The organism is Dyella sp., from assembly GCF_035486915.1.
Taxonomy (GTDB): Bacteria; Pseudomonadota; Gammaproteobacteria; order Xanthomonadales; family Rhodanobacteraceae; genus Dyella_B.
In genome coordinates this window covers 1-48458 of record NZ_DATHMR010000163.1, presented here as the reverse complement: position 1 = coordinate 48458, position 48458 = coordinate 1, and the positions used below count along the sequence as shown (strand labels likewise).

36 protein-coding genes and 1 riboswitch are annotated in these 48458 nt (G+C 60.2%); of the genes, 18 read left to right on the top strand and 18 right to left on the bottom strand.

Going from position 1 to position 48458, the window contains the following annotated elements; genetic code table 11:
* On the top strand, positions 1-712 hold a 712-nt coding region (locus VK725_RS13165; protein ID WP_325318511.1), incomplete at its 5' end, for an oxidoreductase.
* A 388-nt stretch (positions 713-1100) separates the two neighbouring features.
* Positions 1101-8978 (top strand): autotransporter-associated beta strand repeat-containing protein, encoded by a 7878-nt coding sequence (locus tag VK725_RS13160; protein ID WP_325318510.1) that lies wholly within the window; start codon positions 1101-1103, stop codon positions 8976-8978.
* 56 nt (positions 8979-9034) lie between these two features.
* On the opposite strand, the gene VK725_RS13155 is transcribed toward VK725_RS13160, so the two are convergent.
* Positions 9035-10504 carry an FUSC family protein gene (locus VK725_RS13155; RefSeq protein WP_325318509.1) on the bottom strand — a complete coding sequence of 490 codons (1470 nt, stop codon included), beginning with the start codon at positions 10502-10504 and terminating at the stop codon, positions 9035-9037.
* Entirely contained in the window at positions 10485-10877 is a 393-nt protein-coding gene (locus VK725_RS13150; RefSeq protein WP_325318508.1) for a MarR family winged helix-turn-helix transcriptional regulator, read from the bottom strand. Before VK725_RS13150 ends, VK725_RS13155 begins: the two co-directional genes overlap by 20 nt.
* 380 nt (positions 10878-11257) lie before the next feature.
* Here VK725_RS13150 and VK725_RS13145 point away from each other — a divergent pair, with 380 nt between their 5' ends.
* Both VK725_RS13145 and VK725_RS13140 read left to right on the top strand, forming a co-directional pair.
* Positions 11258-11896 (top strand): DUF4142 domain-containing protein, encoded by a 639-nt coding sequence (locus VK725_RS13145; RefSeq protein WP_325318507.1) that lies wholly within the window; start codon positions 11258-11260, stop codon positions 11894-11896.
* Positions 11897-12207: 311 nt separating this feature from the next.
* The gene (locus tag VK725_RS13140) at positions 12208-14562 is read left to right on the top strand and encodes an isoamylase (protein ID WP_325318506.1); all 2355 of its coding nucleotides are present in this window, start codon (positions 12208-12210) and stop codon (positions 14560-14562) included.
* 57 nt (positions 14563-14619) lie between these two features.
* On the opposite strand, the gene VK725_RS13135 is transcribed toward VK725_RS13140, so the two are convergent.
* The 5 genes from VK725_RS13135 to VK725_RS13115 all read right to left on the bottom strand — a co-directional run bounded on the left by VK725_RS13135 (position 14620) and on the right by VK725_RS13115 (position 21004).
* Positions 14620-14826, bottom strand: coding sequence for a hypothetical protein (locus VK725_RS13135; RefSeq protein WP_325318505.1), 207 nt, complete (start codon positions 14824-14826; stop codon positions 14620-14622).
* Positions 14827-14940: 114 nt separating this feature from the next.
* Complete coding sequence (locus VK725_RS13130; protein ID WP_325318504.1) at positions 14941-15120, bottom strand: hypothetical protein; 180 nt, start codon at positions 15118-15120, stop codon at positions 14941-14943.
* 95 nt (positions 15121-15215) lie between these two features.
* On the bottom strand, positions 15216-16640 hold the full coding sequence (locus VK725_RS13125; RefSeq protein ID WP_325318503.1) for an efflux transporter outer membrane subunit: 1425 nt from the start codon (positions 16638-16640) through the stop codon (positions 15216-15218).
* Positions 16627-17817, bottom strand: a complete 1191-nt coding sequence (locus tag VK725_RS13120) for an efflux RND transporter periplasmic adaptor subunit (RefSeq protein WP_325318502.1) — start codon at positions 17815-17817, stop codon at positions 16627-16629. The genes VK725_RS13125 and VK725_RS13120 overlap by 14 nt, the downstream gene beginning before the upstream one ends.
* Positions 17807-21004, bottom strand: a complete 3198-nt coding sequence (locus tag VK725_RS13115) for an efflux RND transporter permease subunit (RefSeq protein WP_325318501.1) — start codon at positions 21002-21004, stop codon at positions 17807-17809. The genes VK725_RS13120 and VK725_RS13115 overlap by 11 nt, the downstream gene beginning before the upstream one ends.
* Before the next feature lie 212 nt (positions 21005-21216).
* Between VK725_RS13115 and VK725_RS13110 the strand changes: the two genes are divergently transcribed.
* The 3 genes from VK725_RS13110 (at position 21217) to VK725_RS13100 (ending at position 23980) form a co-directional block, all read left to right on the top strand.
* Positions 21217-22143 (top strand): LysR substrate-binding domain-containing protein, encoded by a 927-nt coding sequence (locus VK725_RS13110; RefSeq protein WP_325318500.1) that lies wholly within the window; start codon positions 21217-21219, stop codon positions 22141-22143.
* Between the two features lies 1 nt (position 22144).
* Entirely contained in the window at positions 22145-23215 is a 1071-nt protein-coding gene (locus tag VK725_RS13105; RefSeq protein WP_325318499.1) for a DMT family transporter, read from the top strand.
* A gap of 231 nt (positions 23216-23446) precedes the next feature.
* Positions 23447-23980, top strand: coding sequence for an acyloxyacyl hydrolase (locus VK725_RS13100; RefSeq protein WP_325318498.1), 534 nt, complete (start codon positions 23447-23449; stop codon positions 23978-23980).
* Between the two features lie 140 nt (positions 23981-24120).
* Here VK725_RS13100 and VK725_RS13095 read toward each other — a convergent pair whose 3' ends face one another.
* The 5 genes from VK725_RS13095 to VK725_RS13075 all read right to left on the bottom strand — a co-directional run bounded on the left by VK725_RS13095 (position 24121) and on the right by VK725_RS13075 (position 29321).
* Complete coding sequence (locus VK725_RS13095) at positions 24121-25641, bottom strand: DHA2 family efflux MFS transporter permease subunit (protein WP_325318497.1); 1521 nt, start codon at positions 25639-25641, stop codon at positions 24121-24123.
* Between the two features lie 146 nt (positions 25642-25787).
* Positions 25788-26990 carry an efflux RND transporter periplasmic adaptor subunit gene (locus tag VK725_RS13090; protein WP_325318496.1) on the bottom strand — a complete coding sequence of 401 codons (1203 nt, stop codon included), beginning with the start codon at positions 26988-26990 and terminating at the stop codon, positions 25788-25790.
* Between the two features lie 37 nt (positions 26991-27027).
* Entirely contained in the window at positions 27028-28491 is a 1464-nt protein-coding gene (locus tag VK725_RS13085; RefSeq protein ID WP_325318495.1) for an efflux transporter outer membrane subunit, read from the bottom strand.
* A 27-nt stretch (positions 28492-28518) separates the two neighbouring features.
* Positions 28519-28977 carry a MarR family transcriptional regulator gene (locus tag VK725_RS13080; RefSeq protein ID WP_325318494.1) on the bottom strand — a complete coding sequence of 153 codons (459 nt, stop codon included), beginning with the start codon at positions 28975-28977 and terminating at the stop codon, positions 28519-28521.
* A gap of 86 nt (positions 28978-29063) precedes the next feature.
* Positions 29064-29321, bottom strand: coding sequence for a hypothetical protein (locus tag VK725_RS13075; protein WP_325318493.1), 258 nt, complete (start codon positions 29319-29321; stop codon positions 29064-29066).
* A gap of 269 nt (positions 29322-29590) precedes the next feature.
* Between VK725_RS13075 and VK725_RS13070 the strand changes: the two genes are divergently transcribed.
* The 9 genes from VK725_RS13070 to VK725_RS13030 all read left to right on the top strand — a co-directional run bounded on the left by VK725_RS13070 (position 29591) and on the right by VK725_RS13030 (position 39539).
* Entirely contained in the window at positions 29591-30403 is an 813-nt protein-coding gene (locus tag VK725_RS13070) for a helix-turn-helix transcriptional regulator (RefSeq protein WP_325318492.1), read from the top strand.
* Between the two features lie 68 nt (positions 30404-30471).
* Positions 30472-31044, top strand: a complete 573-nt coding sequence (locus tag VK725_RS13065; RefSeq protein WP_325318491.1) for a TetR/AcrR family transcriptional regulator — start codon at positions 30472-30474, stop codon at positions 31042-31044.
* A 69-nt stretch (positions 31045-31113) separates the two neighbouring features.
* A complete protein-coding gene (locus tag VK725_RS13060) occupies positions 31114-31989 on the top strand; it encodes an oxidoreductase (protein ID WP_325318490.1) in 876 nt (291 codons plus the stop codon).
* Positions 31986-32930: an oxidoreductase gene (locus tag VK725_RS13055; protein WP_325318489.1), complete on the top strand. Its 945-nt coding sequence runs from the start codon at positions 31986-31988 to the stop codon at positions 32928-32930. The genes VK725_RS13060 and VK725_RS13055 overlap by 4 nt, the downstream gene beginning before the upstream one ends.
* Positions 32931-33104: 174 nt before the next feature.
* Positions 33105-37583 carry a DEAD/DEAH box helicase gene (locus tag VK725_RS13050; protein WP_325318512.1) on the top strand — a complete coding sequence of 1493 codons (4479 nt, stop codon included), beginning with the start codon at positions 33105-33107 and terminating at the stop codon, positions 37581-37583.
* A 38-nt stretch (positions 37584-37621) separates the two neighbouring features.
* Positions 37622-38014: a VOC family protein gene (locus VK725_RS13045; protein ID WP_325318488.1), complete on the top strand. Its 393-nt coding sequence runs from the start codon at positions 37622-37624 to the stop codon at positions 38012-38014.
* 72 nt (positions 38015-38086) lie between these two features.
* Positions 38087-38464, top strand: coding sequence for a VOC family protein (locus VK725_RS13040; RefSeq protein ID WP_325318487.1), 378 nt, complete (start codon positions 38087-38089; stop codon positions 38462-38464).
* Between the two features lie 26 nt (positions 38465-38490).
* Positions 38491-39012 (top strand): dihydrofolate reductase family protein, encoded by a 522-nt coding sequence (locus VK725_RS13035; RefSeq protein WP_325318486.1) that lies wholly within the window; start codon positions 38491-38493, stop codon positions 39010-39012.
* Between the two features lie 14 nt (positions 39013-39026).
* Positions 39027-39539, top strand: a complete 513-nt coding sequence (locus VK725_RS13030; RefSeq protein WP_325318485.1) for a GNAT family N-acetyltransferase — start codon at positions 39027-39029, stop codon at positions 39537-39539.
* On the opposite strand, the gene VK725_RS13025 is transcribed toward VK725_RS13030, so the two are convergent.
* From VK725_RS13025 to zwf, 6 genes are all read right to left on the bottom strand, one after another.
* A complete protein-coding gene (locus tag VK725_RS13025; protein WP_325318484.1) occupies positions 39435-39806 on the bottom strand; it encodes a nuclear transport factor 2 family protein in 372 nt (123 codons plus the stop codon). The genes VK725_RS13030 and VK725_RS13025 overlap by 105 nt on opposite strands.
* Positions 39807-39887: 81 nt before the next feature.
* Entirely contained in the window at positions 39888-41468 is a 1581-nt protein-coding gene (locus VK725_RS13020) for a S10 family peptidase (protein WP_325318483.1), read from the bottom strand.
* 210 nt (positions 41469-41678) lie between these two features.
* Positions 41679-42338, bottom strand: coding sequence for a bifunctional 4-hydroxy-2-oxoglutarate aldolase/2-dehydro-3-deoxy-phosphogluconate aldolase (gene eda / locus VK725_RS13015; RefSeq protein ID WP_325318482.1), 660 nt, complete (start codon positions 42336-42338; stop codon positions 41679-41681).
* Between the two features lie 17 nt (positions 42339-42355).
* On the bottom strand, positions 42356-44167 hold the full coding sequence (edd, locus tag VK725_RS13010; protein ID WP_325318481.1) for a phosphogluconate dehydratase: 1812 nt from the start codon (positions 44165-44167) through the stop codon (positions 42356-42358).
* A 163-nt stretch (positions 44168-44330) separates the two neighbouring features.
* Entirely contained in the window at positions 44331-45008 is a 678-nt protein-coding gene (gene pgl / locus VK725_RS13005) for a 6-phosphogluconolactonase (RefSeq protein ID WP_414648504.1), read from the bottom strand.
* Between the two features lie 14 nt (positions 45009-45022).
* The gene (zwf, locus tag VK725_RS13000; protein ID WP_325318479.1) at positions 45023-46522 is read right to left on the bottom strand and encodes a glucose-6-phosphate dehydrogenase; all 1500 of its coding nucleotides are present in this window, start codon (positions 46520-46522) and stop codon (positions 45023-45025) included.
* Between the two features lie 190 nt (positions 46523-46712).
* Between zwf and VK725_RS12995 the strand changes: the two genes are divergently transcribed.
* On the top strand, positions 46713-47465 hold the full coding sequence (locus VK725_RS12995; protein ID WP_126674339.1) for a GntR family transcriptional regulator: 753 nt from the start codon (positions 46713-46715) through the stop codon (positions 47463-47465).
* A 171-nt stretch (positions 47466-47636) separates the two neighbouring features.
* A riboswitch (cobalamin riboswitch) is annotated at positions 47637-47861 on the top strand.
* A 136-nt stretch (positions 47862-47997) separates the two neighbouring features.
* The coding region (locus VK725_RS12990; protein ID WP_414648503.1) for a TonB-dependent receptor plug domain-containing protein at positions 47998-48458 on the top strand (461 nt) is incomplete at its 3' end.

Here is a 48458-nt window from a genome sequence, read left to right as displayed (position 1 = left end):
CTACGGCCCGCACGTCACCAATCGACTGATCCGCGAAGCGCTCGCGCCGTATCCGGATGATCTGGTGATCGTCACCAAAATCGGCGCGCGGCGCGGCGAGGACAAATCGTGGAATCCGGCTTTCTCGCGTGAAGAGCTCACGCAAGCCGTGCACGACAACTTGCGCAATCTCGGGCTCGATGTACTTGAAGTCGTGAACCTGCGCGTCATGTTCAGTCCGCATGGACCGGCTGAGGGATCGATTGAAGCGTCCCTTACTGTTCTGGCCGATCTGCAGCGACAAGGGCTGGTCCGACACATCGGTCTGAGCAACGTGACGGCGACTCAGGTCGCGGAAGGACAAAAGATCTGTCCGATCGTGTGCGTGCAAAATCATTACAACCTTGCGCACCGTAGCGATGATGCATTGATCAACAATCTTGCGCGCGACGGCATCGCCTATGTGCCGTACTTTCCGCTCGGCGGGTTTACGCCGCTGCAATCGTCGACGTTATCGGATGTCGCACAGCATCTCGATGCAACGCCGATGCAGGTAGCCATCGCGTGGTTGCTTCATCGCGCGCCGAATGTGTTGGTCATTCCCGGTACGTCTTCCATGGCGCATCTCAACGAAAACCTTGCTGCGGCTAATCTGCATTTGCCCGACGACGCGATAAGCGCGCTGAACGATATCGCCTCGCCCGTTGACGCGGGCTCCGTTCGAAGTGCTTGATTCGATCAGGAATGACATATCGGTATGAAAAGCAATGAATCGAAAAAGATCGCTGTTGTCAAATGAAGTTCTGCAGATGAAATCATCGCCAAAAAACTGCAAGAGATGCTGGAAGGAGAGGGAGGCTCCTCTTCGCCTCATGAGTCGGTGTCATCAAACGGTGACAAAAGCGTCTTTCGCCGCTGCAAAACCGTAGGTTCTTGATGAAGTCTTCCTGTTGACCGTCGCAGGACGCGTTTAACGCTGTTGCATGCATGTGTCATCGAATGAAACGACGCCTCTGACATCTGCGATGCAACATCCGGCCTTGCCGGGGTATGCGACGAGGGTCACAATGCGGTGGCTGGCTGCAACGGCCAGCCACGCAGGGGTCTACAGGGGGTCCGTTATGCGTCAGCAGAATTTTCTGCGTCTTCGCCGCAAGCATTTGGCGAAGACGATCATTTTGACCTTCGCGCCACTCGTGCTGCTTTCCGGCATAAGCCGTAACGCTTTTGCACAGTGCACAACATCTAGCCCGACCGTTACCTGCGCGACCGGATCGAACACCAATTCGTTCGCCAGCAGCATCAATGGCGTGACGGTAAACGTGCAGTCCGGAGCGGTGCTGAGCGTTCCGCCGCTTTTGGGTGGCTCGTCCCTCACATTGAACGGCAATGGCATCACGCTGAATAACCAGGGCTCCATCGATCCCACTATCAACGGCGGCCTGAGCTTGGCTGCGTCTGGCGCAGTCATAGGCAATGCCACTGCCAACACCATCAACGTCAACAACGAGTCGACCGGCGTCATCAACGGCTTGGTGAATATCGCCAGCTTGTATGGTTTCGGCGGCCAGGCATTGATCGTGCAGAACGGCAGCGGCGGTACGACGACCGTCCAGAACAGCGGCAGCATCGGCATGTCGATTTTTGGTGTCGGTACCTTTACCACTGCAGATGCACCGGCGATCGTCAGCTACGGCGGCGGCCAGATGAATTTCACCAACACGGGAACGGTCACCGGACGCATCGGATTCCTCGCGCCGTCGACAGCTGGTGTAGGAAATACGTTCCTCAACGCGGGCACGATCAACGGCAGTGTCTATCTTGGCAATAGCGCTGCCGGCAATACGTTTACCGCGGTGTCCGGTTCGAGTGTCACCGATGCAGGCGTGAGCACGGCCGGCACGATGACAATCGGCGCCAGCACGGTCAATTTCGCCGCGGCCGGCAACGTGGATGCAGGCTCGGGCACCGGGAATCTACTGGTATTGCAGAATTCGCCGACGGGGCCCGGATCAGGTACGGGCGGTGCCGTTACCACGATCAGTGCGAGCAACTATCTCGACTTCCAGAGACTCACCGTCAACAGCGGCACATGGAATTTGCAGGGCAATCTGGTCAGCGGCAGTGCGACGTTCAACGATGGCCTGGTCAATTTCAATAGCGCTGGTGTATTTGGAAGCGGAACCGTCAACGTATTCGGTGGCGGCATCGAGTCGGCTGCCGTGGGTGTGTTGCTCGCCAACAATTTCTCGTTGAATGCGGTCTTTTCGCTGAAAGGAAGCAACGCGTTTACGCTTGCCGGTACGCTCTCGGGCCCGGGCGGGTTGAACATCAGCGATACCGCGCCGATCACGTTGAGCGGGGCCAACCTCTTTACTGGTGGTGTGAACGTGACGGCGGGCACACTGGTGCTTGGCAATGTCAGCGCGCTCGGTGCGGGCACGTTGACAGTGGACGGCAGTGCTTCGCTGGATAACTTAGTCGCTTTCAGTCTCGACAACGAGATCGCGATCAACACCGGGACGCTCAGTCTGCTGGGCAGTAACTCACTGACGCTTTTTGGCAACCTGTCCGGCGCCGGCAATCTGAGCTGGAACGGCGCTGGCGTGCTGACGCTGGGCAGCATCGATACGCTCAGCGGCAGCCTGTTGATCAATGACGGCACGTTGGACGTGGCTGCGGGTGCCAACCTCTCCCCCGTCGGCGGCATCAGTCTTGCCGCAGGAACCACGCTCGATCTTTCGCTGGCAGGCAATCAGTCGATCGGTTCGCTGGCCGGTTCGGGTGGCCTCGTCAATCTCGGCGCCAATACGCTGACGCTCGATGGCTTGGGCAACACCACATTCGATGGCACCGTTATCGGCACAGGCGGTCTGGTCAAGCTTGGTGCAGGTGTGCAGACCCTGGGCGGTAGCGACACATTCAGCGGCGGCACGGTGCTGGATGGGGGCGGTCTTCTGCTCGGCAACAGCGCGTCGCTCGGCACGGGTGTGTTGTCGGTGGGCGGCATCGTGACGTTGGATGGCACGGCGGCGTTGACGCTGGCCAATAACGTCAATCTCGGCAGCGGCGACAACCTGGATCTGCTCGGCGGTCAATCGCTCGTTTTCAACGGCGTGATTTCCGGTAATGGCGGTTTAATCAAGGATGGCCCGGCACTGCTGGCATTGAATGGTTCCAACACGTTCGCGGGTGGCATCACGCTCGATGCAGGCGGCATTTTGCTGAGCAACGGCGCGGCACTCGGAGTCGGCGCGTTGAACGTGAATGGCAACGCATCGTTGAACGGAACGGCGCCATTGACGATCGCCAATCAGATCAACCTGGGCGCAGGTTCTGCACTGACGTTGAACAGCTCGCAGAACATCACGCTCAACGGCACGATTTCAGGCGCTGGTGGATTGATCGAAAACGGCCCGATCAACCTGTTGACCTTGAACGGCAGCAACACTTTCAATGGCGGTGTGACGCTGGATGCGGGCACGCTGCTGCTGGGCAGCAGCAATGCGTTGGGCACGGGCAGCCTGATTGTCAACGGTGCGGCAAATCTGGATGGCTCGACGTCCGCGCTGAACCTCGACAACAACATCAACCTCATCGCAGGCAGTTCGCTTACCTTGCTCGGCGGACAGACGCTTACATTGAACGGCACGATTTCCGGAACGGGCGGCCTGATCAAGAATGGCGCTTCCACGTTGATGCTCAACGGCATCGATACATTTTCAGGCGCCCTGGACATCAACGCCGGAACGGTTGCCTTGGGCGCAGATGGAAACCTCAGCACTACGGGAGCACTCGATCTCGATGGTCCGGGTGCAACGTTCGATATATCCGCCGCCGCTGGCGATCAAACCGTCGGCGATCTGTCTGGCGTCGCGGGCACCAGCATTTTGTTGGGCGCCAACACGCTGACCTTCGGCACCGCCAACAATATGGTTTTTGGCGGTGCGATCAGTGGAACGGGTGGTCTGATCAAGCAAGGCACCGGCACGGAAACGCTCACCGGCGCGAATACCTTTACCGGCGAATTGACCATCAACGCCGGCACGTTGGCGTTGGGCGCCGGCGGCAGCCTCGCTCCGAACACTGCGGTAAATCTTGCAAACGCAGGCGCAGGATTCGATATCTCTGCTGCAGGTAATCAGACCATCGGTGCGCTGAATGGCACGAGCGGCACAACGGTTGCGCTCGGCGGCAACACCTTGACGTTCGGTGGCGTCGGTAACAGCTTCTTTGCCGGTTCCATCAGCGGTACCGGCGGCCTGATCAAAGATGGTTCCGGCACGCAGAGCTTGGTTGGCAGCAGCACGTTCAGCGGTGGCGTGGTGCTCAATGCGGGCGGCGTGATTATCGGCAGCAACAGCGCATTCGGTACCGGCAACGTGAATGTCAACGGAGCAGTCACCCTGGCTGCAGCCGGTCCCGGCGTGAATCTGGGCAACAACTTCGCGCTTGGCGCAGGTTCCGGACTCACCATAACGGGCGGCAACTTAATGACGCTGAGCGGCGTCATTTCCGGCGCCGGCAGCCTCACCATGCATAGCAACTCGACGCTTGTTCTCACCGGTGCAAATACCTTTACCGGGGGCACGAACATTTTGTTTGGCAACGTGGGGATCGGCGCAGGCGGCAGTCTTGCCGCAACCGGCGCGGTAACGTTTGCCGGCGGCGGCGGCGGGCTAGATATTTCCTCAGGTGGCAATCAGACGATTGGTTCGCTGGCTGGCGCTTCGGGCAACGTCAATCTGGGCAATAACACGCTGACCTTGGGCGGTGTAGGCGACACGAGTTTCGGCGGCGCGATCAACGGAGCGGGCGGTTTGATCAAGGACGGTACGGGTGTGCAGACGCTCGATGGCGCCAACACCTTCAGCGCTGGCCTCACGCTCAACGCGGGTGGAGTGATTGTCGGCAACGACAGCGCACTCGGCACGGGTACCCTGACGGTCGGTGGCAACGCATCGCTGGATTCCGACAACGCCGTCACGCTGAACAACAACATCAATCTCAATGCCGGCCTCAGCATCGAAGGAAGCAACGCGCTTACGCTCAATGGCGTGTTGTCAGGCACTGGCAGCCTCGTCAAAAATGGTTCCGCGGTCTTGACGTTGAACGGCACCAACACCTACACAGGCGGTACCTTCGTCAATTCGGGTACGTTGGCGCTGGGTGCTGGGGGCAGCCTGAGCAGCACCGGTACCGTCATTCTGGCCACGGGTTCCACGCTGGATCTTTCTGCCGGCAACGGTGCGCAGACGGTCGGCTCACTGATCGGTGGCGGCGCGGTCGATCTGGGCGCAAATGACATCGTCGTCGGTGCTCCCACCAACGGTGTCTTCGCCGGTTCGATTGCTGGGACAGGTGGCTTGATCAAGCAAGGCACCGGCACGGAAACGTTGACCGGCGACAACACCTTCACCGGGGGCACGACCATCGATGCGGGGACGCTCGCCATCGGTGCGGGCGGCAGTCTCTCATCCAGCGGTGCCCTGACGCTCGTCGCGGCAGGTACGGCTTTCGATATTTCTGCAGGCGGCAATCAAGCCATCGGTTCATTGAATGGCGTTGCCGGCAGCAGCGTAGCGCTTGGCGCGAATACCCTGACGCTGGGCGGTATCGGCAACGCCAGTTTCAATGGAACGATCGGCGGCGCTGGCGGCTTGATCAAAAACGGCGCGGGCGTGCAGACGCTTGGTGGAGCGAACACCTTTAGCGGTGGTGTAGCGCTCAATGCCGGTGGCCTGTTGCTGGGCAACAACAATGCGCTCGGCACCGGTGCGGTGGCGGTCAACGGCGCAGCGACACTGGATGCCACGACGGCAGTGAATGTTGCGAACAACATCGTGCTCAATGCCAACGCGGGCTTGAATGTGCTCGGTTCCAATGCGATGACGCTTGGCGGCGTGATTTCCGGCACCGGCGAGTTGACCAAGAGCGGTGCGGCGACGCTGACCCTGAGCGGTGCGGATACATTCACCGGCGGCACGACGATCACCTCAGGCACGTTGGCGTTGGGTGCCGGGGGTAGCCTGAGCGCAACCGGTGAAGTCACCCTGAGCGGCAGCGGCGCGTTCGATATTTCTGCGAGCGGCAATCAGGCCATCGGGTCGCTCGCCGGCACTACAGGCAATGTGAATCTCGGCGGCAACACGTTGACGCTAGATGGTGTAGGCAACACGACGTTCAATGGCACGGTCGGTGGCACCGGCGGTCTCGTCAAAAATGGTGCAGGCGTACAGACACTGGGTGGCGCCAACACGTTCGCCGGTGGTGTCGCTCTCAACGCCGGTGGTCTGGTACTGGGCAACCATGCAGCGCTTGGCACCGGCGCATTGAATGTCAGCGGTGCCGTGTCGCTCGATGCAAGCGCTGCGGTGAATGCTGCCAACAATGTAAATCTCGGCGCGGGCAGTTCGCTCGATGTGCTTGGCGGCAATGCACTGACGCTGAGCGGCACCATAGCCGGCAGCGGCAGCCTGACGAAGGATGGCAATGCGACGCTGACGCTGACCGGCGCCGATACCTATACAGGCGGCACCACCATCAACAATGGCGCGCTCGCTATCGGCACGGGTGGCAGTCTTGCTGCCACGGGCGCGGTGACGATAGGCAGCACGGGCACGCTGGATATGTCGGCAGCGAGCAGCAATCAGACGGTCGGCGCACTTTCCGGTAGCGGCGGCAACATCAATCTTGGCGCAAATTCACTGAGCTTCGGCGATGCAAGCAATCAGAGTTTCAGCGGCGTTATCAGTGGCGCAGGTGGCATAGTCAAGAATGGTAGCGGCGTGGAAACACTTGCTGGCGACAACAGTTTTACCGGCGGCACGACGCTCGACGCGGGCGGCTTGATCGTCGGCAACAACAATGCGCTGGGCACGGGCGCATTGACGGTGTCAGCAGCATCGACGATTGGCGCGACGACTGCGGTCAGTGTGTCCAATAACATAACGCTCAATGCAGCGATAACCGATGGCAGCAGTCAGTCGCTGACGCTCAATGGCCTGGTTTCCGGTAGCGGAAGTGTAAGCATCAGCGGGTCAGGCACGCTGACGTTGAATGCCGCCAATACCTTCACCGGCGGCGTGAGTGCGACTTCCGGCACACTGATCGTCGGCAACAACAATGCGCTTGGTACGGGTACGTTGTCGGTCAATGGCAGCGCGTCACTCGATGCAAGCCATGCGCTGACGATTGCCAATAACGTAAATCTTGGCAATGCGCTCGACGTGTCGGGCAGCAACGACTTGACGCTTGGCGGAGCGATTGCCGGCAGCGGCAGTCTCACCAAGAATGGCAATGCAACGTTGATTCTAAGTGGCGCCAATACGTACAGCGGGGGCACCACGATCAATGCAGGTACATTGCAAGGCAACGCTGTCAGCCTGCAGGGTGCGATCACCGACAACGCCGTGCTTGTCTTCAATCAAACCAGCGACGGTACTTACGGCAGCGCCATCAGCGGTAGCGGCAGTCTGACCAAAACAGGTAGCGGCACGCTGATACTGGATGGCGCCAATACCTATAGCGGCAGCACGACGATCGCTGCGGGGACACTGGAAGTGGGCGACAGCAATCATGCGTCGACAGCGTCGATCGCCAGCTCCGTGGATGTGGAAACTGCCGGTACGTTACGCGGTCACGGCAGCGTCGAGGGCGATGTCGTGAACGATGGCATCGTCTGGCCGGGCGGCTCGCTGGGCACACTCGCCATCAACGGCAATTACACACAAAATGCCGATGGCGCGCTCCAGCTCGATGTAACGCCTGCGCAGGCATCCATGCTGGTTGTCAGCGGCAACGCAAACCTCGCGGGTACGCTGGATTTGATCTACGCACCTGGCACGTACGGCGCGAGCAAATTCACGCTCGTTCAAGCCGGTGCGTTGAGTGGCACGTTCGCCACGGTCAATTCCACCGTGCCGGCTTCGCTCTCCTCGCAAATCACTTACAGCGGCACGCAAGCCGAATTGGTGTTGGCGTCCCCGTCCACGGGCCCTTCGGGCATGAAAATACCTCCACTGGACGGCAGCCTGTATGGCAACCTGATGCGTAGCCAGAATGTCGCCGGCCAGCAAGATCTCGGTTCCGTGCTAGACGTGTCGTTGATGTCGCACGATACGAATTGTGGTGTCGGCAACGCACCGTCCATGCAAAACGTGACATCGTCATCGTGCGGTTCCGGCGCATGGGCGCAGTACACCGGCTCCAACATTTCCCTGGGTGGCGCCGACGGCTTGAACAGCACCGCATTCGGCTTGCTCGGCGGTGCCGACCATACCTTTGGCGACGCCGTGCATCTTGGCGTGCAAGCAGGTGCAGGACAGATAGGTGGCAACGACAAACTCGGCGGCAACGGTCGCGTCGACGATGTCCACGGCGGCCTGTATGCCTATGCCAACGCTGGCCCGCTCGTGCTCTCTGCCGTTATCGATGGCATGCACAGCGAGTATCGCTTCAATCGCGCCAGCGGCATCGGCACGGCGACATCCACACCCGATGGCAACATGCTTTCCGGTGCGCTGCAGGCCGCATGGCCATTGCAGCTGTCGCAATGGCAACTGACACCTAAAGTCGGCGCGCTTTACCAACGTCAGACATTGGATGGTTTCAATGAGGCGCTGGTCAGCACCAACGCCGCAGCACCTTACTTCCCCGTCACCGGTTCACGTAGCAGCTACATCACCTTGCAACCCTATGCCGTCATGGCGATCGAGCACAGCTTCGCGGCGCACGGTGTGACGTATGTGCCACAGGTGAGCCTGGGTTACCGCTATGACACCCGCAACACGACAACACCGATCGTGCAAGTCGCCACGCAAGACGGCACAACGTTCGCACTGCCCGGTGCCGCACAGGGACGAGGCCTCGGCACGGCGGACGCGCGCATCACTGCCGAAGCGGGCGCGTCGTGGAGCCTTTATGCGGACTATCAGGGTCTTTTCGCAGGCCGCTTGCACGACAACGCCCTGAGTCTCGGCTTCACCAAACATTTTTAGAATGGGAAAGAGGTCAGAGTGAGTTTCCAGCAGGAAATGCGCTCTGACTTTTTGGCCTATTGCCTTTCGCGACCATCCAATAATGCATTCAGACGTTGCAGCGGATCGGATAATGGCAACTCGCGCTGCCCGAGCGTCTTTCGGGTAAGACGAATGGCGCGGACCAGATCCTTTTGCGAGCCGTCAAAAGCGTCTATGCGATGCGCACATCGCTTCATCAGATGGATCCATGTCGCGGGATGGTTGGCGTTCCCATGCTGAAGCAGTACATGCCGATGAAACTCCACGGGTGCTGCCACACCGTCCAGTCGTACGATGTGCTCCCGAAAAGTCTGCAGTTTTTTGTCCCGCTCCTCGATGGAGTTGTCGTCCACCGATGCGAACTCATCGAGTGCGAGCAATGCATCGGCAATGCGACGGCGCACCAGCGACTCCGTTGGAATCGGCAGCACAAACCATGTGGCGCCGGCACCGCATAGCGCGCCAATCAGAATTGCCGACAAGCGTAATTGCAAGATGGATGCATCGGCACCTGCCCCAGTCGATTGGAGCACCGCGATAACGAGCGTCATGCAGGCGGCCCACCACGCATAGTTGATCTCTCTCAACCACAGGCCGACGAACAGCGCGCCGAAGATCAACCCGGCAGCTGCCGGACCATGCGGCGCATACATGTGTTGCACCCATGCCGCGGCCAGCGTGCCTGCTGCGGCGCCTCCGAGGCGAAGAAATCCCTTATAGACCGCATCACCGCGGCTGACGCTTCCGCTGCTGACAATAAACGCGGTGAGTACGACCCAGCCCCAGTGGTGCGCAAAAAAGAGGCGTCCCATGACGAAAGCCGTCGTTAGCGCAACGGCCATCTGTATCGCCATGCGCGTGTGGGGCGATAGCGTCCCCTTCTTTCGTTGCGATTCGACGACGTTAGTTACGAACTTCGCTGGCGTACTGACAGCCACTCCAGCACGCTTTGCGATTTCAGCGAGAGCAATCATCCACGCGTAAGCCGTTACGCCTGCGACGATGACGAGAAAGAGGTTGATCAGATGCCCACCCGGCGCATGCGGCGGTGCCGGTGCAATAAGCACGGCCACCAGTGGCAACGCGGCAATGCTGCCGATGCGCCTCATTGTTTCGCCCCATTGCCGCGACCAGATCGAGAACGACATGGCTGCGATAAATACGGCGGCTCCGATAGCAAAGGTGTTGTGCAACAGCCAGCCGATTGCACTGACACCCACGGCGACGATGGGAAACGTGATCAGCTTTACCCATGGCGAATGATCGCTTGATGCGCGTCGCCGTCCTTGTGTGAGTGCGAGCACCGCCGCGAGAATGGCGGCGTTGGGGCCCGCCTGAAAGGGCTTGGAGATGACGTAAACCGTGCAGAACGCTGCGATGGTCGCCACAACGGTGAGCGCTGCAGGAATTCCTGCAGCCCGCAATGCGTTGCGCCAAGATGCATTCGCGCGCGATGCGCCGCGCGCGATCTGTATGTCGGCGGGTTTAGTCGTCGGGTTGTCCATCCCATTGGCGCCCTATGTCGATTAGCGCGGCCAGCGTTCGACGCGCGCGTTGGATATCGTCGGCGCCGACCATGGCCATCAATGCCGCATCGACCTTTTCGCGCGCCGCGGCTTGAACGGCGGCGGCGGCGCGTCCACGTTCGCTCAACGTCACGGTTAACTTGCGGCGGTCCTGTGGATCGACGGCGCGTTCCAGATAACCGCGTGTCACGAGTGTGTCGACGAGCTGGCCTGCGGCCTGTTTGGAAATACGCAATTCCCGGATGAGTTGCCCGAGCGGCACCCCGCCGGCGCCCATAGCGAGACCGCCGATGACATACAGGCCGTTTCCTGGCACATCGTCGTAGCCCCCTTCTTCGAGAGCGCGGCGCATGGCGGCGCCGTACGTGTTTCGGGCATGCCGCAAAAGGGCTGGCAGCACGACATCCTCGTACCGGGCCTCGGATTTGGGTTCGCTCATGGGCAGCAATTAGTCCACAGTCTTAACTGTCAACTTTATTGACTAATTTCCTATCGAGCAAGCCACCCCAAGTCCGCCCAAAAACTGACCTTCCCCATCCGCAGGCATATCGATGCCCAGGGTGATGGCTCACCTCATGCCTAGCTCACGAAGCATTGAGCTTCCCGAAGGAACGCAAACCAAATCGGCGTCCACATACGTAGCTGACGAAAATCAAACGCAAAGTGAACTATTGAAAGTCCACATTGGTTGCCAAGGGGCTCAATGGCTCGTGCGACAAGGTTGATACAGCGATGCGCTTCGCCAATCTCACTACGCTCGTCTCAATCACACTGGTGATGCTGTGTCTTACGCTAGCCGGGGGCGTTGCATCGGCTGCCGAGAACCAGACGCTCAGTCCGGAGGAACAGGCGTTCTTGAGTCGCGCCATGTCCGACGACGCAGCGCAGATCGCGATGGCGCAGATGGCCTTGAAGAAGTCGACCAATCCCAAAGTCCTTGCGCTGGCCAACACGATCATCCAGGAGCGCACGACCCTCGATGCGAAGCTTGCTCAAGTCTTCGCAGCAGCCCACCCGCAAGACAAGGCGAAGCCGGCTGTCGCCGGCAACGACGCAACGCTGACTGCATTGCAGTCACTCAACGGCGATGCGTTCGACAAGACGTTCGCGGGTCTGTTGATCAGAGATCACTATCACATCATCTCTGCCTACGAAGCCATGAAGTCGACGTGTATACATGTCGGTCTTCAAAACATAACTCGCGATGCCGTACCGGCACTGCAAGACAACCTGACCGTCGCGCTCGACTTCCTTCGCTCCGAAAACTGGAAGCCCTCGGCACATCCGAGCTCGCTGACGGCAGTCGACTCGCGCGGATCGAAAGTCCCCGTCTATTGGGAATCGATCTCGATCGTCGCGGCACCATGGTGAGGTTGCTTCGGCAACTTATTGCGATTCCTTCTCGCGCACTTTATTGAGGGAGACTGGCTGAAGTCGCTGTCCAAACGACGCAGCCTTCACACTTATCGGCAACGCGATGCAATGAATACGTATGCATACGCTGGTTGCTGCACTGCGATGCTTCCTACTATGCGCCGCACTGGCTGCCGCATAGTCATCTCGTATCGCCGAAAAAGCGCGCGATAGATCTGGCCTTCCAAACGGCAGTGAGTGTGTTGGGGAGAACACGCACACGGCTGTTGCACCTGTTCATCAACGAACCAGGATGGAGGCAGACCCGAATGAAGTGTCTGAAGATTTTTGCTGCGTGGCTGGTTTGCGCCAGCCTTTTCGTAGCATCCGTAAAGCCCGCTCATGCGTCGATCGACAGCATGAATCTCGGCGCCAGTTACAACTCGCAGCAGACGCAAATCACCTTTCGCGTCTATTCCGCCAACGCAACTCACATGGTGTTGTATCTCTACGCCAATGGTTACGGTGCGCAGGAATCGGCAACGTATGCGCTCACCAATGAGGGCGGCGGCGTCTGGCAAGTGGTTGTGCCGGTGTCGTCCATTACAGGGGCAGGCATTACCGGTGCGGTTTACTACGGTTATCGCGCATGGGGGCCGAACTGGACGTATTCGGCGAGCTGGACGAAGGGATCGTCCGTTGGTTTCGTCTCCGACGTCGATTCGAATGGCAATCGCTTCAATCCAAACAAGTTGCTGCTCGATCCCTACGCACGGGAAATCAGCCAGGATCCGCTCAACGCGCAGAATCAGAATGCCGATATCTTTGCGACCGGCGGCACCGTCGATTCGTCATTCGGAACGGCGTATCGAATGATCGACAGCGGCCCGTATGCGCCCAAGGGCATCGTGCTGGCGCCGAGCACGCAAAGCACCGGCACGAAGCCGACGCGTGCGCAGAAAAACGATGTGATCTACGAAGTAAACGTGCGCGGATTGACCAAACAGGACCCGAGTATCGCCACGCAGTATCAGGGCACCTACTACGGCGCCGGACTCAAGGCGAGTTATCTGGCCAGCCTCGGCGTGACGGCTGTGGAGTTTCTGCCGGTACAGGAAACCCAGAACGACGAGAACGATGTCATTCCCGATTCCGATGTCGACCAGAATTACTGGGGCTACATGACGGAGGATTACTTCGCGCCCGATCGCCGTTATGCCTACAACAAGGCAGCCGGCGGCCCCACGGCGGAATTTCAGGCGATGGTGCAGGCATTCCACAACGCCGGCATCAAGGTCTACATGGATGTGGTTTACAACCATACAGCCGAAGGCGGCACGTGGACCGGCACCGATCCCACGACGGTGACGAGCTATTCGTGGCGCGGACTGGATAACGCGACGTACTACGAGCTGGACTCCACCAATCAGTACTTCTACGACAATACGGGAACGGGTGCGAACTTCAACACCTACAACACCGTCGCGCAGAATTTGATTGTCGATTCACTCGCCTACTGGACCAATACCATGGGCGTGGATGGATTCCGTTTCGATCTTGCATCGGTACTTGGCAATAGCTGCCTCAATGGTGCTGCGGAATCTGCGGCGCCGAATTGTCCGGATGGCGGCTACAACTTCGACGCGTCGGATTCGAATGTCGCGATCAATCGTATCCTGCGCGAGTTCACCGTCCGCCCCGCAAGCGGTGGCAGCGGACTGGATCTGTATGCCGAACCATGGGCCATCGGCGGCAATTCCTATCAACTTGGCGGATTCCCGGTGGGTTGGTCGGAATGGAACGGGCTCTTCCGCGATAGCTTGCGGCAGGCGCAAAACGAGCTTGGCAACATGACGATCTACATCACGCAGGATGCGAACGATTTTTCCGGATCGTCCAATCTCTTTCAGGCTAATGGACGCTCACCGTGGAATTCGACGAACTTCATCGATATCCATGATGGCCTGACGCTCAACGATGTCTATTCGTGCAACGGTTCCAGCAACAATCAGGCATGGCCATACGGTCCGTCCAGTGGCGGTACCACGACCAATTACAGCTGGGATCAAGGGATGTCGGCGGGTACCGGTACTGCTTACGATCAGCGCCGCGCTGCACGCACGGGCCTCGCATTCGTCATGTTGTCGGCGGGCACACCTATCATGCAGGGTGGCGACGAGTATCTCCGTTCGCTTCAATGCAACAACAACGCGTACAACCTCGATTCTACCGCCAACTGGCTGGACTATAGCTGGAACACGAATCAGTCGAACTTCTACAACTTCGCGCAACGTGCTGTCGCGTTCCGTCTTGCGCATCCAGCGTTGCGACCGGCTACGTGGTACACCAGCAGCCAGGTCGTCTGGTACGAACCCAGCGGAGCTGTCGCCACGAGTAGCTACTGGAACAACACCAGCAATTACTCGATTGCCTATACCGTGGATGGTGCGTCGTTCGGCGATTCCAACTCGATGTATATCGCGTATAACGGCTGGTCTGGCAGCGTCACATTCACTCTGCCCGCACCACCGACCGGCACCAACTGGTATCGCGTGACGGATACGTGCAATTGGAACGATGGGGCCAATACCTGGGTGACACCCGGTAACGAGACATTGATCGGCGGTGCCGGCACGACGTATAGCCAGTGCGGTCAATCGCTGCTGCTGCTGATTTCCAAATAGACGGCTGATCGATAAAGGTAGTCGGGACCGGCGAGGTCTTGACTACCTGTTCTGCACTTACTGATCGCTGGAGCGAATGACAGCGAGTCCGGCAGACGTGAGTTCAAGCCGTGCGTGACTGGCGGCGACGCAGTCCATGTGGGTGACCAGTCCCACGGTAAGCAGGCGGCTGGCAACATGATTGGAGACGGTCGAGCCCCGCCCTTCCGCAATACGCACAAGGGCGTCCAGCTCGGTTGCATCCAGTTGTTGTGCCAAAACCATGATCGGTCCTCTGCCCGTGAGATGGATGGGTCAAGTTTGCCCAAGAATCTGTGACAGTTTTGCGGATAGCCGGGTTACCTGCACATCCGCGAGCGTTGCAATCTCATTGTAAAACTAGCGTGGCACCCGCAAGCTCGAATTTCGCAACGCGGCGTCATGCAAGACATCATCGGTTGCCGCGATGTCGATAGTATCGAGAGGACTATGCGCCGGGCGGTGCATGCTGCCCGGCGAAACCGGGGCGTCGGGCGTGCTTTCCGTGCTGGATTCGGTGTCGGCGGGCTTGGTGCTCATGGTCGTTTCCTGGCGGTTGCGCCCATTCTCACAGCTTGCCGTCCGGCGGAAAAGTGGCCCTCCCCGCAGCGGGGAGGGCGTCATCTTGACGATGCTTACTTGCGCGCGAGCTGATCGGTCGACCAGCCGCCACCTAACGCGCGAATCAGCTGGACGCTGGCGCGCAGACGCTGCGTATCGATGTCCAGCAGGCCGCGCTTTTCTTGCAAGGCAACGGTTTGCGCCTGCACCACATCCAGGTAGCTGACGGCGCCGTGCTTGTATTGGGTCATGGAAAGATCCAGCGCATGCTGTGCCGCATCGGAAGCGTCTTTTTGATTCGTACTTGCCGCTCCGAGGTTGTCGAGCAAGGCGAGGTTATCCTGCACCTGGCGGAACGCGTCGAGCACCACACCGCGATAATCGGCACCGGCTTCATCGGTCTTGGCTTTGGCTGCTTCAATAGTCGCCTTGCGAAAACCGCCGTCGAATACATCGAGCGCAAGCTCTGGGCCAAGCGACCAAACGTGGCTCGGTGCAGTGAGCAAACTACCCCATGTGCTGCTTTCGAAGCCGCCTTGTGCGTTCAACGTAAGTGACGGGAACCACGCCGCGCGTGCGACGCCGATACGCGCATTGGCAGCGGCCACACGCCGTTCCGCAGCTGCAACGTCCGGACGCCGTTGCAACAGCGTCGACGGTGTTCCTACCGGTACGACGGGCAATCCGATGGCTGCGGTTTGCGAAGGCAAACTGAAATTGGATGCGTTTTCACCGACCAGCACGGCGATGGCATCTTGCATCAAGGTGCGTTGCGCAACGGACTGCGACCACTGCGAGCGCGCATCGGACAGTTGCGTTTGCGCACGCGAGACATCCAAACCGGACACGATGCCGCCCGCATGCAGCGTCTGTGTCAGCTTCAGCGCTCTCTCGTACGCCTGAATGGTTTCCTGCAGCAATGCAATCTGCTCATCCAGTCCACGTAATTGCATGTAGCTGTCGGCCAACTGCGCTTGCAGACTCAGTTGAGCAGAAGCGAGATCGCCGGAAGCGGCCAGCGCGTCATCGCGGCCGGCTTCGACGGTATTGCGTACGCGCCCCCACAGGTCGACTTCGTAACTGGCTTGCACACCCACGCTATATGAGTTGTAGACGTTCGGAGCCGTCGCGCTGCGAAGCGGCTGCGTGTTGGACTGTCGTTGACGCATGCCGTCGGCGCCTGCGCCGATCTGCGGAAACAGCTCCGAACGGGCCTCGGCGCTGAAAGCCTGCGCCTGGTTGTAATGCGCCAATGCAGCGGCGAGCGTTGCGTTATTGACGAGCAATTGCGCCTGCAGCTGATTGAGTTCGTCATCGCCATAGAGTTGCCACCAATTGCCGCGTGGCAATTGGTCGGATGGCTGCGCGGTAACCCACGGACCGACGTTCTGATATGTCTGCGCCTTGGGCGTGACAGGTGTTTTGTACGCAGGCGCGAGCGAGCAGCCGCTCAACGCCGCGGCGACGATGAGTGAAATGGCTAGATCACGCTTTTTCATGTGGCGCGGCCGTTGCGTCGTTGGTGGCAACCTTCACGGCATCGCCATCCTTGATGCCATCGGGCGGACTGTCGATCACGCGATCGCCATGCGTGAGACCGGAGCCGATTTCGACCGTCTTACCGTAGTCGTAAAGAATGCTCACTTTCTTGAATGCAACTTTGTCGCCGCCGGCAACTGTCGCGACGCGCAAGCCAGCATTGTCAAAAATCAGCGCACTGGCAGGCACGCGCAACGCCTCGGTATTGACGGGCAAGCTGAAATGCACGTGCGCGAAGCTACCCGGCATCAATTTGCTGTCCGTGTTGTCCACGATCAGCTGCACCAGTGTTGTGCCTGACGTCGCGTTGACTGCGTTGGACGTGGCTATGACCTGCGCATGAAATTCCTGACCCGGGTATTCGGGCACAATCAGCGCAGCGCTGCTACCCGCGCGAATGGACGGACCGAAGCTCTGCGGTACTTGCACGTAGACGCGCAATTTACGGATGTCCGATACGACGAACAGTTGCGGGCCGGTGCCGCCGCCTGAATTGATCAACGCGCCAACGTCGGTATCGCGCGCCGTGACGACACCGTCGAACGGCGCCACGATGCGTGCAAATGCCTTGGCTGCCATCAGGCGATCGACGTTTGCCTGCGCGGCATTCATCAGCGCGACTTTGGCGGCGTAGTCGCCGGTACGCTGATCGACATCCTGTTGCGCCACCGAATCGCTGCCGAGCATCGCTTGCCAGCGTTTTGCGGTGATACCGGCCAGCTCCGAATTCGCCTTGGCACTGGCGAGATCGGCACGTGCCTGCAGCAACTGCTGATCCAGTTCGGGCGTATCGATCTCGCCCAGCAGCTGGCCTGCTTTCACCGGCGCGCCGATATCGGTTTTCCAGTCTTTCAGATAGCCGCTTACCTGTGCGTAGATCGGTGCGCGTATGTAGGCCTCCAACCGACCGGGAAGATCGAGCACCGGACCATTCGGACTTGCTTCCGGCATCACGACGCTGACCGTCGGAACGGCCTGCTCAGCCGTCCATGTTTTCAGATTGCTGGCCTGCGTCGCACGCGTGATCAATCCGATCACCACGACGGCAACCAGTACGACAGCGATGACGATACCGGTGAGGCGCAAGCCACGACGCGATAACGACTGGGAGGGATGTTGCATGGCTTCAGACGACATAGCTGGGTTCTCCGGAGGCGTCCGCTTCTTTCGGGGCATGGCTGTGACGCGCATGGATGATGCTGAAAACGACAGGTACGAATAGCAACGTGGCACAGGTCGCGAAGATGAGGCCGCCGATCACGGCGCGGCCGAGCGGCGCGTTCTGCTCGCCGCCCTCGCCCAGACCGAGCGCCATCGGCGCCATGCCGATGATCATCGCCAACGCTGTCATGCAGACGGGACGGAAGCGCGTGAAACCTGCTTCCAATGCGGCGAGCGTCGCGTTGCCGTGTTCGGCAAGACGTTCGCGACAAAAGCTGACGACAAGAATGGAGTTGGCCGTCGCCACTCCCATGCACATGATCGCGCCCGTCAGCGCCGGCACCGACAACGGCGTGTGCGTGGCAAAGAGCATCCACACGATACCGGCCAGCGCGGCAGGCAACGCGGTGATGATCACGAAGGGATCGCTCCACGACTGGAAGTTCACGACGATCAGCAAGTAGATCAGCACTACAGCGCCGAGCAGACCGAATATCAGACCAGTGAATGCGCTATTCATCGTCTGCACCTGACCGAGCAGCACGACGTGTGCACCCTTCGGTTGCTGACTGGCCGTGCTATCGATCACTTTCTGCACATCGGCCGCCACCGCGCCGAGATCGCGATCCTGCGTCGCCGCGTAAATCTGCACGAGCGACTGAATGTCGTATTGATCGACCACGGCATTGGTGTTGTTGCGTTTGAGTGTCACCAATCCGCCCAGCACTTGTGTCTGTCCGTTGCTCCCGTTGATCGGGATGTTGCGGAACGATGCAAGGCTATCGAGCGCGTATTGCGGCGCCTGCATCACGATGGGATACGACACGCCATTGGCGGGGTTGAGCCAGAACGTCGGCGCAACCTGGCTGGAACCGGCAAGGTCGACGACGAGACTGTTGGTGATGTCGCGCTCGTTGATCCCCACCAGCTGCGCCTGCGTGCGATCGACGTTCACGTCGAACGTCGGGTTGGCCTGCGATTCCTGGATACGCGCATCGACGACGCCGGGGATTTTTTTGATCTGTCCCAACAGCGTGTTCGCGTAATTGAAGTTGGCGGCGATATTCGGGCTGCGAATTTGCAGATCGATCGGCGCGGGCGAACCGAAGTTCAAAATCTGACTGACAATGTCGGCCGGCGGGAACGAGAACGTGACGCCAGGGTATTTGCGCGGCAACAGCTCGCGCAGCTTGCGCACATAGCCAGCAGTGGGATGGTGACCTTCGTTCAAGGCAATCTGGATATCGCCATCCTGCTCGCCGACCAGACCGGTGTTGTTGTAAGTGGTATTGATACCGCTGTTCGACAGGCCGATGTTGTCGACCAGCGTGCCGACTTCTTCCGGCGGAATCACACCGCGCACTGTCTGCTCAATGCTATTGAACAAGTTGGAGGTGTCTTCCACGCGCGTACCGACTTGCGCGCGTACGTGCATCAGGATCTGACCGCCATCCACGTCCGGGAAGAAATTTCGGCCAAGGAATGGAACGAGCAGGAACGACACGAGGACGAACGCGAGAAAGCCCAAGATGAATGGTCGGCGATGCGCCAACGCGAGATCCAGCATGCCGTGATACGTCGCACGCACGCGTTCGAAGCGCGCCTCGAATGTGCGCTGGAAACGCACCAGCGGATTGCGAGAAGGCGGCAGATTCTTTTGCTCGCCAATGGTGTGCGGCGCATGTGGTTTCAGCAGGTACTTGGACATCGTCGGCACCAGCGTGCGCGAGAGGATGAACGAGCAGATCATCGCGAACATCACCGCCTCGGCCATAGGCACGAACAGGAAGCGTGCCACGCCATCGAGAAAGAACATCGGTACGAACACAATGCAGATGCAAAGCAGTGAGACGAATGCCGGCGTCACAATCTGACGTGCGCCATCCATGATCGCCGTTTCTACTTCCTTGCCGTGCTCCAGATGCCAGTTGATGTTTTCGATGGTCACGGTGGCATCGTCAACGAGAATGCCCACGGCTAGCGCGAGGCCGCCGAGTGTCATGATGTTCAGCGTTTCGCCGAACGCCGACAGCAAGATGATCGAGCCGAGAATGGCCAACGGAATCGAGACCGCAATGATCACGGTGGAGCGCCAGCTGCCGAGGAACAGAAGAATCATCAAGCTAGTCAACGCCGCGGCGATCACACCCTCGCGCGCCACGCCGCTGATCGCTGCGCGCACGAACAACGACTGATCGCCGATCGGTGCCACTTTCAAGTTATCCGGCAAAATGCCGCGGCTGTCGGCAAGGCGTTGCTTGATGCCGGCCACGATCGCCAGCGTCGAAGCCGAGCCGTTCTTCAGCACAGTCAGCAACACCGAACGATTGCCGTCCACATGCACGATGTTGGTCTGCGGCGGTGCGCCGTCGCGCACGTGCGCCACATCGCGGATGTAGATGGTGGTGCCGTTGACCTCTTTGATCGGCAACGCGCCTAGATCGTCGATATTCGACGGCGCGTTGTTGAGGTTCATGGTGTACTCGAACTTGCCGATCTTTTCCGTACCGACCGGGATGATCAGGTTCTGAGCGGCCAGTGCATTGGCGACGTCCTGCGCCGACAGTCCACGCGCCTGCAGCGCCGCCGAGTCGACGTCGATCTGCACCTGACGCGTCTTGCCGCCGTACGGATAGGGAATCGCCGCGCCGGCCACAGACACCAATTGCGGACGCAGGATGTTCTGCGCCAGATCGCCCAGGTTCTGCTCGGTCAGGCCCTTGCCCGACAGCGCCAGCTGCAGAATCGGTACGGTGGATGCGTTGTAGTTGAGGATCAACGGCGGCGTCGCACCGGGCGGCAGCTGCTTGAGGATGTTCTGCGATACCGCCGTTACCTGTGCATTGGCTGTCGCAATGTTGACGCCCGGTTGGAAGAAAATTTTGATGATGCCGAAGCCGTTGATCGACTTCGCCTCGATGTGCTCCACGTCGTTAACCGTGGTGGTCAGCACGCGCTCGTAGGGGGATGAGATGCGCCCGGCCATCTGGTCGGGCGAGAGGCCCGTGTACTGCCAAACCACGGCAATCACCGGAATTTTAATATCCGGGAAGATATCGGTAGGCGTGCGCAGCGCGGCCAGCGGGCCGACTATCAGGATCAGCAGCGCGAGAACGACGAATGTATAAGGCCGCTCCAGCGCTAGCCGTACAATCCTAAGCATGTGGAATGACTCCAGGAAATGGGGACGGAACCCTTAGGCCGCATGCTGCAAAATGGCCAGTGTGCAGCTGCTAGGGCAGCCGCATGCTCCGCTTACATGCAAATTCCGGTTACGACGAACCACCGCTGGCATGGGGAATACCGTCGGTGAGTAGGAAGGTTAGTTCTACGACTTGCTAAGATCGATACAGTAAAGCGAATGGCTCGATACGCATGACGAATGAATATCTGGAACTTCGGCACCTGAAATATTTCGTCGCGGTCGCCGACGAGCTGCATTTCGGACGTGCCGCCGAGCGCCTGGGTATTTCGCAGCCGCCGCTGAGTCAACAGATTCATGCGCTGGAACAGCGGCTTGGCGCGAAGCTCTTCGAACGCAAGGGCCGCGGCATTGCGCTGAGCGGCGCGGGTAGCGCCCTGCTGCCGCGGGCGCGCAGCCTTCTTACGCAAGCCGAGCGTGCTGCCGAATCCGTGGCCCGCTCGCAACGCGGCGAGCTTGGCGAATTGCATCTTGGCTTGATGTCATCGGGCCCCTTTACGGTGGTGGTGCCGCGCGTGCTGGTGCGCTTCCGCGAACGTCTTCCGGATGTGCGTCTTTTCATCCACGAGTTGCCGTCCTCTCATCAGATCGATGCGCTGGAACAAGGCGTCATCGACGTGGGCGTGATTCGTCCTGACGCGTTGCCGGACGGGATCAAGGCGATCGAATTGTTCAAGGATTCGCTGACGGTGGTGATGCATTCGAGCAATCCGCTCGCTGCCACACCCGGACCGATCGACATTTGCGAGCTTGCGAATGAGGACTTCATCTTCTATCAGCGCCATCTCGGCATGCGGCTTTACGACGAAGTGATTGCGCTATGCACGAGGTCGGGCTTCAGCCCGCGCATTCTTTATGAAGTGCGCGAGTTGCCTACCATCATCGGCCTCATTTCAGGTGGCTTTGGTGTGGCGGTGTTGCCGGGCTCGGTGCAACGCATGACGATGCAGAATGTCGTATATCGCCCTGTCGCACACATGGAAGCGGCCACGGCGGTCTGGGCGATTTATCGCGATGATGCAAGCAACCCGATGGTGAACGCGTTTCTCGAGATTGCACAATGTCTGGCTTCCAAGCAGGCCGGCGCAGTGGTGCCGTGAGATGAAGGTCGCCAACGCCAGCTACGCCCGAGGCATATCTCAGGCATTGTTAGCGGCGGTGTTGTTCGGCATGAGCACACCTTTTGCGAAATGGCTGCTTGGCGCCATCGCGCCCGAAATGCTTGCAGGTTTGTTGTACGCAGGATCGGGGGCAGGTCTGTTGCTTTGGATGTTGTGGCGGCGGTACCGATCCGATGTGCCCCACGAAGCACCCTTGTCTCGGCGTGATTGGCCATGGCTGACCGGTGCGGTGGTCTTTGGTGGCGTGCTGGGTCCGCTGCTACTAATGCTCGGTTTGGCACATACGGCTGCTTCGACAGCCTCGCTGCTTTTGAATATGGAAAGCGTGCTCACCGCGTTGCTTGCGTGGGTGGTCTTTCGAGAAAACGTGGATCGTCGCATCTTGCTTGGCATGCTGGCCATCGTCGCTGGCGGCGTTCTGCTTACCATGCAACCTATCGGGTACAGCGTGTCGCTGATGGGCGCATCGGCCATCGTTGGCGCGTGTCTTTGTTGGGCGATCGATAACAATGTCACGCGCCCGATTTCCGGTAGCGATCCGGTGCAGATCGCTGCGATCAAAGGTTCTATCGCCGGCTGCATCAACATCGCGATAGCGCTCGTGGCGGGTTATCGCTTCCCCGCCCTATCGCACGTGCTGGTGGCTGGGCTTTTGGGATTGGCCGGTTACGGAGTCAGCCTCGTGCTTTTCGTGCTGGCGTTACGCTCACTCGGCACCGCGCGCACCAGTGCTTATTTTTCGACGGCACCTTTTTTGGGCGCCTGTGTGGCGCTGCTGCTTTTCGGCGAACACACATCCACCGCGTTCTGGCTTGCCGGCGCACTCATGCTGTTCGGTGTGTGGCTACACGTGAGCGAACGTCACGAGCACGAACATGTGCATGAAGCGATCACGCACAACCATCGTCATCGTCATGACGAGCATCATCAGCACGATCATGATTTTCCGTGGGATGGAAAAGAGCCGCATACCCATCCGCACACGCATGAACCGCTGCGCCATAGTCACCCGCACTATCCGGACCTGCACCATCGCCACCGGCATTCCTAGAGGTTGACGGGTATCCATAGGGTGCGGCGTCGGCCGAATACACGGCGTGGACATTTTTCCGAGACAATAGGCTTGAAGATTTACCCTTCGCCTCAACGATTTATGCGCTTACTCGTTTCGAGGAAACAGTAAGTTGCAAAAAAAGCTTCGATTGTGCCTAGCCATAGGCATAAATCATTAGTAAACTTTAAAGTACACAATCGCCATATCCCTATCCCCGTAGGTACAAAAATGCGCATTCATCCCGTAACTCGTGGCTTGGCGGCCGCACTGATGTTTGCTTTACCGGCACTTCCCGCAATGGCTGCACGCTTCGAACTACAGGGTGGCGTCAGCTACATGGGCGACCCCTCCAATGGCTACAGCGCACCGGCTGCATTTGGCGAAGTCATCTTCGACCCGAGTCAGATCGGCAGCAGCAACTTCACCTGGTCACCGGATATCACCGGCGGCTGGATCGATGGCCGCAACGTTGCCAAATACAACAACGACCCTTACACCACGCGCGATAACATTTGGCTGCTGGCCGGTGGTGTGCGCCTGCACTACGGCCCGACCAACGCCTGGTATCAGCCGCTCTTCCTCAGCTTCCAGCCGGCCGTGCATACCGGACGCACGCAGTCATTGAGTAGCGTCTACGAATTCGTCACGACGGTCGGCTATCAGGGCAATCACTGGAGCCTTGGTATCCGCCACATCTCCAACGGCAGCTTCCACGAGCCGAATCGTGGCGAGACGATGGTGGTCGCGGGTATCGCGTTCTGATTCGAAGCGTTACTGCTGCACATAAAACAACGGCCCCGCTTGGGGCCGTTGTTGTTTCTGGAGACTGTTGATGTATTTCTCTGCGCCGCCATCGGTGCCGTTGTTCGCCCCCTCCTCTGCTAGCAGCGGGAGGAGCAAATCTAGTGTCCGCCACCACCTGCGCCAGCCTTTGCAGCGAACGGCGGCTTGGCCATCCAGATCACCACGATCAGAGACAGGAAGATCCAGCCCAGCAGGTGGAAGACTTCGTTGAAGGAAATCTGCAAACCCTGCAAGGTGATCGTGTCATTCAACGCCGCCATCACTGTCTGTGAATCGCCGGTCTGACTCGCCGCTTGTTGTACCAGCGGGTTGTACGGCGTGATCTGCTCGGCCAAATGCTCGTGATGCACGATGCCGCGATGCTGCCACAGGAAGGTAGTGAGCGACGCCGCGAAGCTGGCACCCATCGTGCGCAGGAACGTCGCAAGACCGCCACCTGCGGCAATTTCGTTGGGCCGCAGATCCGACAACAGGATCGTCGTGACCGGCATAAAGAAGAACGCCACGCCCAAGCCTTGCAGCAACTGCACCAGCGCGACGTGCTCGAAGTCGATACCGATATAGAAGTTGGAGCGCAGGAAACAGGTGGCGCCCATGACCACGAACGCCCCGCTTGTCAGCAGACGCAGATCGAATCGCGTGGCGTACTTGCCGACAATAAACGTAAGCATCACCGGGATGATGCCAAGTGGCGCGGTGGCTAAACCGGCCCAGGTCGCGGTGTAGCCCAGATTGAGCTGCAACCATTGCGGCACGAGCAGGCCGATCGCGAAAAACGCAGCGTACGCCAGCACCAGCGCAATCGTGCCCATGCGGAAGTTGCGATGGCGAAACAGCTTGAGATCGACGATCGGATCTTTGTCGGTCAACTCCCAGATCAGGAAGATCGCAATCGCGATAGCCGAGATGATCGAGGTGATGATGATGAAGTTCGAATTGAACCAGTCATCGTCATTACCCTTGTCGAGCACCACCTGCAGCGCGCCAACACCAATCACCAGGGTGATCAAACCCACATAGTCTATCTTGGGCAGTTGCGTGACCACTTCGCGCAGGCGCATCTGATTGGCCACCACCATGCTCGCGAAGATGCCGATTGGCACGTTGATGAAGAAGATCCACGGCCACGAATAATTGTCGGTAATCCAGCCGCCGAGAATGGGGCCGGCGATAGGCGCGACGACGGTCACCATCGCGAGCAGCGCCAGCGCCATGCTTCGTTTGGCGGGTGGATAGATCGAGATCAGCAGCGCCTGCGTGATCGGATACATCGGACCGGCGACCGCGCCCTGCAGCGCACGGAAACCGATGAGCATGCCCATGCTCTGAGCGATGCCGCATAAAAACGAGGCCATCGAAAACAGGATGGTGGCCCACACGAACAACTTCACCTCGCCGAAGCGGCGCGTGAGGAAGCCGGTAAGCGGAAGCGCGATGGCGTTGCTCACCGCGAAGGAGGTGATCACCCAGGTGCTCTGATCCTGACTCACGCCGAGGTTGCCGGCGATGGTCGGCAGCGACACGTTTGCGATCGTGGTGTCCAGCACCTGCATGAACGTGGCCAGCGACAAACCGATTGTCGCAAGAACCAGGTTGGGTGGACGGAAATGGGTGCTCATGAGATCCGAATATGCGTTGAGTTGGGCAACGGTTGTTGTTGCGAAGCGAAGATGGATGGCGCGAACGCCACGACGCTTGTTTTCAAGCCGTCATCGCCGTGCGTGCATGTATCTTTGTGCGCACGTGCGATCCATCCCCTGCCCCATCAATGCTGTCCAGCCATGTTGTCGTGAATGATGCGGTCGATCTGCGCATTCGCCTCGGCCATTTCTTGCTGGAAGACGTCGGTAGTGAAGCGCGGCTCGGTGCGTGCTTGCTGCGACAGCGCCGGACCGCTCTGATCGTGCAGTGTCACGTCCGTGTCGAGCGACATGCCGATGCGTAGCGGATTTTTGTCGAGCTGCGACGGATCGGTGAACACCACGCGCACCGGAATACGTTGCACGATCTTGATCCAGTTACCCGTGGCGTTCTGCGCTGGGAGCAGCGAGAACGCGCTGCCGGTACCCACGCCGAGACTTTCGACCTGACCCTTGTACTTCACGGAACTACCGTACACATCGGAGGTGATTTCCACCGGCTGACCGATACGCATGTGTGTTAGCTGCGTTTCCTTGAAGTTGGCATCCACCCACACACCGTGCAACGGGACGACGGCCATCAATGCCGCACCCGGTTGCACGCGCTGACCCACCTGCACCGTGCGTTTGGCGACATAACCGGTCACCGGCGCGACCATCGTCGTGCGCACGTCATCCAGATAAGCAGCGCGATACTGCGCGGCAGCGGCTTTCACATCCGGATGCGAAGCGACAACGGTGTCATCGACCAGCACGCTGTTCGTCTGCAACTGCTGCTGGGCGGTGGTCATGGCGTTTTGCGCCGAGTTGAGCGCATCTAGTGCGTGCGACAGTTCTTCCGTGGAGATCGCACCGGTCTTGGCGAGATCGCGGCGGCGGTTGTAATCGGCCTGCGCCTTGGCCAACGCAACGCGCTGAACCGCGAGCTGTGCCTGTGCGCCGGAAACCGTGCTGTAAAGGCCACGCACCTTGCGAACAGTACTCGCCAGATTTGCCGAGGCGCGCTGCAGTCCGACGTCGGCATCGGAGCGGTCGAGCTTCACGAGCGGGTCACCCTGTTTGACCAGGTCGCCGTCGTCGGCGCCGATCGAGATGACCGTACCGGCAATGCGCGGGGTGATCTGCACGATGTTGCCGTTGACGTAAGCATCGTCGGTGCTTTCGTGCCAGCGGCCAATGAGGAAGTACCAGACTGTCCAAGCAATGGCGGCAAGGACGAGGACAATTACAAGCAGCCGCAGCAGAAAACCGCGCCGTTTGTTGTCCGGCGGTGCCTGCACGGTGGGTGCGGCGGGTGCAGCGGCTGCGTTGGGATTCGGGCTGGACATGGGGCTGCCTCAGGAACGATGGAAATTATTGAAAGGATTATTCGTTGGAGACCAACTGCTTTTCGGCAGTGGGGTCGTCGGCACCGGCTTGCGGACGGAATCCGCCACCGAGTGCCTGGATCAGTTGCACGTTCAGATCGCTCTGTTGTGCGTGCAGCGTCGCCATGCGCTGCTCGGCAGCCAGCAATTCCTGGCGCACGCTCAGTGCTTCCAGATAACTGCCGATACCTGCCTGGTAACGCTGCTCGGAAAGCTTCCATGCATCGCTGGCGGCATCGACGGCGCGTTGCTGCGCGTCGATTTCCTGTTGCACGGAGTTGAGTGCGTCGTAGTCGTCGGACACTTCGTTCACGGCCGACACCAGCGTCTGGTTGTATTGCGCGACGGCCAGGTCGTATTGCGCGTCCTTGCTGTTCAAGTTCGAGCGACGACGGCCACCGTCGAAGATCGGCAAGCTGATCGCCGGCGCGACTTCGTAGAAACGTGAAGGCGCCTGGAACAAATTGCCGCCGCCCAGAGCCACCAGACCTGCGAGTGCGCCGATGTTCACATCGGGCATGAACTCGGCCTTGGCGGACTTGATGTCCTTGCTCGATGCTTCAACGCGCCAGCGTGCCGCAACCAGATCCGCGCGATGGCCAATCAGCTCGACCGGCACATTCGACGGCACCGTCAGTGCGGATGGCGGCAGCAATTGCGGACGGCCGATATCGCGGCCACGATCCGGGCCTTTGCCAAGCAACACGGCGAGCGACGAACGTGCCGCATCGATGTCGCGATCGGTTTGTACCTTCTGCCCTTCCGCGCTGGCGACTTCGGAGTCGCTCTGCTTCAACTGCGACTGATTGTCGATGCCTGCCGCGACGCGCTGTCGCGTGAGATTGCGTGCGTCATTCGCACGCTTCAATTCGGCGATGGCGACATCCTGTTGTGCATAGGCGTAACCGAGTTGCACGTACGCGCGTGCAACATTGGTGGAGAGTTCGACACGCGCAGCTTGCGCATCCACTTCAGCAGCGCGTTCATCGCCCAGCGCCGCTTCCCACGCGGCACGATGACCGCCCCACAAGTCGAGATCCCACTTGAAGCTGCCGTACACATACTTGGCAGCGCCTGTGTGGCCGTTTCCAATCGGCGGAAGCGTGGTGGGAATGCGTGCTTCGGCGACGCTGCCGCCAACACTGACCGAGGGATCGCGTGCGGCATTGGCAGCGCCGGTTTGCGCTTGTGCGGCGCGCGCGCGCGCGTCGGCGACCGCGAGCGTGGGGCTGTCGTGCAAGGCTTCGGCGATCAGCGTATCGAGTTGCGGATCGCCCAACCCCGTCCACCAGTCTTCTTTCGGCCACGCCGCATCGGACACCTGCACGTTGGCAAAGCTGCGATCAGCTTTCAGCGTGGAAGGATCGATGGATGTGCCGTTCGTATGAAGACCACCGCTCGTGACACAGCCGGCGAGGGCGAACGTCAGTGCTACAGCAGCCGCAAGAATATGCAGACGCATGGCTTTCTATCTCGAAGTAGAGGTAAATCAGTTCTTGTCGCGAAGCGCGCGTAACACGCGCTCCAGGTAGTCGTGCAATTGCGCACTTTCCGCGTTGGTCAACGTACGCTGCGCTGCATGCAAGACGCGCTCGTTACAACCGCTTAGTTGTTGCCACAACTGATCCCCCGCCTCAGTGAGCTCAATGCGCAAGGCGCGGCGATCTTGTTCGTGCGGACACCGGCGCAATAGACCCCTCCCCTCCAGCTGATCCAGCTGGCGTGTCATCGCGCCACCGTCCAGTTCTACAGCTCGGGCCAGCTCGGTTGCCGACATCGGGCCCAGCGAGGCGAGCCGCTTGAGAATCAGGAACTGAGTGAAGCGCAAATCGAGCTTCTTTGCAGCGATTTCCGCCTCCAACGACCGCACCAGTTCGGTGCGGACCAGGGCGAGCAAGGTGCCAAGACTTTCTTGGCTGGTCGGGGTGATAAGGGGGCCGGTGCTCATACTGCGAATTATTATTGCCCCGAGAATATTTGTCAAGGCAAATATGTTTTGCGCACCTATTGTCCGAGCAAATGGTTAGAAGTGAATTACTGCTCCCCTCCTGCAGTCAGCTCGGCCAGCTCATCGCCCAGCCAGGTGCGGAGCGCCGGATTGCGCAATTCGAACAGCTCAAACACGCCTAAAGCGCGCAACGCCGGCAATTGCGCCAGCAAACGGGGCTCCATGGCGCGGCGAACGGCCTCGGGGGTGGCCGGATCGAGCATCTGATGGGCACAGGCGACAAAGGTCTCGACCGGGGAGCGGGAGACTTCAGACCTTAGGGAAACCAGTTGGATCGGGGACATAGCCTCATTCCTTGTTCTGTGTGTTGCAGGGGATCACGGGAGTCGTTCTATAGACGAACGAACGAGAAGGACCGTGACAGACAGACATAGACATCCAGGTATCGGTTCGCGCAAAAACGCGCGGCCCTTCCGACCTGGGCTTATCAAGGGCCGCGAGCGGCGGCAGCGGCGTGGGGAAATCCGGCTCAGCCACCGGATTGTCGAAAGATTAGGCAAGAACGGGCATAAGCTGATAACGTTATTTGGCCAAAAAATGTCGAGAACCGGCCATGTCGCAATCCGATGAGGAATTCCACAAGTTCATAGAACGGGCTGACGGACAGCCCGTTATCGCCTACTGGGACGAAGGCGAAGCCACCAGCGAGTTCAGCCAGAAGACGCACAAACTCGATTGGCATAGCCATATACGTGGCCAGCTTTGGTGCGTGGAAAGCGGTCTGGTTCACGTGCATACGGAGCGCGGTTCGTGGTTGTTGCCGCCGCATCGCGCGGGCTGGATGCCGCCGGGCGAAATGCACACGGTCACCCTCAGTGGCGTGATGAGCGGCTGGGGCGTTTTTATGACACCGGAAATCAGCCACTGCATGCCCGATCATCCGGCGGTGATTGGCGTGAGTTCCTTGATGCGCGAACTCGTGCATCGCGCCAGCTCCTGGCCCTGGGACGCCGAACTGGACGAGCAGCAGGAACGCATCATCGCCGTGCTGGTCGATGAAGTGCGCAGCGCAACGCGCGAACCGCTGCATTTGCCCATGCCGGTCGACCGGCGGCTCCTGCGTATCGCGCATGCGGTCATGGAAAACCCGCAAGACAACCGCAGCCTGGAAGAATGGGCCTCCTGGGCAGGTTTGTCGCCACGCACGCTCAGCCGCCTGTTCCGCGCGGAAACCGCCTTGAGTTTTGCGCAATGGCGACAGCAAGCGCGGCTCACTCGCTGCCTCGAACAACTGGCTGACGGCACACCGGTTGCCGCCGTCGCGGATGGACTGGGCTACGCGAGCACCAGCGCTTTCATCGCCATGTTCCGCCGCAGCTTCGGCGACTCGCCGGCACGCTACTTCGGTCAGCGCGCGGTGAGCTGATCGCTGGCCCTTGCATCCTGGGCGGGCCGCCCTTATAGTTGAGCACTCACTCAATTATTGGAATCATCGTGGCCCGCCCCCGCAGCGAAGACAAGCGCAACGCCATTCTCGAAGCCGCCACGGAAGTGGTGGCCGAGCAGGGTGTGAGCGCGCCAACTGCGCGGATCGCCAAGCGGGCAGGGGTGGCCGAGGGCAGTCTGTTCACCTATTTCGAAAATAAGGATGCGCTGCTCAATCAGCTGTATCTGGAGTTGAAGCGCGATCTGCGCCACGCCATGCTCGACGGCTTTCCTGCCGCCGAGCGCATCAAGGTGCAGACGCGCCATGTGTGGGACGGCTACGTCGATTGGGGCGTCGCCAACCCGCATAAACGCAAGGCGATGTCACAGCTTGGCGTGTCCGACCGAGTCAGCGCACAGACCAAGGAAGCGGGCCAAGCCGCCTTCGCCCAGGTCAGCACCTTGATGCAGAAAAGTCTGGCTGGCGGCGTACTGAAGGATCAGCCGCCATCGTTCGCCGGAGCGATCATGAGTTCGCTCGCCGAGACGACCATGGAGTTCATCCTTCGCGAACCCGCCATGGCGGACCGCTACAAGAGCGCCGGTTTCGATGCGTTCTGGGCGGCCATTGCGGAACATTGAGGGTTTTTTTTGCTCACCTCATGAGTGCTTACATACTCAACTAAAACCTCACATTACGGAGATTTCCCCATGTCCAAGATCTGGTTGATTACCGGTAGCGCCCGCGGTCTGGGCCGCAATCTGGCCGAAGCAGTGCTCGCTGCCGGCCATCGTCTGGTCGCCGCCGCGCGGCAGACCGACAAACTGCAAGACCTCCTCGACCGCTACGGCGATCGCATCGTGCCGGTCGTGCTCGACGTCACCGATGCGAAGGCCGCGCAAGCGGCGGTCGACAAAGCCGTCGCCGCGTTTGGACGTCTGGACGTCCTCGTCAACAACGCCGGCTTCGCCCATGCAGCGCCGTTCGAGCAAATCGGCGACGACGATTTCCGCGCGCAGATCGACACCAATTTCTACGGTGTGGTGAATCTCACGCGCGCCGCGTTGCCGGTCATGCGCAAGCAGCGCGCCGGCCACATCATCCAGATTTCGTCGGTGGGTGGGCGCATGGGTTCGCCTGGGCTCAGTGCATATCAATCGGCAAAATGGGCTGTCGGTGGTTTCACCGAGGTGCTCGCCAAAGAAGTCGCGCCGATCGGGATCAAAGTCACGTCGGTGGAACCGGGCGGCATGCGTACCGATTGGGGCAGCATCGCACGCGGCACCTCACCGGAGATCTGGCCCGATTACGAGCCGTCCGTCGGCATGTTCTCCAAACGATTGGCCCAATACATCGGCCATGAAGTCGGCGACCCGGACAAGATCGCGCAGGTGATCCTGCAATTGGCCGAGCATGATGCGCCGCCGGAACACCTTATCCTGGGCAGCGACGCCCTGCATTTCTTCAATCTTGTCGATAGCGCGCGCCGTGCCGACGCAGAACGCTGGAAGCCGGTAAGCCTTTCCACCGATTTCGACAACGCTGCTCCATTGCCCGACTTTACGCTCGCGAGTAAGCAGACATGAACTGGACGACGCACGATATTCCCCAGCAAAACGGCCGTTTCGTGGTGATCACGGGCGCAACCGGCGGCATCGGTTTCCAAGCCGCACGCGAGCTGGCTGGCAAGGGTGCGAACGTGATGCTTACCGGTCGCAATCAAGCCAAAGGCGATGCGGCATTGCGTACGATCGCCGCCGAGCATCCGCATGCGCAGATCCAGTTTCGGCATCTGGATCTGGCTAGCCTCGCATCGGTGCGCGCGTTCGCCGAAGCGTTCTATCGCGAGCACCCATCGCTCGATCTGCTGATCAACAACGCCGGTGTGATGGTGCCGCCGGAACGCTTCCTCACCGAAGACGGTTTCGAGCTGCAGTTCGGCACCAATTACCTCGGCCACTTTGCATTGACGCATCATCTGCTGCCCGCGCTGCGTGCCGGCAAACAACCGCACGTAGTAACAGTCAGCAGCGGCGCGCATCGCCTGCAGGCAGCGATCCATTTCGACGATCTGCAATGGGAACGCCGTTACCGAGCGTGGCCGGCCTATGCGCAGTCGAAACTGGCCACGCTGCTTTTCGGCATGGAATTGCAACGGCGCAGCGACGCGAACGGATGGGGACTGATCAGCAACGGTTGTCATCCAGGCTATGCACGCACCGACCTGCAAACCAGCGGCCGCAATCTGGGCAACACCGGTAAAACGGGCAAATTCGGCGCATGGCTGGAACCGCTGCTATCGCAATCGGCCGCCGATGGCGCGTTACCTACCTTGTTCGCCGCCACATCAACCGACGCGAAGAAAGCCGGCTATTACGGTCCGCAGAACATGTTCGAGCTGAAAGGACCGGTGGGCGAGGCATCGGTGAGCAAGCAGGCGCGCGATCCGGCGCTCGCCGCGCGCTTATGGCAGGTGTCCGAACAGCTGACCGGCTCCCGCTGGCCGAGCGCCGCCGTCGCGGCCTGAGCCATTTGATCGTCATGCCGGCCCTGCGCGTCTCAATGGGTGAGACGCGCGCGGCCCAGCATGGTGCCTGGCCAGCGCAGCGGAACGTTGGCCGCCCGAGGGCATTTTACCGCGGCGAAACAGGCCCTATGTATGATCGACGAACCGCACCCGCTCGACCGCGGGCCCTCGACGATGCCGCTTTCCGAATTCCATCCCGCCGTATCCGCGTGGTTCCAAGCCACCTTTCCTGCGCCGACGACTGCGCAGGCCCGCGCTTGGCCAGCAATTCGCGCGGGCCAGCACACGCTGGTCGCCGCACCGACCGGCTCGGGTAAAACGCTCACTGCCTTTCTCGCTGCGATCGATGCGCTGGTGCAGGAAAGCGTCGCACGCGGCGGCACACTGCCGAATGAAACGCGCGTGGTGTACGTGTCACCGCTGAAAGCGTTGTCGAACGACATCCACATCAATCTCGAAGCGCCGCTCGAAGGCATTCGTGCGGAACTCGAAAAACTCGGCCTGCCCGATGCACCTATTCGCACTGCGGTGCGCACCGGCGACACGCCGCAAGTCGAACGCAATCTGATGCGCAAGGCGCCGCCGCACATTCTGGTGACGACGCCTGAATCGCTCTACGTACTGATGGGCTCGCTCTCCGGGCGCGACATGCTCAAGAGCGTGCGCAGCGTAATCGTCGATGAAATCCACGCTGTCGCTGCGAGCAAACGCGGCGCGCATCTGTCGCTTACGTTGGAGCGACTGGAATCGCTGTGTCAGCGGCCCCTGCTTCGCATTGGTTTGTCGGCGACGCAGAAACCGATCGAAGAAGTGGCGAAATTCCTGACAGGGCAGGGCACGGATGCAGCACTTGCACCGCTCGCTCCTCGCCAAGACGAAACAACGGCAACACGACAGGCATCGCATCGCGACGAACCCATCAGCGATCTTTTTGCGCGCTCAGGTCCATTGCCGGATGTTTTTCCTATAATCGAACGTGGATCGGCCTGCACCATCATCGACGTCGGCCACACGCGCGATCGCGACCTCGCCATCGAAGTGCCTCCGGTGCCGCTGGAAGCGGTGATGTCCAACGACACGTGGGAGCTGGTGTACAACCAGGTTGCGCAGCTGGTGGAACACCATCGCACGACGCTGGTCTTCGTCAACACCCGGCGCATGGCCGAACGCGTGGCGCGGCACTTGTCCGAGCGCCTCGGGCATGAAGCGGTTGCCGCGCATCACGGCAGTCTGGCGAAAGAACAGCGGCTCGATGCGGAACAACGTCTGAAACGCGGCGATCTGAAAGTCTTGGTCGCCACGGCGTCACTGGAATTGGGCATTGATATTGGCGACGTGGATCTGGTTTGCCAACTCTCCTCGCCGCGCTCCATTGCTGCGTTCCTGCAACGTGCCGGTCGTTCCGGACATGCCGTGAGCGGAACCCCGAAAGCGCGCCTGTTTCCGACAAGTCGGGACGACCTGATCGAATGCGCGGCGTTGCTCGACTGCGTACGCCGCGGCGAACTCGACACGCTGGTGCAGCCACCGCAACCGCTGGATGTGCTCGCTCAACAAATCGTCGCCGAAATCGCCTGTGCGGAATGGGATGAAGATGCGCTGTTCGCACTGATACGTCGCGCCCATCCTTATCGCACGCTCCCGCGCGAGCAATTCGATGCGATTGTGCGCATGCTGGCCGACGGCTTCACCACCCGACGCGGTGCCCGCTCAGCCTATGTGCATCGCGATGCCGTACACCATGAGTTACGCGCGCGGCGCGGCGCGCGACTCACCGCCGTGACATCCGGCGGCACTATTCCGGATACGGCCGACTACCTCGTCGTGCTGGAACCGCAAGCCACGATTGTCGGCACCGTGAATGAGGACTTCGCCGTCGAAAGCCTGGCGGGCGATATTTTTCAGCTCGGCAACACCAGCTATCGCATCCTGCGCGTCGAACGCGACCGTCTTCGCGTCGAAGATGCAAAGGGTGCGCCGCCGAGCATTCCTTTCTGGCTCGGCGAAGCGCCTGGACGCAGTAATGAGTTGTCGCTCGGCGTGTCGCGGTTACGCGAAGAAGTCGTCGCGCGCGTCGATGCGGGTGGCGTGCAAGCCGCGTTCGACTGGTTGCGCGATGCCCTGGGCATGAACGACTCCTCCGCGCAGCAAATCGTGGAATACCTCGCCAAGGCAAAGGCCGCGCTCGGCGTGCTGCCTACGCAATCCACGCTGGTATTCGAACGCTTCTTCGACGAATCCGGCGGCACGCAGCTGGTTATCCACACACCGTGGGGAAGCCGCATCAATCGCGCGTGGGGTCTTGCCTTGCGCAAACGCTTCTGTCGCCAGTTCAATTTTGAATTGCAGGCGGCAGCGACCGAGAATGCGATCGTGCTTTCCTTGTCGACCAGCCACAGTTTTCCGCTGGAAGAAGTCGCGCGTTATCTGCATAGCAGCAGCGCCGAACATGTTCTGGTGCAAGCGTTGCTCGATGCGCCACTGTTCGCGGTTCGCTGGCGATGGAACGCAGTCACCGCGCTGGCGTTGCCGCGTTACTCGAGCGGCAAGAAGGTACCCGCCCAACTGCAGCGCATGAAGAGCGAAGATCTGCTCGCTGCCGTTTTCCCCGATCAAGTGGCTTGCCTGGAAAACATCGTCGGCGAGCGTCAGATTCCCGATCATCCGCTGGTGAATCAGACGCTGCACGATTGTTTGCGCGAAGCCATGGACGTGGATGGCCTTCTGGATATTCTCAAAGGCCTCGAATCGGGCGCCATTACGGTGGTGGCACGTGACCTCACCGCGCCGAGTCCGCTGGCCAGCGAAATTCTCAACGCTGCGCCGTATGCCTTCCTCGACGACGCGCCGCTCGAAGAGCGCCGCACGCGTGCAGTGCAGACACGCCACTGGAATGGCATCGAGGACACCGACGATCTGGCCAAGCTCGATCCCGATGCCATCAATGCGGTGCGCGCGGAAGCATGGCCGGACGTGCGAAGCGCGGACGAAATGCACGAAGCGCTCAACGTGCTCGGCTTTATCACGACACACGAAGCCGCTGCCAATGCCGGCTGGCTCGATTGGCTGAAGAAACTGGCGAACGCTCATCGCGCCACGCGCCTGACGCTTGCTACGCCTGACGGATACGAGACGGGCATCTGGATCTGCGCGGAAAAGCTTCCGCTCTGGCAGGCCGTTCACGCTGTTGCACCCATGCAACCGCCGATCGCAGCGCCTGCGGAATTTGCAGCGCAAACATGGACACGTGAAGATGCGTTGCTCGAATTGGTGCGCGGCCGATTGACGGGTCTTGGCCCCGTCACGCTGCCCGCGTTGGCGGCATCGCTCGCCGTCAAGGCTTCGGATGTGGAACTTGCAATGATTCGCCTGCAATCGGAAGGCTACGTCATGCAGGGCCGCTTCTCGCCTGACGCCAGCGGTGTGGAGTGGTGCGAACGTCATTTGCTCGCGCGCATTCACCGCTACACCATCGGCCGCCTGCGCCGCGAGATCGAGCCGGTCAGCCGACGCGATCTGATGCGCTTTCTGCTCGAATGGCAGCACGCAGCACCCAACACGCGATTGAGCGGACCGGATGCATTGGGCGCGGTACTCAACCAGCTCGAAGGTTTCGAAGCCGCAGCCGGCGCATGGGAAAACGAACTGCTCGCTTCACGCATCGAGGATTATTCCAGCCGCTGGCTAGATGAACTTTGCCGCTCCGGGCGCATCGGCTGGAATCGCTTGCGCAGCGGTGGCGGAAGCAGCGGCCCTGTGCGTGCCACGCCCATTGTTTTGTTGCCACGTCGCCAGCTTCCCATGTGGACGTCGATCGCCGATCGCAACCAGGATCAGGCGACGCTGCTGTCTTCTCGCGCGCAAGCCGTCGTCGATGCGCTCAGTGCACACGGCGCGCTTTTCTTCGACGAACTGATCGACGCCGCTCGATTGCTTCGAACGGAACTGGAAGATGCACTCGGCGAACTCGTTTCTGCCGGACGCGTGACCGCCGACAGCTTTGCCGGCCTGCGTGCGTTGCTGACACCCGCCGCCAAACGCGAATCGCCCAAACACCGTCGCGTGCGCCGCCACGCCCTCAGTGAGATCGAGGATGCCGGAAGATGGTCGCTCGTACGTAACTCACCGCAATCGTCGAATGCAAACAGCGAAGGGCAGGCCGAGCATATCGAGTACATCGCGCGCGCGTTGCTCCGCCGATACGGCGTAGTGTTCTGGAAACTGCTAGAACGCGAAGCACCGTGGCTGCCTTCGTGGCGCGAGCTGTTGCGCGTTTATCACCGGCTTGAGGCCCGTGGCGAAATTCGTGGCGGCCGCTTTGTCGAAGGCCTGGTCGGCGAGCAATTCGCGTTGCCCGAGGCCATCGGCCAATTGCGAAGCGTGCGGCAGCGCCCGCTGGAGCAACAATGCATCTGCCTTAGCGGCAGCGATCCGTTGAATCTTGTAGGTACGGTACTGGCTGGCGATCGCCTGCCCGCGCTCGCAGGCACGCGCGTATTGTACGAAGACGGCGTGCCTGTGGCCGCGCTGGTGGCCAACAAGCCGCAGTGGCTGATCGAAAGCGATCTTGCGCAACAGCGTCGCTGGTTCAATGCGCTGCTGCGTCGTCCGGAACCCGATGGCACTAGCGATGTGAGTTACGTTCACCGCTGATCTTGCGTGGCAATGCGCCCATATGAGGGGATGTTTCCATGGAAACGAAACAGGTAGAAGGCAGCATGATTCTCGGGTTGCGGACCGCCATTTATCCCGCCAACGATCTGGCCGCCGCCAAGCAGTGGTACACGCAGGTGTTGAACCAACCGCCGTATTTCGATGAACCGTTCTATGTCGGCTTCCAGGTGGGCGGCTTCGAACTTGGACTGATACCCGATGCACAAGCGGGCACCAGTGGCCCACAGCCGTTGTGGGGTGTCGTCGATATCGCGATCGCGTATGCACGCTTGCTCGAACTCGGTGCCAAATCGCTTGAGCCCGTCACCGAGGTGGGTGGAGGCATAAGAGTGGCAGCGGTGGTCGATCCCTTTGGGAACCGCTTGGGCATCATCGAGAATCCACATTTCGATCCGACCAACGTCAGATAACGTGATTGCTCATATCCAAAGCACCAGCGGCCGATCGCTATAGGTGCCCCCTAACTTGCGGGATACGATGCCATGGCTGCGCTCGATCACGTCATTCTGAAGGTAAACGATCTGCAAGCCAGCGTAGCGTTTTACACGCAGATCATGGGGTTTGCGCTGGGTGGCCGCGACGGTCCGTTTACGGTGGTTCGCGTCAATCCCGAGTTTCAGTTGCAGCTCGCACCGTACGGAACCGCTGGTTTGGAACACTACGCATTTGCCGTATCGCGTGCGGAATTCGATGCCATCTTCGATCGCATCAAGACTTCCGGCATTCCCTTCGGACGTTCGTTCGACTCGGTGGGTTCCAATACCGGCCCCGGTGAAGAATCCGGTGCGCGTGGCTTGGCGCCGACGCTTTATTTCTATGACCCGAATAAGCATCTACTGGAAATTCGCACTTACGAATAGCTTGAATCCCCATGTGGAGAAACACGATGAGAGCTTCTGTCTTTGTTGGAGTGAGTGTCGACGGATTCATGGCTCGCCTGGATGGCGGGCTGGATTTTCTTCCACCCGGCGGTGGCGAGCCGCACGGCTATGAAGAATTCGTGGCGTCGGTGGATGCTTTGGTGATCGGGCGCAGGACGTACGAGACGGTGTTGGCGTTCGCTCAGTGGCCTTATGGGCCAAAACCTGTTTTCGTTATGAGCGCACACCCACTTGCGCCGGCGCCGCTGGGCGCCGTTGTCGAGCACGTTTCCGTTTCACCGAAAGACGTGGCATCCACACTTTCCGCGCGTGGCGTCGGTCACGCTTACATCGATGGCGGCATCACGATCCAGGGTTTTCTGCGCGCAGGGCTCGTTCAACGCCTTATCATCACCCGCGTACCCGTTCTGATCGGTACAGGCATTGCGCTCTTTGGCGCAACTTCCCACGACATCGCGCTACGGCACGTTGCTACGCGGTCTTACGCAAGCGGCCTCGTGCAAAGCGAGTATGACGTGGTCATCTGACACAGTGCTCGCTTATGGGTGTTTTTCGCATTTCGACCGATTCCACCGAACTGGATATCCCACTTATTCATCGCTTTCTCTCGGAAGAGTCGCACTGGGCCAGAGGCGTATCGATTGAGCTGGCTCGCAAATCACTAAGCTATTCTTTGTGTTTCGGCGGCTTTGTGGGCACTTCGCAAGTGGCGTTCGGGCGCGTTGTTACGGACTACTCGCATCTTGCTTACGTGATGGATGTGTTTGTCGTGCAGGCGCATCGTGGATTGGGGTATTCGACGGCGCTTATGCAGGCGATGCTTGCACACCCGGAACTTCAAGGTGTGACATTCCTGCTGCGCACGTCGAGCGCGCAGGGCTTATATACACGGCTGGGTTTTACGACGCTTCCGAATCCGGAAAGGTACCTACGGTATTCGCCGGGACGATCAATCGCTGTGATCGGCGATGTAGATCAGCAACCCGTCCAGTTCCTTAAATTCGCTACGACCACTAAGGGCAATTTGCTGACCTGCGCGCACGCCATTGGGTAGATCGATGGCGAACGTGCCTTCGAACGCGATTTGCGCGTGCGCGACGCCTGCGGCTTCGCTGTAGCCGGTGATGGTTTGGCGGCGCGCCAGAAACAGGTGCCGCGAGCTTTCCGCCAGATGGCGAAGTTCCTCGATGCCCAGCGTGCGTACGCTGAGTACGCCACCGGTGTAGTTTTCGAAAGTGACTTCGCGGTGCATCGTTGCGAGCATGCCGTCGACGTCCAAACGGTTATAGGCGTCGATGTAACGATCGATCAGGGCACGCATGAGGGTCTCCAACGCAACGACGGTCGGCTTGAGCCGCGATCCCGGCAGTGGCTGGGATCGCGGCGGGACGCCGCGGCAAGCTTAGTGCTTTACATTATCCGTCTGTTCGATGAAATGAGCTACGTTGTCGTGCAGAAGCTTCAGCGAGGCCTCGTGCGCGTACACCATGTGGCCGGACGGGTACCACGCATAGGTCACGTTGTTCATCAGTTGCGGCTGCACCGGGATATGGTGCATTTCGTAGTCCGCCGCAAAGAACGGTGTGGCGAGATCGTAATAACCGCCGTTGAGGAAGACCTTGAGATTTGGATTGGTCTTCATCGCCATGGCCAGATCCGGCATCACGTTGACGGTGCCGTCGTGATCGTTGTGCTTGAAGATCCATTCCTTGACGTCGGCAAATTCGCGGTAATTCAGATCCTGACCGAATTTGAGATCTTTGCGCACATAGTCGTTGAACGCTGCAATGTAGGCGGAGCTGATCGCTGACGATTGGGGGTCGTACTCGGCTTCCTTGCTCAACGGATCGAGCGACGGACCGGAGAAGCGCGTATCCAGGCGCCCGGTGGTGTCGTCGGTGTCGCCGAGCAATTCGTGCTCGAACATGCCGCCGGTGACGCGCAGGTTTGCCTTCATCAAGTAGGACACGGACAAGCCGGTGTATTGATGCAGTTTCTCTGCAACCGCTTGCTTGCGCGCATCGTCGATTCGCGAACCCTGCATCAACGCTTGTGCATAGTCGCCGAGTGCGAACTGCTCCACTTCCTGCAGGAACGGCTCAAGGTCTCCCGGTTGCTGCGGCAGCTTGTGGTGGTAGTACGCCGTCGCCGCGTAGGTCGGAAGCGCCAGCTCGTAGGGGAGGTCGATGCCCGGATTCTGATCGGCGCCGTCGACGCTGGTGTCGAAGTTGAGGATCTGCGACAGCAGGATCACGCCGTTGAGATCGACGCTATCTTCGTTTTCCAGATCGTTCGCGACCACCGCCGAACGTGTCGTGCCGTAGCTTTCGCCGAACAGGTATTTGGGCGAGTTCCAGCGGCCATAGCGCGATAGGAACTGCGTGATGAACTGCGCGAAGGCATGACCGTCACCGTCGACGCTATACAGTTCCTTGCGTCGATCTCCCATCTGACCTTCGCGCTTGGATGCATCGGGGTCGTTGGCAACCAGACGGCTGAAACCTGCGCCGGGCGCATCGATGAAAACCAGATCGGATGCATCGAGCAGGCTGTAGTCATTGTTGACCAGCTGATACGGCGCGGCGGGCGTGTGGCTGTCGTCGCTGGTGACGACACGGCGCGGACCGAACGCACCCATGTGCAACCACACCGTGGCCGAACCGGGGCCGCCGTTGTAGATGAAGGTGACGGGACGCTTGGCGGCGTCGGCGCCCTTCTTGAAATAAGCCACATAGAAAACGCTTGCCGTGGGCTCGTTTTCCTTATCGCCCTTGCCGTGCAGCACGATGGTGCCTGCAACTGCCTTATACGAGATGCGCTTGCCTTCGACGGATACGGAGCCTTCGCTGGTGGAGGCCTGGGGTTTCAGGAGCGCCGCTTCGGGCTTGGGCTCATCCGGTGTCGATTTGTCTTTTTTATCTGCGGCAGAGGCGGTGCCAAGAAGAAGTGCCGCAAGGGCGATAGCGAGCGGAAGCTTGCGCATGGATGTTTGGACCCCTTTTACTGGCGTGATGTGCCGACCGCTCAGGATAGGGAGACCAGGGGGCAGGTTTCGCGCGCCAGAAGTCACGTCATGAGCGAAGCACCTTAGCGCTGCGTCGATTGGCGTGGGCTGCGGGCTTGGCTCCGGCCGCACCCTCATCCGCCTGCAGGCACCTTCTCCCTACGGGAGAAGGATTCCATGCAGGTGTGGTTATGCGTTGGCGACAACGTCGCGCAGCAGTGCGGCTTCGCGGGCCAATTGCTCGATGCCTTCCCAATCACCGCTCACGAGTTTGTCTTTCGGTGTGAGCCAAGAGCCGCCCACGCAAAGGACGTTGGAGAGCGCAAGGAAATCCGGCGCGGTGGTCAGTGCAATGCCGCCGGTAGGGCAGAAGCGCAACTGGGGAAGTGGGCTGGCCCATGCGCCGAGCAGCTTTGTGCCGCCAGCAGGAACCGCCGGAAAAAATTTCAGATGGCGATAACCGCGTTCGAGCATGTTCATCGCTTCGCTCGCGGTGGCGACGCCAGGCAGCAGCGGCAATGCGCTGTCTTCCGCCGCAGCAAGAAGATTGGGCGATACGCCTGGCGATACGGCGAAGCGCGCACCCGCTTGTTCGGCAGCGTGCAAGTCTTTGGCCGTCAGCACCGTGCCAACACCCACGACGGCACCTTCCACTTCGCTGGCAATGGCGCGTATGGCATCGAGCGCGGCAGGTGTGCGCAATGTCACCTCGATGGCCGGCACGCCGCCGGCAACCAAGGCACGGGCCATAGGCACGGCATGGCGAGCGTCGTCGATGATCACCACAGGGATCACCGCCGCCAAACGCATCGTGGCTTCAACCTGTTTTTGTTTTGCTTCGATGTTCATGTCCGTTCCTGATTCGGTTACAGCACGCCGGCGCCAAGATCCGCGGGCATGGCATTGCGGCGGAACATGCTGAAGAGTTCGCGCCCCATGCCGTGTTGATGCGTGGAAAGATCGCCGATGGCGGGTGCGCGCTCGGCGAACTCTGCGGCATCGACCAGCACATCGAGCGTTCCGTGCAGGGCGTCCAGACGGATGATGTCGCCATTGCGAATCTTTGCAATCGCGCCGCCATCGTCAGCTTCGGGCGTCACGTGGATGGCTGCGGGCACGCGACCGCTTGCGCCTGACATGCGACCGTCGGTCACGAGTGCGATGCGGTAGCCACGATCTTGCAAGACCGCGAGCGGCGGTGTGAGTTTGTGCAACTCCGGCATACCGTTCGCGCGCGGTCCCTGGAAACGCACTACAGCGATAAAGTCGCGATTGAGTTCGCCGCGGTCGAAAGCACCCTTGATCTCATCCTGATCGTGGAACACGACTGCGGGCGCCTCGATAACCAGGCGATCGTCCGGTACGGACGACACCTTGATCACCGCGCGCCCGATGTTGCCGTGAACCATGCGCAAGCCGCCATCGGCGCGGAAAGGCTCGGCCATGCCGCGCAACACGCCGCGATTGCCACTTTCCTTCGATACCGGTGTCCAGACCAGTTTGCCGGAAGCATCGAGCGAAGGAATCTTTGCGTAATCGGCGAGCGTCGTACCCGTAACCGTGCGTGCATCGCCATGCAGCAACCCGGCGCTCAACAATTGATCGATCAGAAAGCCCATACCGCCGGCTTCATGGAATTGATTCACGTCGGCGTAGCCGTTGGGATACACGCGCGCCAGCAAGGGAATCGCAGACGAGAGAGCGTCGAAATCTTCCCAACGCAGCGCGATGCCCGCTGCCTGTGCAATAGCAACCAGATGCAGCAGATGATTGGTCGAGCCGCCCGTCGCGTGCAAGCCGATCACGCCATTGACGATGGCTCGCTCATCGACGATGTGTCCGATGGGCAGATCTTCACCCGACTTGCTCAACGCTGCGCTGCGGCGCACAGCTTCTGCGGTCAGTGCGTCGCGCAGCGGTGTATCCGGCGCGACGAAACTTGCCCCAGGCAAATGCAGGCCCATGATCTCCATCAACATCTGATTGGAGTTGGCAGTGCCGTAGAACGTGCAGGTTCCCGGCGAGTGATAGGAACCGGCTTCCGCTTCCAGCAATTCGGCGCGGCTGGCTTTGCCTTCGGCATAGGCCTGACGCACTTTCGATTTCTGTTCGTTGCTGATGCCGCTGGGCATCGGACCGCTGGGAACAAAGACGCCCGGCAGATGACCGAAGCTGAGCGCGCCGATGAGCAGGCCCGGCACGATCTTGTCGCAGATGCCCAGATAAAGCGCACCGTCGAACATGTCGTGCGACAACGCGACGGCAGTCGCCATGGCGATCAGATCGCGGGAGAACAACGACAGCTCCATGCCGGAACGCCCCTGCGTGACACCGTCGCACATAGCGGGCACGCCACCGGCCACCTGTGCGGTGAAGCCGGCATCGCGCGCGATATCGCGAATCAACGCGGGGTAACGCTCATACGGCTGATGCGCCGAAAGCATGTCGTTGTAGGCGGTGACAATGCCGATATTCGGCGCATGGCCATCGCGCAAGGCCGTCTTGTCGTGCTCGCCGCATGCAGCAAAACCGTGCGCGATATTTCCGCAGGAAAGACGTGCGCGATGCGTACCTTGCACCACGGCGCTTTGAATGCGGCTCAGATAAGCCGCACGTGTATCTCGGCTGCGTTCGCCAATACGTTCGGTGACTTCGGCAACAACAGGATGCAAACTCATGTTCCACTCCAGCCGCTGACGCGCGGCAGGCATTCGTTCCCCAGTGTGATGGGGAAGGTTGAGTGATGATTATTCGAACTTGCCGGCATGCATTCCGCCTGCCCTCGTCGTCTCGCGTTGCTGCAAGCAAAGGAAGAATCGGCGTGAAGCAAAACACGACGCATTACGGGCACCAATAGATTTCCAGCTGAGGCGCGCGATGGAGCACGCTGGCGATGGGCAATGAACTGCCGGGTTGTTCGGCTTGTTCGAGCACCACGCGCTTGTCTGTCCCTTCGATATGCAAGTACAACGCGCGCGCTTTCAGCAAGACGGGGAGCGTAAACGTGATGCGCGGCTCACCGGCATTGGGCGCACGCATGGGCAACACTTCTGCAGTGTTCGTCAGGTCGAGCGCTTCACTCAGACGATCGCCACCCGGAAAAAACGAGGCGGTGTGCCCGTCCGGCCCCATGCCCAGTACGACGATATCGAGTGGAAGCTTCATCGTGCCGATGCGTGTGCGTACTTGAGCGATGCCGGCTTCCGGTGTCGGTGCTTCCGCATACAACGGCACAAACTTCGCGTCCGCCGCGTTGTGGCGAAATAGAAACGCTTCCACCAGACGTGCATTGGAACGCTCGTCCGTGTCGGGCACCCAACGTTCGTCGACCAGCGTTACCGTGACGCGCGACCAATCCAGCACCTCGTGCGACAACCGCTCGAACAAGCGCTTTGGCGTGCTGCCGCCCGACACGGCGATGGTTGCCTCGCCGCGCGCGTCGATCGCGTTGCGCAAGTCATCGGCAATGCGCGTGGCCAGCGCAGTCGCCAGCGCCTGGCCATCGTCGAACGCATGCATGGAGGCTTGAGAAGTCACTCGCTGTTATCCTCGTTGTCTTCGTTCCAGGTACGGCCGTCGCGTTCGATCAACGCCACGGAAGCGCTGGGTCCCCAGGTGCCAGCGGTGTACGGACGCGGCGATTCGCCACTGTCTTCCCACGCGGCCAGGATGGGACCCGCCCAACGCCATGCCGCTTCCACTTCGTCGCGACGCATGAACAGAGTGGGATTGCCGCGCACGACGTCGAGTATTAAGCGCTCATACGCGTCGGATTGCTGCACGCCGAAGGCTTCGGCAAAGCTCATATCGAGCGGTACATGACGTAGGCGCAAACCACCCGGACCCGGATGTTTGATCGTCAGCCACAGTTTCACGCCTTCGTCGGGTTGCAGACGAAGCACCAGACGGTTCTGCGCCAGCGGACCGGCCGACGGCTGGAAGATCGAATGCGGCACAGGCTTGAACGCGACGACGATTTCCGACACTCGCTCGGCCAATCGCTTGCCCGTGCGCAGATAGAACGGCACACCGGCCCAGCGCCAGTTACCGATTTCCGCCTTCAATGCAACGAAGGTTTCGGTCTGGGACTTTTCGATCTTGGTTTTGCTGTCTTCGTTGAGTTCGTCGATGTAACCCTTGACGCTCTGCCCTTCGGTGGCGCCAGCGCGATACTGGCCACGCACGGTGAGCTGCGCGGCGTTTTCGTCGGTGATCGGCTTGAGCGAATGCAACACTTTGAGCTTCTCATCGCGCACCGCATCGGGCGACAGCGACGACGGCGGTTCCATCGCCACCATGCAAAGCAGCTGCAACATGTGGTTCTGCACCATGTCGCGCAACGCGCCAGCATGGTCGTAGTACGAACCGCGGCGACCGACGCCGAGCGTTTCGGCCACAGTGATCTGCACGTGATCGATGTGCTCGGCATTCCACAGCGGTTCGAACAGCGCGTTGCCGAAACGCAGCGCGAGCAGGTTCTGCACCGTTTCCTTGCCGAGGTAGTGATCGATGCGGAAGGTCTGCGATTCGTCGAAGACGCTGCCGACGTCGTCGTTGATGCGGTTCGCGCTGGCCAGATCGTGGCCGATCGGCTTTTCCATCACTACGCGCGATTCGCCCTTGTTGAGACCGTAGTGGCCCAGGCGCCGGCAGATGTCGACGAACAAATCCGGCGACGTAGACAGGTAGAACACGCGCACGTGACCGGGTTGCTCGCCCATGAGCCTGGCGAAATCGTCCCAGCCCTCGTCCTTGCGCGCATCGAGCGGTCGGTAGCTGACCAGCTTGAGGAAGGCTTTGAATTTTTCGGGATGCTTTCCGGCCGCGCCGTTGAGACCCGCCTGGATCTGCTGGCGGTAACCCTCATCGTCCAGCCCTTCGCGCGCCACGCCGATGATGCGCGTGCCGTCCGGGATTTGGCCGTCGATGTAACGATGGAACAGGGCAGGGAGGAGTTTGCGGACGGCCAGGTCGCCGGTGCCGCCGAAAATCACCAGATCGAACGCATCGACCGGTTGAGCAGGTGCAGTCACAACTCACCTCGTGTGGTGCTGGCGGCTGCGGAGCTGCGGCCACCGGGGGGCTCTGATCGTACCAATGACATACCAGGCAATACCAGTGCCTGGACCCCTGCATTCGTATGCAAATTTTTCCTAAGCAGGCCTAGGTCCGGGGCTAACTGGCTGTTGTAGAAGTGGTTAGGCATTGGTATGGTGCGCTTCTATGCAGAACGCCCTGGCCGACGAATACCGGCGCCTGAGCCGCGATACGACCACCCATCAGCCGCTGGCCTACCTGCGGCTGCGCCGGGCTATTCGCAATGTCATCCAGCATCGCGACATCGAACCGGGCCAAACCTTACCGAGCGAAAGAGATTTATCGCAGGCTTTGGGTTTGTCCCGCGTGACGGTCCGCAAGGCCATTTCCGGTTTGGTCGAAGAAGGCCTGCTCACGCAGCGCCACGGCGCGGGCACCTTCGTGGCCGAGCGCATCGTCAAGCCGATGTCGCGCCTGACCAGCTTCACGGAAGATTTGCGCGCCCGCGGTCTGCATCCGCGCTCGGAGTTTTTCGAGCGCAGCGTGGGCGAGGTGACGCCTGAGGAATCGATGGCGCTGAATCTCTCACCCGGCGTCTTGGTCGCTCGCCTGCACCGCGTGCGCTATGCGGAAGACGAGCCGCTGGCGATCGAACGCAGCGTCGTACCCGCCAGCGTCCTGCCCGATCCGCACGAAGTGCACGATTCGCTCTACGAAGCGCTGGAGCATCACAACTGCCGCCCCGTGCGCGCATTGCAGCGGCTGCGTGCGGTGTTGCTCGGCGCGCGTCAGGCGCGCTTGCTGCATGTCACGGCAGGCAGCGCTGGATTGCATATCGAACGGCGTGGCTTTCTCGATGATGGCCGCGTGGTCGAATTCACCACCTCCTGGTATCGCGGCGATATCTACGATTTCGTCGCTGAGTTGCAGACGGACTGAGCCCGACGTCTCCCCGCGTTCTTGCTCATCATCCACGAGCTCGTCATTCCAGCTTTCGCTGGGATGACGGCAACAGCCGGTACCCATTTCACTCTGCTGACGTCACCAAACAACACGTAGAAAATTACAGGCGCCCACGGCTTATTTGCCCCTCCGGCCGGACGCCAGCTAAGATTGATCAGTTTCGGGTGTCCCAAAGGCCTTCGCCCACGGGATGAAACGGGAAGCCGGTGCGCTGCTCACGCAGCAAGGCCGGCACTGCCCCCGCAACGGTAAGTGAGGTTTTCGAACGGTTCGACGCCACTGTGCTGTACGCATGGGAAGGCATCGTTCGAGGTGCGATTGCAAGCGCACCGCCTCGCGAGTCCGGAGACCGGCCCGATTCATTGGTTCTGGCAACTCGCGGTGGGCGAGGCTCGGATCGCGTGCCGACCTCATTACGCCTGCCCGCATTCCGCTCCCTCTCAAACCGCATGGCTGCCGGCTTATTTATTGACGCCGCGCGGGGACGTGCGGCAGGGGAACCGGACACATGTTGAAGAAAACTCCGCTGGCGACCGCCATGCTCGCGCTCAGCCTGAGCAGCTCGTTCGCTTACGCGCAAACTGCATCGAGCGATCCTTCGAACGATCAGAACACCACACTGAAAACCATCGTGGTGACCGCTACACGCACCGCTACGACCGAGAACGACACGCTGTCGTCGGTCACCGTGATCACGCGCGAAGATATTGAACGCCTGCAGCCCACATCGCTGGTGGATCTGCTGACCGGGCTGCCCGGCGTGTCGATGGCGCAGACGGGCGGTATCGGCGGTCAGGCCAGCATTTTTCTGCGCGGTACCAACGCTGATCACACGCTTCTGTTGGTCGATGGCGTGCGCATCGGTTCGGTCAGTGCGGGGGTGCCGGCACTGGAACAGATTCCGGTCGAAGCGATCGATCGCATCGAAATCGTGCGCGGTCCGCGCGCCAGCCTGTACGGCTCTGATGC

Bases quoted from the DNA above. Each gene is read 5' to 3' on its own strand.
- VK725_RS13155 (WP_325318509.1), bottom strand. From the start codon at position 10,504: ATGGACAACCCGACGACTAAACCCGCCGACATACAGATCGCGCGCGGC.
- VK725_RS13035 (WP_325318486.1), top strand. From the start codon at position 38,491: ATGAGAGCTTCTGTCTTTGTTGGAGTGAGTGTCGACGGATTCATGGCT.
- VK725_RS13145 (WP_325318507.1), top strand. From the start codon at position 11,258: ATGCGCTTCGCCAATCTCACTACGCTCGTCTCAATCACACTGGTGATG.
- VK725_RS13150 (WP_325318508.1), bottom strand. From the start codon at position 10,877: ATGCGCCGCGCTCTCGAAGAAGGGGGCTACGACGATGTGCCAGGAAAC.
- VK725_RS13115 (WP_325318501.1), bottom strand. From the start codon at position 21,004: ATGCTTAGGATTGTACGGCTAGCGCTGGAGCGGCCTTATACATTCGTC.
- VK725_RS13125 (WP_325318503.1), bottom strand. From the start codon at position 16,640: ATGAAAAAGCGTGATCTAGCCATTTCACTCATCGTCGCCGCGGCGTTG.
- VK725_RS13020 (WP_325318483.1), bottom strand. From the start codon at position 41,468: ATGCGCAAGCTTCCGCTCGCTATCGCCCTTGCGGCACTTCTTCTTGGC.
- VK725_RS13040 (WP_325318487.1), top strand. From the start codon at position 38,087: ATGGCTGCGCTCGATCACGTCATTCTGAAGGTAAACGATCTGCAAGCC.
- VK725_RS13070 (WP_325318492.1), top strand. From the start codon at position 29,591: ATGTCGCAATCCGATGAGGAATTCCACAAGTTCATAGAACGGGCTGAC.
- VK725_RS13055 (WP_325318489.1), top strand. From the start codon at position 31,986: ATGAACTGGACGACGCACGATATTCCCCAGCAAAACGGCCGTTTCGTG.
- VK725_RS13045 (WP_325318488.1), top strand. From the start codon at position 37,622: ATGGAAACGAAACAGGTAGAAGGCAGCATGATTCTCGGGTTGCGGACC.
- VK725_RS13080 (WP_325318494.1), bottom strand. From the start codon at position 28,977: ATGAGCACCGGCCCCCTTATCACCCCGACCAGCCAAGAAAGTCTTGGC.
- VK725_RS13050 (WP_325318512.1), top strand. From the start codon at position 33,105: ATGCCGCTTTCCGAATTCCATCCCGCCGTATCCGCGTGGTTCCAAGCC.
- VK725_RS13030 (WP_325318485.1), top strand. From the start codon at position 39,027: ATGGGTGTTTTTCGCATTTCGACCGATTCCACCGAACTGGATATCCCA.
- VK725_RS13130 (WP_325318504.1), bottom strand. From the start codon at position 15,120: ATGAGCACCAAGCCCGCCGACACCGAATCCAGCACGGAAAGCACGCCC.
- pgl (WP_414648504.1), bottom strand. From the start codon at position 45,008: ATGCATGCGTTCGACGATGGCCAGGCGCTGGCGACTGCGCTGGCCACG.
- VK725_RS13105 (WP_325318499.1), top strand. From the start codon at position 22,145: ATGAAGGTCGCCAACGCCAGCTACGCCCGAGGCATATCTCAGGCATTG.
- VK725_RS13095 (WP_325318497.1), bottom strand. From the start codon at position 25,641: ATGAGCACCCATTTCCGTCCACCCAACCTGGTTCTTGCGACAATCGGT.
- VK725_RS13160 (WP_325318510.1), top strand. From the start codon at position 1,101: ATGCGTCAGCAGAATTTTCTGCGTCTTCGCCGCAAGCATTTGGCGAAG.
- VK725_RS13120 (WP_325318502.1), bottom strand. From the start codon at position 17,817: ATGTCGTCTGAAGCCATGCAACATCCCTCCCAGTCGTTATCGCGTCGT.
- VK725_RS13060 (WP_325318490.1), top strand. From the start codon at position 31,114: ATGTCCAAGATCTGGTTGATTACCGGTAGCGCCCGCGGTCTGGGCCGC.
- VK725_RS13090 (WP_325318496.1), bottom strand. From the start codon at position 26,990: ATGTCCAGCCCGAATCCCAACGCAGCCGCTGCACCCGCCGCACCCACC.
- VK725_RS13085 (WP_325318495.1), bottom strand. From the start codon at position 28,491: ATGCGTCTGCATATTCTTGCGGCTGCTGTAGCACTGACGTTCGCCCTC.
- VK725_RS13100 (WP_325318498.1), top strand. From the start codon at position 23,447: ATGCGCATTCATCCCGTAACTCGTGGCTTGGCGGCCGCACTGATGTTT.
- VK725_RS13025 (WP_325318484.1), bottom strand. From the start codon at position 39,806: ATGCGTGCCCTGATCGATCGTTACATCGACGCCTATAACCGTTTGGAC.
- edd (WP_325318481.1), bottom strand. From the start codon at position 44,167: ATGAGTTTGCATCCTGTTGTTGCCGAAGTCACCGAACGTATTGGCGAA.
- VK725_RS13140 (WP_325318506.1), top strand. From the start codon at position 12,208: ATGAAGTGTCTGAAGATTTTTGCTGCGTGGCTGGTTTGCGCCAGCCTT.
- eda (WP_325318482.1), bottom strand. From the start codon at position 42,338: ATGAACATCGAAGCAAAACAAAAACAGGTTGAAGCCACGATGCGTTTG.
- VK725_RS13075 (WP_325318493.1), bottom strand. From the start codon at position 29,321: ATGTCCCCGATCCAACTGGTTTCCCTAAGGTCTGAAGTCTCCCGCTCC.
- VK725_RS13135 (WP_325318505.1), bottom strand. From the start codon at position 14,826: ATGGTTTTGGCACAACAACTGGATGCAACCGAGCTGGACGCCCTTGTG.
- VK725_RS12995 (WP_126674339.1), top strand. From the start codon at position 46,713: ATGCAGAACGCCCTGGCCGACGAATACCGGCGCCTGAGCCGCGATACG.
- VK725_RS13110 (WP_325318500.1), top strand. From the start codon at position 21,217: ATGACGAATGAATATCTGGAACTTCGGCACCTGAAATATTTCGTCGCG.